Raw genomic sequence first — 57454 nt, 5'->3', positions numbered from 1 at the left:
TCAGAAACGCACCGTCGAGGACACGTGGCGCCACATCGGCCACCTCGTCGAAACCATCGAGGCAGCCGAATGCAAGAACTACTTCGAAAACGCAGGCTACGCTTCCGTCAAAATATGAAACGCTCTAGTAGGCATCCGCCGATTGGCGCGGCGCCTCGATCTCGGCCATCTGGATGCCCATTTCGACAAAGGCGGAAAGAACGGCAAAGCGGTCCGCGAGTGCGACACGTGCCAGTCCGGCCAGAACACCAGCATTGACTGCATGGGCGGCAGGAAACGGCTGCAAGGCCGATGGTGGTTCTGCGCCGGCAGCAGATCCGCCAGCAACAGAACCATTGTCACGCCATCCTGCCGCCAAGGCAATCCAGGCGCCCGGCGTTGTCGGCGGCGTTGCCTCTGCCTGGCTCACTGCGGCGCGGTGGCGGGGGCTGTCCGGTTCACTGACCCAGTCGCGAACATGGGCGAGCAATTCGTGATCCGTCCCATCGAGCAGCTCGCTCAGATGGCTCAGGCATTCATGCGCCCACCAGACCGCGGCCCGATCGGGGAGCAGGTAGGCACAGAACGTGATCGCCTCCTCGGGAACGCGCCCGGCGAGCAGGCCGCGGCAAAACTCGATCGATGGCTGTTCGGTTGGAAGCGTTCTCATCTCCCGGGCAATACCGGGACAAGCCATGAAGAGATCCCGTGCCGTCTTGAATCGAAGCTCATTGGCCATGACCGCCACGCTTTCATCGAGAAGCTCTAACCACTCAAGCCCCAGGCGCGGCGCGGGTCAAGTCTCTACCGGTAACGCTGCAAAAACTGCCGGCACTGCCGTATCCCTGGCGTTTATCGACAGACAATTGCCCCGGAGTTTGGTATGATCATGCCATCGAAATCGGATGCTCAATAGGAGTAACCGCTATGCAGTGGGGCAGTTCAGCCTTTGTGTTGGCGGTCGTGTTTTTCTCGACCCACGCTTCCGCCGACCCCGTTCAGAAATCAGAAGACATCGTGAAGTTTTTTGCCGGCGCCGCCGACCTCGGTAAGTCGCGAGGAATTTGTGTAGGAACCGAGGAAGAGTGCAAGAGCAAGACCAAGGCAAAAGACGCGCCGGCCGAAAAATCCAGCCTCGATATGCTGATCAATTTCGGGTTGGACTCGGCCGAACTCGACCAGACAGCGCGCAGTGAACTCGACGAGTTCGCCAAGGCCTTGAAGGACAGGCGGCTGAGCACATTCAACTTCGTTGTCGAAGGCTACACCGACGCCACCGGCACGGTCCACTACAACGAGGGCCTGTCGCAACGGCGAGCGCAATCGGTGGCAGCCTTCCTGACGGCCAATGGTGTCGAGGCCGCCCGCATCAACCCGATCGGCATGGGCGAAAAGAATCCGCGCAGCCCCAACCCGTACGATCCGGCCAACCGACGTGTGGAAATGCGGATAAAGACGCAATAGCGCGCGCTGCCGTCACGGTTTGAGCACGCCACCCACAGCCACACCGGTGCCGAAGATCAGCGCTTTGGTGAGGAAGTCGTTGTTATCCCGGGGCGGCGGAAGATCATCATCCTGCCGCACCACGGTGTCCCGGTTGCGCCGCTTCTGAACGACCTGCTGTTGTTTGCGGGGTTTCTGTGCCACCGGTCTCTGCGTGCGGACCTTCTTTACCACCTGTTTTTTCGGCTGGGTCGCACGGGCCTGATCGGCAGCATATCTGGCGCGCACGGTTTCCATCATAGGATCAGTCTGGATCACGAGGAATGCAAGTTGCTCGCGTGTCAGATAGGTGGTCTGCGGCAGGCCGTTCTCCGCTTGCCAGACACCGATCGCCTGACGGGTCTGTGGGCCAATGTTTCCGTCGACGCGGCCAAGCTCGTTGCCCAACGCTTCGATGCGCAATTGCAGGTCGATGCGACCCTGGCGGTCAAGGCCAATGGCACTTTCCGTCAAGTCGGTGCCCGGTGTCTGCTTCACCTCGTCCGGGACGCCGACCGAGGTGCGCACCGCGGAGCCGGAACTGGCGTTCGCCTGGTCCGTATCGAGTGCCGCGACCTGCCGATTCCGGGCTTTTGGGTCATTCAATTCGTCGATGTTCAGCCGCGCCACCGTGGCGAAGCGGCCGTTTGGAAACTGCTCGAGATAAGCCTCGTAAAACGGCACCGAGTTGCGCTTGGAGGCTTCATCCCAGAGCCGCTGCTCGACTTCCCACGACGGAGGATCGCTGGCGACAGGAGCAGGAGCGGATGTCGCTGCGGCGTTCGATGCGTCGGCCACTGGTTTTACGGCAGGCGCCGCCGCCGCGACGGGGTTTCCAATGAACACCTCGCGCCCCAGCGACGCGTTGTGCCATGGCCGCTGGCGACCTTGGGTGGCCTCGCTCACTTCGCCGCGCACCCGCGTCAGCGCGCTCTGGATCTCGACGCCGGGTTCGGTCAGGTGCCTGGCGAGTGCGGTGGAGTAGGGGCTGTTGACGCCGTTGCCGTCAAAAGCGATGGCGCCCGGATCTGTGGCATACGCAATCAGGATGCCACCCGTTCCAACGCCCTCTGATTTTGCTTCGATAGGCGCCAGGCCGGATCCCAAAGAGCGCGACTTCGGTAACGATGCGGCCAGCGTCCTGGCGAGTGGATTGTCGCGACAGGCATCGAGGATGAGGACGCCAACCGCCGGGTCGGATGGCAACGCCGCCATGAACTCGTCGATCTGAACGGTGCGTGTCTTGAGATAGGCGGGCGACGTCAACTCGGCGTCGACCGGAATAAGGAAATTCTTGCCGTCGACCTGCATGCCGTGACCGGCATAGAAAATGACCGCGAAGTCGGCGTCGTAGGATTGTTCGGTGAACCGGCTGATGAGGCTGTGCATGCCGGCATTGTCCTGGTCGACCCCTTCGATCACCTCGAAGCCGGCATTGCGCAGCGTCGATGCGATGAGGTGGGCATCGTTGGCGGGGTTGGGCAAGGTAATCGCATGGACATATTTGCTGTTGCCGATCACCAGTGCGACGCGTTTGGCCTCAGGCACGGCAGCCTCGGCGCCGAAGGCGGTAAGGAAAAACAGGAAAATCCCGCTCAGAAAGATTGCGAACGCTTTCATAGACCAGCCCTCCGCCCGTCTGGGCGCACTGTTGATGTCTGCGCATGCTAAATTTCATCAGCGACAGAGTCGCTGCGCCAAAAAGATGGCTCTTGGGCATATGTGATCTTAACCACAATTTTGGTTCACAACGGCCCGAAAAAAGTTAGCTATAGTAACACTTGGCAGCAGGAACACCAATAGTCCGAGCGACTGACGCCATGGCGGGCAGGTTCAAAGCGTATTCTGAATCGAGATTATGAGGGCGATGACGGCCTGCTTGTATTTCTCGAACTCCGGCGATGTCTGGCGGATCTCCGTTGTCGTTGTCTGCGGGCTGGCGTCAGTTGCCCTCCGAGCAACCTTTTGGCCCATTTTCCTTTCTGCCCAGTCCACGACATAGCCGGCGGTCTTGGCCGTGAGAAAGGGGTTGGCTTGAATGACGGCGGAACCGAGCACGGCGCTCAATTGCGCCGAACCCGACGCCGACAGCACTTGATGCGCGCCTTCCATGCCCAGGAAATGGCAGAGATAGAGCCGGCCGGCTGTGATCTGGTGACCGCGTGCGCGAAGATAGGCTTCGCCTTCCCGCGCCAGATTTCGCACCATCTCGCGTGAGATCGTGGCGTCGTAGCGCAGAGCGAGCAGGTCGGCCGTCGATAGCGTTCGTGCCAGTTCAGGGCGGTAGGTGTTCATCATCCGGATCCAGGTCTTGGTTATGAACTGGCCGGCCCCGGTTGCCGACGAATTCGGGTTCTTGGCGCGGGCGCTGCCGCCGCTTTCGACATGAACGATCCGATCGGTCAGCGTTTCGACGGCGACATCGCCGGATTTGCCAGAATTGCCAGTATCATAGGTGGCGACCGCGGCGGTCACCGTGCCCAGCGGATCGATCGCCTCGCCATTCTGATAGAGTTCGAAATGCAGATGCGGCCCGGTCGAGAGGCCGGTGGTGCCGATATAGCCGATGATGTCACCGGCCTTCACCTTTGTGCCGACACCGCTTGCGATCGCGAATTTCTGCATATGCGCGTAGCGCGTCTCGCGTCCGTTGGGATGCGCAATCTTCACCAAATTGCCGTAACCGCCGCCATCGCCCTGGAAGGTGATCTCGCCGTCGAAGGCGGCTGCGATCGGCGTACCCACGGGGGCCGCCCAATCGACGCCCTTGTGAATGCGAACCACGCCCAGAATTGGGTGCTTGCGTGGACCGAAGGTGGACGTCATGACCCCGTTGACCGGCGTGACCATGCCGTTGGTGACCGTCAGCGAGCGAACCTGATCATCGCCGGTAACGCATGCAAACTGACCGTCACTCTGCTGGAAGACGAAGCATTCGAGGTTCTTTTCAGTACCCTGCACACCCACATACAGAACGCGTCCGTCGGTCTCGCTCTTGCCGCGCGGCGTTTGCGAATAGATCAGGACAAGGCGCTGGTCCTCGCTGGCGAAGGCGTCCAGATCCTGTCCTCTCGACAGGTACATGATCGCTTCGCCGATCACGCCGGTCGGAACTTTGTTGCGCGCCGCCGTCGAATAGATTGCGTCGAGCAGGCGGTACTGCCTTTTGTGCGTGCCTTCCTCCGGTGCACCGGAGTAGTTGAACAGATCTTCGCGGACCCAGGGATCTACCCCCGATACGAATGCGCCCGCTGCGTTGCGCGTCAGCGTGCCGACAAAGACGTTCTTGGCGTAGATCGACACCTGCATGAGCGACATTGTTGTCGTCTCACGCGTCGGCCTGAAACCGCGCATGGCGACGACATAACCGGGTTCCAGGCCTTCCCGGTTGAAAAGCGCCTTCAGGGCTTCGTCCGCCAGCTTGGCGTCCTCGGCGGAGAAATGCGCATCGAGTGCAACACTGTCCAGGCTGCGGTCGTTGAGGATTTTGACGAACGTGTCTTCGGTCGCCTCGAACCGCTGATACTCATTCGTGACGGTGGCCACACTCGTGTTGTTTTCGATCTGTGTCTTCTGGAATGCGGGCAGGGCTGCCTCGCCGGCATCGATTGTTTCACCCCAGCCGGCTTCGGGATCGTCGGTGCCCATCTGCTGCCCTGCAGCAGCCGGAGCCTCGTTGGGAGCAGGAGTGGGCTGTAGATCGTTCTGCAGGTCCCCCGCCGGTGGTTGAAGATCGTCCTGCAGATCGTTGGACGGTGGCGGGGCGGTCTGCCGTTGCGCCTGGAAGAATGCGAAGTCCTCCTGTGTCGACGGTATCGTCGTCATGAATTTTTCGCTGGCGCTGAGCATCACATCCGACAGGATTTCGATCTGCGGCGAAACCCCGGCCTGATCGAGATCCGTCGGTCTCGCGATCGAATGGCCCTTCGGCGTGGCGGCGTCGGGGGCAAGGGTAATCCACATCGGGTCCCCGGCAAGGTCGATGATGGCAGGCACATAGACCGATGCATCGGCCGGCACGTCGTCCACCCCTTCGACCGCGTGAAGTTCTTCGTCTTCGTCGCCGAACGACCAATAGTCCGCGGTAAGGTAGAAGCCCGCGGCGATCGACAGCACGACAATCGCGGCAAGACCGGCAAGCAGCCGGCGCCAGAGCTTGCGTCTGCGAAGCGCAAGGCGCGCCTGCTTCTTCTGCCTGAAGCTCGTGTCGATACTGTGCGTCACGGGCTGTTTCCGGTCAGAAAGAATGTCCACCGGACCTGTTCAAGCGTATCCACCTCGAGAAATTGCGCCGCGATATGGCCGCGCTGCCAGCATTCGTCGATGCCGCGGATCGAAAAACGCCGCCGCTCGATGCACATCTCGGTCGACCCGGTCAGGATCGCATGGCCAAAGACGTCTGTCGCGTAGACGTAGATGTAGCGGTTTGTCAGTTCCTCGCGGATGACGTTCACGCATTGATTTGCGCCGATAGTCCACCAGCCGTCGGTCTGGTCCGCATTGTCGACCTTCTGGCCGACGGCGAGATTGACGACGTCGAGTGTCTGGTTGCAGACCGTGAATTCGGCGTGTGCTTCGCTGGACGCCAGCACGGCCAGCAATGCCGCTCCCGCCATGACGGCAAGTTTCATCCGGCCTGTCAGGGCGAGCAGGGCTCGAGCTGGATCGCGCTGCCTTACGGGCAGGTCGGCAGACGAGTGAGGCAAACACGCGCGGCGGAGTTCCATCGGGCGCCCATGCTATCCGCCGAGCCGAAAGTACTTGGCAGTGGCTGAAAATTGCGATCCGTCGGTTTCGATCTCTTCGAGAATTTTGGGCAGCAGCACCGAGGCCGGCGTCGGCGTGGAGAACGCAGCCGCCTGAATATCCTGAGGACCCGTGATCACCATTATGATCTGCGGCACTGCTTTTCCGGCGGCCTTGTCGGCGGCGCCGAGACCGATCGGGATGCTGAAGGTAGCCTTGTCCGATTGTACGACGATACGGTCATCGAGATTGAACACCATGCCCTTGTGATCGATCAGCAGCACGCTGGAAATCAGCCCGCCGCGCGTCACCAGCGTGCCGCCGATCGGCGTACCGTTCGGCACCGATGTCCGGTCGAGAACAAGCTGCGGCTTGTCGGCCGCGGCCTGCCCCAGAAAGCGCAGAAAGTTGGTGACTTCGCATTGGCTCGGCTCAATGAGGCGGACGCTGATGTCCGGCTCGACATGGAATTTTGCCTGGAAATCACCCAGCATCCGTTCGAATGGCTGGACCGCCGTACCAAAACCTTCGATCGCGGCGGCCTTGTCGGTTGACGATGTCATGTTGGCGTAGAAACAGTCGCCGCCGCCGAAGTCGCGAACCCAGGAGACTCGTTGCGCGATGTCGTCGACGACCGGGGGTATCGCCGGTTTGGGGACGTTCAAGGCGACGACGGCCTGGTCCGGCTGTTTGGCTGGCGGTGACGAGGCGTTTTGGCCCTCGGCGTTCGCGGCATCCGCCTGGCTCGCAGAGGGCGTTGGTACGGTCGCCTCGGGCACCGCCGGCTGGTTGATCTGCGGCTCGGGCTTTGGGGCCTCCACAGTCTTCGGCTGGGTCAGCGGTGGCGTTGAGACCTTCTCGGCTGGCGGGGTTGGAGCTGTAGTCTCAGGTGCCGGAGCCGACGTTTGATTGTTGCTGGCCATCGTATCCGGCTGGGTTGCCGGCGCTGTCTTTTCCGAAGGCTGCGCGTCCGTTGCAGAAGGCTTCAAGGGGGCCTGGGTTTGCGGGGGAGCAATGGGCTTCGCTGGCTCGGGCGCTTGCACCGGCTTTGCATCTGCCTGGCTTTCAGCCGGCGGCGCGCTCGCCTCTGTTTGCGGTTGCGCTTCCATTGCCGGCGGCTTCGGGGGTTCCTCGGCCGGCGAGCGGGCTTCGGCGGGCTGATTTTCGGCCGGCGCTACGTTGGCTTCCGGCTGCGCTGGCGGAACCGGCTTTGCCGGCTCCGGGGCGTTCGCGACTTTGTCCGCCGGGATCGGCTTTGACGTTTCCGCTGCAGGCTTTGATGGTTCGGCCGCGGAAAGCGATGTCTTGCCGGCCGTCGGCGTTGCCGGCGTCATGAAGCCGCTCAGATACAGGCCCGCGCCTGAGACGACAGCCAGCGTCGCCAAAGCAGCGAGCGCAACGGTTCGGGTCTTCGTGGATTTTCCGGGCAGACCCGCAGTGACCGCGCGAGGAGGGCCGGCGACCGGCGAAAGCCGCGGTTCGGACAAAAGCGCGGGCCGGACATGCGGGACGAAGCGCTGCTCGCCCAGGCCGGCTGCCATCGGCGCGTTGTGTGCCGCGACATTGGATGGCTGGGGCTGGCCCTTGGGATCAGGAGCAAGGGTTTGCCCGGCAGGCGGCAAAGCCGGCCGGTTGCGGGGTGTGAAGGACGTCGGCGGCGTTGTTCCTTCGTCTTCGCCACGCGTCATCCTGGCGATATCAGCCATGCTGGCCGGCCGGTCTTGCGGATCCGGCTGCAGCATGGCTTCAACCATGCCGCGAAAATCGTCGTCGATGTCGGAAAGATCAGGCACGGCCCGGCGCTTTTCGATGATCTCGAATTGCGATCCGCTCATGTCGATCGGCTTGCCGCGCAGAGCGGCAGCCAGCACCAGCCCAAGGCTGTAGATGTCGGACTGCTCGCTGACGTCGCCGCTGAACAGCCCGAGCTGTTCGGGTGAAACGTAGTTGTATTTTCCCGCGAACTTTCCGCCGATCAGCGTCTCCCCACCCACCGTCGCTGATCGCGCGATGCCGAAATCGATGATCTTTGCGCGGTCGACCCGGCCCCCCGGCAGGATGATGTTGTCCGGCGAGAGGTCACGATGGATTGCTCCCGCTTGATGCACAGCGCTCAATCCGGATGCGAGGCGATGACAGAGCTTGCGAACCTCTTCCGCCGGCATAGGACCACGTCGCATGATGTCGTACAGCGACTCGCCGTCGACGAATTCCATGGCAAGGTAGGGGCGGCCGATCCCGGGGTCGATGGTGAAGACGTGGTATCGCACGACCGCATCATGCGACAAATGGTTGAGGATCGAGGCCTCCTTGCGGAACAAGGACAAGATCGTCTGGTCACGGGCAAACTCGGGCAGGACGATCTTGATCGCGACGTGGTCTCCGGTCTGGATGTTGTGGCCACGGTAGACCTCGCCCATGCCACCGAACGCGATCCGCTCGTCAAGTTCATAGATGCCGCTGAGCTGCGTGCCTACGGCGGTATTGGCCACCTGCGGCGATATTCGCGTCTTGTCGTCGGCGCTCATCGGCCTCGGCCCTCCGCTCCGGACAAATCAGGGCGAAGCGGTTGTCCGTCGCGTCCTTTCTTGATCTTCACCAGCACAATGGTGACATTGTCCGTTCCGCCCCGCGTCAGCACGGTTTCCAACAGATTTTCACACGCGGCCCGAGGTGTTGCCGATACGACGGCGGCCTCTATCTCCGCGTCGGTGACATGCGCCGTCAGCCCGTCGGTGCTCAACACAAAAATGTCCCCCGGCATCAGTTCGCCTTGTTGGAAATCGATGACGAATTCGTCGCTGACACCGACCGCATGGGTGATGACATTGCGGCGTGGCCAGGTGAGCGCCTCGGCCGCACTGATCATGCCTCGATCGAGGAGTTCCTGCACTTCGGTGTGGTCTTTCGAAATCTGCGAGATCGAAGCGTTGCGGATCAGATAGATCCGGCTGTCGCCGGCCCATAGGCAGGCAAACCGCCCGTCCATCGCCAACAGGGCGGCGACCGTGGAACCGATGGTTATGCCGCGAGACTCCGATATGCCGCGGATCTCGGCATTGGCTCGGCTCAGCCTGTCCTCGAAGCGCGCCCGCAGATCCGGCGCGGAGCTTGCGATGCCGATCGTGGCCAGATGGTCGACAATGCTGGCCGAAGCGACCTCTCCGGCCTCATGCCCGCCCATTCCGTCGGCCACCACCCAAAGGCCGGTTCGTGGCTCGAGCAGATAGCTGTCCTCATTGTGCTCGCGCACACAGCCTTTGTGGCTCACGCCGAAACTCTCAAAGGGAAGGGCGACATCGCTCAACTTGCCACCAAGCGCTTCTCAGGCGTCCTCTGCGGTGCACTCCCGGGCACTCGCTCGCGCCACTTTGCCACAGGCTCGAACATTAGAGTATCGAAATTAAGGTCTGGACGCCCGAGGCACATGCTGGGTGTCAACGCATTGTGCGGCGCGAAGTCCATCTCAAAACGCCTTTGGACAGCTGAATCCGGAAAGTGCCGGAAGCAGGAAGGGGTTGGGGCCGGAGCCCGTCTGGACCGTATAGGTGACGTCGCGCCCGCCGATCACGAAGCGCGCTTCGACATTGCTGTCGGTGCCGGTGATGGTCGCCTTGTCCATGAGCCGCTTCAGCGCCCATGGCCCTTCGAACTTGATGCTGGATTCGCGCCCTGGCATCTCCGGCGTCAGGCTCAGACTGGCGGATCCGGAAGCCGCTCCGCTCGGCCACGTCACGGTGCTCGGCGCGTTGCCCGCCTGGTTGCTCTGGACGGTCTGGCCGTCGACATCGAGCACCGCCGCATCGGCATCGCCATGCAGTGAGAACGGCGTGAAGGTGATGCTGACCGAAGGCGCCGACCCACCCTGGGGAAAGAAGGCGATACGGATTTCGGCCGCCAGCTGGAAGTTTTTCAGTGTCGATTTCGACAGGTCGCGGCCGAAGCGCGCATCCTGTTTCCAGCTCCAGTCCTGACCGCTCATGTCGATCAGCGATGCGAGGTTTTGCGCGAAGAACCGGTCCATCAGCCCGCCAGGAGCAAACAGTTTCGCGAAATCCGCCATCGCCATGTCCTCGGCGCCAGTGCCGGAGAACGGATAACGGCCGTTGACGGCCGCCTCGCACGGAGCGGTGACCGTCTGGTCAAGCACCTGGTTCAGATTAGCTACCGAGGTCTCCGTGACGTTGCCTTCGAACTCGTCCGCCGTCGCATTGACCATTCTGGCGAGTGGTTTGGGCAGTCGTGAGGAATTGGCACGAAGGGTGGCGATCTGCAGCTGCAGATTGGCGTTGACGCGCTCCGTCTGCGAAGGCACGTCGGTCGCCAGTTGCAGGCTCTGGTAGATGTCGTGGAAATTCTGGGTCAAGGCATCGATCGGGCGGCGTCCGGCAGGGCCGCCCACCAGGGCCTGGAACGACCTGAACTGCGCTTCGATGTTGGCCCCGGGGCTCTGGTTTTGCGCTGCTGCCGATCCCGTGCCGGCACGGCTTTGTGATTTTCCGGTGGTGATTTGTATGCCGATGCGAGCCAGGCCCTTGGCCATCTTTGCTGCGTCTGGAGACTGGCCCTGAACCGTGCCTCCTTCAACCCCGGTGCTCGTGTCTTGGCCGGAAGCAGCGTCGCCCGTCAGCGCTGTTTCGTCGGCGATCGCCGTAAACAGCTGTTCGATCGGCGAGGTGGGCGAGGCGACGGCGGAAAGCACGACATAGTGCGGCTTGTCCTTCAGCATCGCTTTGAATTTCAACCCGTCGAGAACACTGTTCCACGCTAGTGCGAACTCCTTGCCGTAACGATCGAGAAGTTCGGGGCCGAGCTTGAGCAACTCCTGATCGATGCCGCCTTGCTCACCGCCGCCGCCAAGCACCCATTGGTCGTCGACGAGCATCTGCGCAATGTGTGAGAGCTGTCCGAGATAAAAATGGTTGAAGCCGTTCCAGCTATAGAGGCCGGGAACACGCAGGCCCGACAGATCGCCGCCATCGACACGCTCGAACAGCAGCTGCGCTTCCGGGCCGCCTTTGAGGGAAACGGAAAAATCATCCAGCGCTGCCGAATAAATCGCGGACTTGATCAATGCGGAGGCGCGGTCGGCAAGGCTCATGCGCCCGAGCGAGCGCTGAGCGGCTTCGATGAGCGGCTGGTTGAGTTCGAAAACCGGATCATAGGCGTCGTCCAGAGCAAGCATGGCCCGCAAATGCTTTTCGAGCTGCTCGCGCCCTTCGCGGTTGTTTTCACCGGGATACCGGTTCTGCTCCCAATCCTGCTTCATCCAGGAGACGATCAACGCGTCGTCGACCTTCGGCGCTTTGCCGCCAAGCATTAGGTAGATCTTCAACGGTTCGTAGAGCGCGGCGGGATCGGCCATCCTGGCCTGGATCGTCCGCTCGGCCTGGATCAGCAGGCGCGATCGGAACATTCGTTCCAGCGCTTGCCGGTAAGCCGTCTTGGATGCCGAAAGAAGTCTCTCCCGCTGGCTGAGGCCGAACGTCTCCTCGATCGGTGTCGGCGCGTCGCCGGTTTCGAACCCAGCCGGCAGATTGCGCAACTGGTCGAGCGGACCAATGACGTTTTCGAGGTCGACATCGGTGACCTCGGTGCTTTTGAGCAGCGCGTCCGCCGCCTGGCGATACTGGCTCATGGCCTGCCTGGTGGAGGCGATCAACGACCTGTTGGCTGTGAAGCTCAGGGCCAGGGTGCCGAGGGCGGTCGCGGCGATCAACGCGATGGCGCCAAGGCCGCCGAATCTGGCGATCGCCGCACGTCTTACGGCTGATTTGTCATACGAAACCCATCCGGATTCGGCAAAAATGACGTCCGTCAGCAGATCGTACAAAAAGAAGCTTTTGCCGCTTCCGGAAAGATGGGCGCGGGAATTGCTGCCGAAACTGCGGCCGATCGCGCCCAACACCTGATCGATTGGTGTTCCCTCTTGCGTGCCCGAAGAGAAATAGAGTCCACGCAGGCTGACATTCACCTGGCTGCGGGTCGGATCGAACAGGCTGGCGATGAAATTCGCAATTCGCTCCTTCAGCGCGCCAAACTGCGCCGGAAAGCCAAAGGCGGATATGCGCGCGACCGGATCAGCCTCTTCCTGAAGGCGGTCGGGCATCTCCTCCACCAGGCGTCTTGCCAGTGCATCGAATTCGGCCGGAGCCTCGGCGGCCATATTCTTGTTGCGATCCGTGGTCTGGAATGTCGCACCCCAGACCTTGCGTCGGCGGGGCTCGTCGAAGCCGCCGAAGTAATCCATGAACCCGGAAACCAGGTCGGCCTTGGTGAACAGCAGGTACACCGGAAACTGGATTTTCAACGTCTCGTGGATTTCCCGCAGACGGCTGCGTATCTCGACGACGTGAGCGTCAAGCTGCTGATCGTCGAGGCCGATGAGATCGGCAAGGCTGATCGCCAGGATGACGCCGTTTATCGGTTGCCGTGGGCGGTATTTCTTGAGCAGCGACAGGAAAGCGAGCCAGCTCTTGCTGTCGCTCTGAGCATTGGATTCCTGCGTCGTGTAGCGCCCGGCGGTGTCGATCAGCACGGCCTGGTCGGTAAACCACCAGTCGCAGGCGCGTGTTCCGCCAACGCCGGCGACCGGCTGGGCATCACCCGAACCGGCCAGCGGAAAATTCAGGCCCGAATTGACCAGTGCCGTTGTCTTGCCTGCCCCGGGCGGACCGATGATGATGTACCAAGGGATTTCATAGAGGAAGTTGCGCTTGCCGCTCGACCGTTTGAGCGCGGCGATCGCCTCGTTCATTCGCGTCTCGAGCATCGGCGAATCGTCATCCCTGTCGTCGTTGCGGGCAACGGCCGTCTCCAGCGCCTTTTGCACCTTGCGCATCCGCCGGAAACGCAATCCATAGAAGAGCGCCAGGGCTGCCACGATCACGCAGATGATTGTCGCGCGCAGCCACGCTGGCCCGAGAGGACGGCTGTCGGCGAAGCGGACCAAAGGTCCGGCAAACCACACTGCCGCCGAAAAACCGGCCAGCGCGATCATGCTGAATATCCGCAGCAGCCAACGCGTCATCGGCGCTTCCAACCGGCCGTGCTCACAATGTTTCCTCCTTGGCGATCATCACATCGACACGGCGGTTCCTGGCGCGGCCTTCCGGCGTCGCATTGTCGGCGATCGGCTCGTCCTCGCCCTTGCCGTCGACGGTCAGTCGCGAGGGATCGCTGAACTTCGGTGCCATGATTGTTTCGACGGCCTTCGCCCGGGCGACGGAGAGATCGAAGTTGGACTTGAACGGGCTCGATTTTCGCGGCTTCACATTGTCCGTATGGCCGACGATCCTGATCGGCCCGCGCTCGAGTTCCAGGGCGGCGGCGATATCAGCGGCTATGGACTGGAACTCTGGTTTTGCCTCGGCCCGGCCGGACTGGAACAGCACGAGATTGTTGATTTCAACGACGATGAAGTTGCCCTTCGTGCCGACGGTCAGCCCGCCGGCTTCGACGTCCTTGGCCAGTGCCGAGCGGATGCGGTCGATCTGCGTGGCTGTGGCGGCGGGAGGGGTGACTTTCACCGTTTCCGCCAACGGCGCCACGCTGGCGCGCTCGATGGCGATCGGTGTCGATGGGTTGAGGGCCAGCAACTCGCCAGCGGTGGCATCGCCTTCATTGGTGATGAAGACCCGTAACGTGAAGAACGCCGCCGTCAGCAGTGCCGACGCCGCTGCCGCGACGACCCAGAGCGGCAGGCGTGTCGAAGACTGCGTCATCACCGCCGCCAGGCCCTGCCAGCGGGGCGAAATGTCCTCGTCGGCGCGAGGTTTGAAATAGCGAAGCGTTTCGTAGACGTCGCGCCGAACGCGTTCGAGATTGGTGTCTTCGCGCGTCAGGTCTCGATATTGGCCCTCATACCCCAGCGACAGACAGACATACATCAATTCGAGCAGATCGTAGTGCGCCTCCGGGCTGGCCAGGATCTTGTTCAGCGCTTCGAAAAAGCCTGTCCCGTTAGGCTCGACGTGGAAGAATTGCGAAAGCATGCTGTGCTGCGCCCAGGCGTCCTTGCGTGGCCAAGGCAGGTTGCCGATGAGATCATCGGCTGTTTCGCAGAGGACAAATCTCGCAATCCGCGCATCCTCTTCGGCAACACCTGCTTTCTCCAGTGCTCTGTCAAACTTGTCGATCGCCTCAGTGACATGTTCGGCCAGCGGCCCCGCTTGTCTCTCGACAGGGACAAGCCTGAACTGGCCGAACAGCATCAGCAACGGTGCGGCCGCGGCAAGGGTCGGGTTTGCCGCGGAATATCGGACACTGTCGGTGACATTGAGCAGAGCCTCCTGCCGCACAGCCGACGTCCGCGCCGCCGCGGAAGAAGTTCCCTGATAAAGCACGGTCCCGGATGTCCAACCCGGCGGTGTATGCCGGCCGATGCCGGGATCGAACACGGTCGATCCCTTGATCGGCGAGGGTTGTCCGCCATCGGCGACGGACTCCTCAGAGACGGACGCCGGCTTTCGTTCACGCCGTGGCGTGGCGCGAATGACGGTCTTGCCCGCCGGGCCGAAAGGATCGTCCTTCGAGCTCATCGTCGATCGTCCGTCCGCGCATGGCGCCCGCGATCTCGCCGGACAGGCGCAGAGCGGTTCGCGGTCAGGTAAAGCAACGGCAGGCCCTGCCGGTCAGGGCAGTGTCTTGAGGACGGTCGGCTACTCGATACTATCCCGCCGTAAGATGACATTTGCCCAGACCCCCAGGTCGATCAGCCTTACTCGCTTGGCGAATTGTCGTATGCGATCGTAATCCCGGAAACTCTTGATTGGAACCGGATACTGCGCGCCGAAGAGGTATCTTCGTCGGCTTCCCTGAAGCGCCTATTTCTGCTTGTCGGCCTTGGCATAGGCTTCGCTGAAATAGGCCAGGAATATGTCCAGCATGCCGTTCTCGTGGGCTTCCTCCATGGTCCGCCAGGTCGCGACAAAAGCATCCCAGGCCTGGCTCTTTTTCGACGAGAACGACGTCGGCGGAAGCTTTCTTCCGATCGCTTCGGGAGACAGGTCGTCAAGCAGCCGCGACAGCGCCGCCTGCATGGCGGCATAGGTGGCGAATTCGTGCGTCTTGAGATCGCGGAAGGCATCTTCGATGCTGCGCCTGGCATCGAGATAGCCGGCCCGGCGCCGTGCGAACATGATCTCGAGGATATCGTCAGTTCCCGGAACGAATTTCAGCGGGTTGTTGTCGGCGGCGCTGATCATCGTTCGCTGCGTGCTCTTGGCCAGCATTTTCGCTGCCGCGCGCGCCTTCAGCAGCAAGGTCAGTTCCTCGACCACCGTGCGCAGCACCGCGCCGATTTCGGCGGCAACTTCATGCGGATCGCGCGACTGCAGCAGTTCCGGCGAGATGCCCGCTCCGATCGCGATTGCCCGCAGCACTTCATCCTTGGTCGATAGCAGGGGCGGTTGCGACGGGAACGTCGACGCTGCACCCCGCTGCCCGGACCGTTGCTCCGTGGGATCGAAGAACGGCCCGTCTCCGAATTCCAGCGACCGGCTTGTCGCCCCCGGCATTTCCCGCTGCGTCGAACCATGGCTGGGATGACCCGTCGCGGCGCGCTCCTCGTCGATCGACACGAAGACGACATAGCGGCCGATCAGCATCCGGTCGCCGTTGACCAGCCGATGCAGGCCGATCATGCGCTCGTTTGATCCGTTGATGTAGGTCCCGTTGCGCGAGACGTCGTGCAGCCAGAACGCGCCTGCCTCGTAGCGGATCTCGCAATGCCGGCCCGATATGAATTTGTCGGGGTCCGAGAGGGTCCAGTCACAGGCATCGCGACCGATCTCGAAGCTGCGATCCCGCGCCGCGTAGCCAGCCGAGATGCCCGCAGGCAAGGCGTCGACATTGTTGATTTGCAGACTGATGTGCATCCAGGATCGCCGTCGAACACTGACCGATACTCCACATACTAGCAGTTTGCGCGCACAACAGGACAGTAGCGTTTCGACCGATGCATTGACAGGCAGGGTTCAGTCGCCCCCGTCCTCTTTGGTCTGCCGGACAACATGTGGTAGGCTCAACATGGCCTTGTGTGGCGGATCAAAAAGTTCCTGGGCGTGATCTTGTTAATAGAGCGGGAACTTTAGATCCACCACGCTGGCGGCCGCGTCCAGGAGGGGCACGACCCATGCCGAACGAACGTGCCACGGTTGTGCAGACACCTGTTGGCGCCGAGCTGTTGACCTTCACGCATCTTGTCGGGCGCGATGAGATCAGCCGTTGTTTGGCCTATACGGTAGGGTTCGTCAGCCCCAGCGCCGATATCGATCCGCTGAAGATGCTTGGGGGTGTCGTTTCGGTTGAAGGTGAATCCGATCCGAAACGTTGGTTCAGCGGCCTTGTGTCCGAGTTTCGCCTGACCCGCATCGAGGATCGACTGGCCTACTACGAAGCGGTCGTCAGGCCGTGGCTCTGGTTTCTCGGCAACACCACCGATTGCCGGATCTTTCAGAACATGACAGCTGTCGAGATCGTCGAGAAGATCTTCTCGAAATACGGTACGGCGAAATTCGAGAAGCGGCTGCAAGGGTCGTACCCCTCGCGCGAATATTGCGTCCAGTACGACGAGAGCGATCTGGATTTTGTGCAGCGCCTGCTTGAGCACGAAGGCATCTTCTATTTCTTCGAGCATGACGAGGGCAAGCACACGCTCGTCCTGTGCGATGCGATGAGCAAGCTGAAGCCGGCGCCGGGCTACGAGAAGATACCCTATAATTTCGAGGGACAGGGCTCGCGGCGCGACGTCGAATATATCACCGAATGGATTCCGGGCAGTTCGGTGCGGCCGGGGGCCTATGCCCATACCGACTATGATTTCCAGAAGCCCGGCGCCGATTTGATGGCGAAGTCCGCCCAGCCGTTCGGCCACAAGGAAGCCTCCGGCGAGAACTATCGCCAGCCTGGGGCGCATCTCGATGTCGGGCGCGGCGACACCCTGGCCGGTATCCGGCGCGAGGAGCTTCAGGCCGTGCACCAGCGCATCACCGCGGTCGGAACCGTGCGCGGCCTCCATTCCGGCTGTACGTTCAAGCTGGAAAGCTTTCCGCGCGATGACCAGAACCAGGAGTATCTGGTTGTCAGCGCGGAATACAGGTTGTTCGATCCGGGCTACAGAACCCAGAACGAAGCCCATAGCGAGAATTACAAGGTCGTACTGGGTGTCGCGCCGACTGCCTTGCCCTATCGCGCTCCGCGGATCACGCCGCGGCCCATCATGCGCGGGCCGCAGACGGCGACGGTGGTCGGCCCTTCCGGCGAGGAGATATTCACCGACAAATATGCGCGGGTGAAGGTGCAGTTCCACTGGGACCGCCTGGGCAAGAAGAACGAAAACAGTTCCTGCTTCGTCCGTGTTTCGCAGACCTGGGCCGGCAGCGGCTGGGGCTTCATCCAGATACCGCGAATCGGCCAGGAGGTGATCGTCGACTTCCTCGAAGGCGACCCTGATCTGCCGATCATCACCGGCAGGGTCTACAACGCCTCGCAGATGCCGCCCTACGGCTTGCCGGGCAACGCAACGCAGTCGGGCTGGAAATCCAATTCCTCGAAAGGCGGCGGCGGCTACAACGAGCTGATGTTCGAGGACAAGGCCGGCTCCGAACTGGTTAACTTCCAGGCGCAGAAGGACCACAACCTTTTGATCAAGCACGACCGCACCAAGCTTGTCCAGCACGACCAGTCCGACCGCATCGACCACGACGCCAAGCATTCCGTCGGCCACAACCTCGACGAGGACGTCGGCAACAACAAGACGGTCAAGGTCGGCGTCGACCAGACCACGAATATCGGCAACAACGACACCGAGACGGTGGGCGTCAATCGCTCGCTGACGGTGGGGTCGAATGAGACGATCGGCATCGGCTCGAACTCGACCGAAACCATCGGTGCCAATCACACGCAGACCGTGGCGATCGTCCAGACGGTGAGCGTTGGCGCGGCCCGGGTCGATTCGGTCGGGGCATCCGAAACCCGAACCGTGGGTGGCCCGCAAGCGAATACAATCGGTGCGACACGGTCGGTCACTGTGGGTGCTGCGCAGAGCCACGATATCGGTGCAGCGGATAGCTGGAATATCGCTGCGAATCAGTCGGTCCAGATTGGTGCCGATCAGAATTTCAAGATCGGCGGCGCTCATGCTTCGCAGATAGGCAAGGGGCGAGATGCCAAGATCGCCGAGGATGATGCAACCGATGTAGGCGGTTCGCGCGCGCTCAAGATCGCAAAGGGCAGCCTTGTTGAGGTCGGCGAAGATGGCGCGATCAAGGTAGGCAAGACCTTGGTCATCGAAGCGGGCGATGCCATTACCATCACGTGCGGTTCTGCGGCGATCGCGATGAAGAAGGATGGCACGATTTCCATCACCGGAAAGGATATTTCCGTGAACGGTTCAGGCAAGATCAATGTGAAAGCTTCGAGCGACATCATCATGAAGGGCTCGGAGATAAAGCAGAACTGAGGTTGACGATGGGACGGGTCAAGGAGCGGATCGAAGGTGTCGTGATCGGCATATTCCTGGGCTTTGGCGAAGACGCTCCGCTTGTCGTCTTTCCCGGAAACCCGAAGGAGACCGCGATTCCGGCGCGCAGTCTTGCCGAACTCACTTCGGATATGATCGGTGCCGAGGTGGCGTTGCTGTTTCAGGATGGCGATCCCGGGCGGCCACTCGTTGTCGGCCGCATTGTCGAGCCGGCACGCCGGACTTCGGCACCGCAAATCGTCCGCGACGGGGAGCAGGTGCGGATCACCGGTGACGAACGCATTGAGCTTCGCTGCGGCAAGGCGACCATCATCATGGAGAAGGATGGTCGCATCACGATTCGCGGTACGTATGTGACAAGTCACGCCAGCGCGGCGAACCGCATTCGCGGCGGCTCGGTCAATTTGAACTGATGTCGGTGCCCGTTCTTCGCGAAATCGTCCGTCAGCACGCAGAGATGGCAGCGTTCCTGTGGACAATCTACGACTACAACCTGCTCAATCCGGGCAAGAATCCGGACATGGACGAGGAGCGCCTTGCCCGGCTCGTCGAGCGGCTGGAGGCGCATCTCGATGGGCTACGGGTGGCAGGCGATGTCGGACGCGAGATTGCGCGAGAACGCTATGCCGAGTACCCCGAACAGGGTGAATTGTTCGTCGTGCGCATGCTGTCGGTCATTGAGACGCCGCGTATCGTGGATCTGGACCTTGGACAAGTGAGGTCCTATCTGGCCGCGAAGCGAAGTTAACGCGTGCGCAGGGCAACCGGAGCAGCCCGAACTGTAATTCCGGACTGTTAGGTATAGTCGGGGCCAAGCCAGTTCGAGCCGTCATATCTGATTGCGGAGTTTCCGCCTGCCAGTGTCAAGTACGACCCGTTGGTGGATAGCCGATAGACCGGAAAGCCGTCCTTAAGTTTCGATACCGCTGTGCCGTCAAATGTGAATACGCCTTGTCCGCCGCCGGCGATGTAGATGGATTTCCGGTAAAGGGCCATTTTGTAGAAATCTCGGCCGCTTTGCGAGACATCTGTCCAGGCAAGACCGGAACCGCGAAACAGGGTCCCGGCACTACCGGAAACCAGGACGTCGGTGGAAGACAGCGCCAACAGGCCGACCAGAATGGCATTGGTCGGCAGCTGAATTTGCGACCACTGCTGGCCGTCATAATGCCAAAACAATGATCCTTCGCCCGACACGTAGAGGTCGTTCGGCGCCGTACCGGCGATGCACAGGATTGTATTTCCGAGACCCGGGCTGAAGGTGGACCACCGCGCGCCGTCCCAATGGTAGACGACGCCCTCGGCTCCGCCGCAGTAAATAGTGTTGTCGTCAAATCCCCAGACGGTGTTCAAAGGACGAGATGAGACCTGGCTTCCCGCCCAATCGGTGCCCGAGCCCGCATGGACAGCGCCATTGTCGTCGCAGACAAGGATGCGGCCGGACTTAGAGCGCCATATATCCGTGAACCAGCAGGGTTTTTCGTAAATTCGTTCAGACTCATTGTCGTCACTGGACACATCCGATTCCGAGATGACGAAGGAGTAGAAGCTCTCACCGTCGTAATATGCGACCGCGGAAAAGATGGTTCCATCATCCGCGACAACCACGCCGTTCACCGTCACGCTGTAGTCAGCCACGTTAATCTCCTTTAGCGTCTGCGGACGGTACTAGTGACCGTCGGCTTAAACTTGCCGGTAGCGGGCGCACGCGCTTGAGTGCTGGGTTTCTTGCTTTCCGGCCCGCTCATCATCGCCTGGAAATGGATGTCACATATCATCCTCAGGCATTCGATGGCAGGGTGCTCCTTGCCTCTCGGACCATCGGGGATGTTCTTGGCCTTTTTCATCGCTTCCATGTTGGCTTCGCGCACTTCCTCGTAGGTCGGGTTCGTGCCCTTTGCACGCTGCGCTTTCGCCCATTCACCTTGCGCCGCCGTCTTGCGGCCGTGTTCCGTATTGGGATCGGTGGCGTCTTCAATACAGACGCAGGGCGCGTCGTTCATAGTGTAGCTCGGCGTCGTGGCGATCGCCTGACCGCCGCGCGAATTCTGGAAACAGGCGTTCTGCAGGATATGGTCTGACTGTTGGTTCGACGCACATTCCTTGCTGGCATCGCCATAACGGTGCACCTTCATGCCGAGCTTTGCTAGGATGGAGGCGCAGGAGGCCCTTCCGACCTTCAGTTTTCCAATCTTCGGCCAAGGCGGGGCGTTGCCGGTTGGAGAGGCATGATTGTTGGTGGATACATCAGTCATGCGGCTGACAGGTTCGCCATCAGCCTTCACGTCGCTTGACCAGGCGACTGCATATTCCTTTCCGGTATTGACCGACGTTATGACGCCCTTTTTTGCCGCGCAGCCGGCCTCGGTGCCGCTGGTCTTGGTGTAGTAAGATTTGTTCTTCTGCGTGATGTTCTCGCCGCCGATCTTGACGGTGCCAGTGCCGTTGTCAGTGTCGGAATCAAGACCGAAGGACGGGTAGGGGATGGGTATGCCAGGCGGTGTTGCCGGGTTTTCCGGCGGTGTGAAGCAGACGTCCGGAAAAGCTGCAATCACCTTGTTGGACTGCGCCTTGCAGGCAACTTCGAGGCTGTTCGCGTAGACCGTCATCAGGCGGCCCTCACAGCAAGAATTGCCGCGCCGCAAGCACCCGCATCGTTGGATGCCTCGATCAGCACCGGGGTTCCTGCGGCGTAACCTTTGCGCGCCGCGGTGAACGCCATGCCGATCATCAGCGGAACGGCGGCAGCACCGATGTTGCCAAGAGATTCACCTGGCGACCAGAGATCTTGGAAGTCATGCCTGCCCCGCAGCAGCCGCAGACTTGCGAGCGCGGTCTGCTTGAACCAGTATTGCTCGCCGATGAGGTCGGCGATGCGATAGCCAAGCCGGTTCATCTCGATGCCGGTTTCTTTGAAGGCCATGCTATAGGCGGAGGTCATGCCATCGCCACGCAGCGGCAGATCCTCGACGTTATAGATCGATGCCTGCTCGGACGACAAGCCAAGTCCGAAGAGGCGAAAGCCGCCGCGCTGCGACTGTGTGCACAAAATAGCAGAGGCGGCCTCGCCCGGAATGAAGCCGTTTGGATTGTCTGTCGTAAGCAGGCGATTTTCGCCAAGATAGTAGGCGATCGCCGGGGCAGTCAGGTAGCTGTCGACGCCTGCGATCATGACATAGGGTGCTTCGCCCGAGACGATCATTCTGCGTGCCTGATCGAGTGCTACATGTCCGGAAGGACGGCCATGCGCGACGACACGAGAGCGCATACGAGGCTCGATTTCGACAATCTCGGCTATGCTGCGAAGCAGGCGCGCGCTGTCGCCAGTAGGATTTCCGGGGCGGTCCTTTTCCGCAAGGCAAAGGATGAGCGCGGTCTGGCCGCGCGCCTGCGGGATGCTTTCGAAAGCTTCGCAGATTGCGCCGGCGGCGAGGTGGGCCATGCGCTTCTCGCCGATCCAGCTGCGCGGCAGCGGCACCGGCGCGCCGATCAGCAAATCGGTGCCAGATCCGACGAAACGTGTCTCCTGGAAGCCGTCAAGCCTCGCACGCATCGCCGCACACGCGGATGGTGCGTCCAGACCGACCGCGGTCACCATGCCGATCGAGGCGATGTCGATGGCCGCGTTCATGCGTCTTCGACCTCATCTATGGGCGCGGTTCCATCGGCGCGTACATAATCCCGGCCGGCAGCGCGGGCGCGCAGCATCGACTCCGTTGGCGGGCCAACCCAGCACTCGGTGAAGTCGAGGATCGTGCGGTAGATCCGCTGCGAGACGCGCCAGACCAGCGAGAAGCGGCGGTTCTCCGGGTCGAACAAGACCGTGTCGGGGAGAAGGTCGGTCTCCAGGGCTTTTACTTGCCCTTTGAACAAGGTGATAGGCAGCGTACTTTTCGGCAAGCGGAAGCTCACGCGGCCTTCGGGCGTCAGGTTGACCAACTGGACCTCTTCAGCGCCGCGAGGAGAATCGATCTGCTGGTCGGGCGGCGCCATCTGAAAGTAGCGCTCGTCGAAATCCTGCGGCAGGAAAGGGAAGACATTGTCGATCCAATTCTGGTCGTAGGTGCCGCCATACTCGATCCGGCCCGGCCAGCCGCGGCCCATCGGGCCAAAGCTCATCGGCTTGTAGTCACCGAAGGGAGAGCGGATGTCTTCGCCGACAGCTTGCGTGTTCGGTAGCCGCAGGCCGGGGATGAGGCGCTGGTTCTTGGTCCGGGACCAGCCGGTTCCGACCGGGTTGTATTTGTAGCTGGCGGGGAGCTTGTCCTCCGCGTCCAGCCTGTCGACGCCGCCCCAAGCAACGTCGTAGGAGATGGGGAGTTTCAGGAAGGGCTGCGGCGACGTGGCTGTAAAGACCGGGCCGATTGAGCGCCATTCGCGGTGGCCGACGACCTCGAAAAGTTTTGACCAATTGCCAACCTTGATGCCGACGGGCACGCGCTCGGCTGGTCGTCCGCCCGGCGCATAGGCGCAGCCATTGGCGATCACGTCGCAGCGCGGTTTGCGGAAGGCGAAGTCCGTCTCCCACAGCGTGGCTGAGTAGCCAGGCACGCCGGTTTGTGTGTCGGCCATCACAAGCGGCATCTGTTCCGCCGATTTTTGCACCAGTCCGCCCGGCTTGGCGGGGAAGTCGAACGTGCCTTTGACGACCACGACAATCCACTCATGGCCGGCCTTGTCCATGCCCATGGTGAATTGGTGCGGATAGCCCATCTGGTTCCAGATATGCATCAGCCGGTCTCCCAATTGGCCGCGAAAATCTGCTCCAATGCCACTTGCGGCGATTGCGGATCGATGTCGAAAATGTCCGAACGGGCTGTCCACATCACCATATCGCTGATGACCTCCTCGCCCGGCCCGACAGGCGGCACCGGCAGTCCGGCGAGCGCTGCATCCAGTTCGTCGGGCGTCAATTCGCCATTCTGGGCCGCGATCGCCGCCTCTTCGATCCCGGCAAACCACGCCTCGGCGTCGGCCAGCCGAACCGGGGCTTCAGCAAGCTGCGCGACGACGGTCAAAGGGAATTGCCTGCCAACTCTGTCGGCACTCTGCAGGATGATGCCTGCCGATGCCCCGAAGGAAGCCGGGCCAGCCAGGAAGCGCAGCGTGGTAGCGCCTGGCCAGAATTCCGAGCCGAACAGCGGGACGAGATGCTGCGCCAGCCAGCGGTCCCAGCTGCGAACAAAGTCGCCCGACAGCCGGCGCGTTACGAAATCGCCGGTGGCGGGCATTTTGCCGTAGAAGCCGGGCAAGGTCATATCTGCGGCGGACATGAGAATTTCTTGAACATCTGGAGGTTGTAGGGGTTTTCGACGCTGGCGGCCTTGAGCTCGAAATCGGCGTACATGCCTTTCGTCCCCAGGCGCAGGCTGTAGACATCGGACAGCGAGGTTCCGGTGAATCGGCCGCTGCGCAGCATCCTCAGCCACGCCCAGCTGCCGGTCTCGTTGAGCATGATTTCAGGTGAGCCATCAATGGGCTGGAAGGCGAGCGAGATGACCCCGGTGCCGTCCTTGCCGGGCCAGGTCATCGGTTGCGGCCGCGTCGCGTTGTTGAAGTAGACGAGGGTCTGGCCATCGAGATTGAGCGTCACGCGCGTGACGTTCGGGGACAGGTCCTTCGGTTCGAGCGTGAAGCTCATCACCGGACCCGTACCCCCGGGAAAGAGATCGTCGCGTATCCGCCTGGCCTGTTCGAACGCTGCCAGCGCCGAAGGGTCGAGGCCAAAGTCGGCACGCCATTTCCACGGCTGGCTGGCGGTGTCTACGTAGCTGATCAAATGGTCGTTGATGAAGGCATCGATCAGGCCCGCCGGTCCGAACAGGCGGGCGAAGTCGCGAACATTGACGTCCACCGCACTTTCCGGACTGAATGGATAGCGGTCGTTCAGCGCTGCCTGGCAGAAAGGCAGTATGTCGGCGCGCCAGATGGCATTGAGTTCGGAGGTGACCGCCTTTTGCGTCAACCCGCTGGTGTCGCCGGCAACGCCGCCGAGCCAATCGTCGACCGGGTCGGGCAGGATTTGCGCTTGCCTGGCAACCGCCCCCGTCAGTTCGGCAAGGCCGCCTTGCTTCTTGATGGCATCCTGGGGGTCGGGATTGGCCGTGACCGTCTGCAACACGTTGGACAGCGCCGTCAGAGCCACCACCGCGGCGTCGAGTGCTGGCGGCTGGCCGTCGACCTCGGCAATAGCACCTTTGAGCGGCTTGAAGTGTTCCGCCACCAGGTTGCCGGTTAGATCCACCTCGTCAACTGAGCCCGCGCGTGGAAGCAGCTTTGCCCCCGTTTTGACGATCTTGCCGAGCTTGCCTAGCTTGCCGAGCAGTTTCGAGCCGCCCTTGGCTGCCGCCTTGTCGTCGGCCGGCGCTTCATCGGACCGGGTAAGCTCGGTCTCCTGAACGACCGCCGTGAGCAGGCGTTTCAGTGCTGAATCGGCGCTGGAAAGATCCTTCAGATTCTCACTGGCGACATTGAGGTCGCTCAACGGCGCCAGCCTCATATCGCGCAGGAAGCTGTCCCACTGTGCGATATAGTCGTCGTAATAGAGCTTCAGGATATCCTCGGACAGCGCCGACACCGATGTCTCGGAGTTCTCGGAGCAGCCCCCGGCGAAGACCGCCCGATCCAGCGCCGCTTGTGCCGCCACATCCTCGATGCGGTCGAGAATGGCGTCATGGAAGCCTGCATAGGTGAATGCTCCGGAAATGCCGACACGAAGCGTCTTGTCGGAACGCCGCGCAAACACCTTGCCTCCGTTGGGGCCGGCGAAATTGGCCGGGATCCACTCCTTGAGACCGCCCACCGCCGGATCGGCCAGCAACTGCTTGTAGGCACGCGCCGGCAACGAAATCGTGCATACCGTTTTTAACGCTTCGGCAACCAGGGCCTGGTCGGGCTCGATATAGCTTTCGTCGACCGTCATGCGGCGAATGGCGGCAAGCTGATGCTCTTCGGCATCGGCGGTTGGAAATGGGGCCGCGGCCGCGAATTCGGGCAGGCTGTTCACCCACCAGTTCTGGGCGTAGTCGGGATCCATCTGCGACAGACCCGTCATCATGCGATAGGTCTTGAGAGCGCCGAGCATGAAATCCGGATCGCGGATCTGCCGCCACATGGTGGCCTCAAGAAGGGCCACCATGTGCGGCTCAAGTACGTTGCGCAGGGCGTGATCGTACGTGTCGGTCTGAGCCCGCACCAGTTCCGCCGAGGCCGATGGCCCGAGCAGATCCTGTGGCGCGCCCGGCGGTGCCGTCCGGGCGCTTGCGACCGCGTCCATCGCTTCGAGCGCTCCGTCGATGGCGGGCTGCTGCACCGATGCCGGGCTTGCTACAGTTGCGGTCAGCGGCGTTTGCAGTGCCTCGAACTGGCTTGCCTGGGCCGTGATCGCGTTGCGGTTGTCGAAATAGGACCAGGTGAACAGCCCGCCGGCCAGCAAGGCCGCCGCAGCACATGCGGCCGCCGCGCCGCGCCACATCCAGACGCGGCGGCGCTGCGCCAGCGGATCGAACGTGCCGAGGCCGGCTTCCCTGAATATGACGTCGGTGAGCAGGTTCTTCAGGAAGAAGCTGCGTTTCTCGACCCTCGGCGCGGGCAGGGCCCGCCGTGGCGGCAGGCCGAAGGACGATGACAGCGCCGCGGTCAGCCGATCGATGGGCGCTCCTTCCTGCGTCGCCGATGTCAGATAGAGGCCACGCAGCCAGGCAGCCTCTTCATACCGGCTTTCGCCGAACATCGCCTCGACCAGCACCTGGATCGGTTCGGACAGGCTGGACAGCTGGGCAGGAAACCTGAAGATCTCGGCGCGGGCGGCGAGTTTGTCCTCGTCTTCCAGGCGCGGCACAAGCCGCCGCTCGAGTTCCGTCGCCAGCGTCGAAATTTCACGTTCGATGGTCTTGGCGTCCACACGTGTATCCAGTGCGAAAGTCGTTCCCCATACCTGCTCGCGCGAAGCCGTCGACAAGCCGCCGAAGAAAGCCTCGAAACCCTTGATCAGATCGGCCTTGGTCAGCATCAGATAGACCGGAAGGCGGATTTCGAGCCGGTCGTTGAGTTCGGCCAATCGGCGGCGGATCTTGCGGCCGTGCGCCTTGATCGCTTCGTCGCCCTCCGAAAGCACGTCGATCGAAAGCGCGACGATCACACCGTTGAGGGCGCGGCGGCCGCGATGCTTCTTCAAAAGGTCGAGGAAGCCCAGCCATTCCGCAGCGTCGACGTCGGGTTGGCTCTCCTGCTGGACATAGCGGCCGGCGGTGTCGATCAGAACCGCGCTCTCGGAAAAGAACCAGTCGCAGTTGCGCGTGCCGCCGACCCCTTGCAGATCGTCGGTGAGGTCGATCGGAAAATTCAGGCCGGACTGCCGCAAGGCCGTGGTCTTGCCGGTGGCCGGCGGCCCGACGATCACGTACCACGGCATTTCGCGCAGGAACTTGCGTCCGCCCAGTTTGCGGCGCTTCAGTTCGGCCATCACCTCGGCGAATTTGGCACCCACGGCGGCGACGTTCTCTTCGCCGGGGCTGAGCGGCTTTTCCGCCACGGGTGCTGCGATCTCGGCGACGAACATGCGGTTGGCGCGGATCGCCCGGCGCTGGGCGACGATCAGCCAGATCAGCCAGAAGATGACCAGCAGCGCGATGATGACGATGCGCACATTTTCGGAAGTGAAGGGTTCGTAAGGACCGACCCTGACGATCGGACCGAACACCCAGATGACCAGGGAAAGCAGCGTGATGCCGATCAGCGTCCACAGCCAGCGCGATGTCAGAACCGCCCAGAGGAAGCGCAGGATGAACATCTCACAGCCTCTTTTCGACAAGCACCTCGACGCGGCGGTTCAAGGCTCGCCCCTGGCGCGTGCTGTCGTTGGCCACTGGGTCGGTGGCGGCGCGGCCCTCGGAATGGACGCGGTCCTGCGGCACTCCGTTCTGGACCAGCATGTCGGCAATCGTCTGGGCGCGAGCCTCTGACAGCCGCTGGTTGGTCGACAGCGGATTGGTCTTTTGCAGAGGAACGCTGTCCGTGTGACCGACCACTGTGATGTTCCCGATCAACTCCTGATTGGCGAGGATCACCTTGGCGATCGACCCGATCAGGGGCTCGAAGCCTTCGGTCAGTTGCGGCCGCGACGACTGGAACAGTTCTGGGTTGGAAGCCTGGATGATCAGCTTGGCCAGCGAAACGCTCTCGGTGCCGCTGAGGGCGGATTTGAGATCGGCCGGCGCCCCGGCCTGAAATTCCGGCAGCAGCGCAAAATCCACTTTCTCCGGCGGCGGGGCATCGACCTTGGGCGACGTACGGCTGATGTCGCCTCGCGCTGGCGGCGGCAACGCGCGAACAAGTGCGGAAAGCTCGACCGCCTGGCTGCTCAGTCCCATCGACAGCCCGATATGGATTGCCGTGGCAACAACCGCCGCACCGAGCGCCATGACCCAGATCGGAACGATGAAGCGCTGCGGCTCGTCGGACGCGATCACGCCCTTCCAGTTTGGCGAGAGCGGCGCGCCTTCAGCGTCGGCATCGCGCAGGAAGCGTGCCGCCGCTACGCGTACGGCGTTGAGCGAGCGGTCGCCTGAGCGGCCGGGCACGCGATATTTGCCGCGAAAGCCGAGCGCCATGCAATCATACTGCAGCTCTAGCAATTCGCGATCGCGGTTGGGATGGCGCTCCAGTTCGTCGAGACGCGTGAAGAACTGCGTGCCGGCATCGACATCGCCGCGCAGCATGACCACAAGCGGCTGCCGAGGCCAGGCGCTGGCCCCGCCCCATGGCGTGTTCAAAGCGAGATCGTCGAGCAACGCCGCCACGACCCAGGCTGCCTGGTCGGCCCGTTCCAGCGAGGATCCGGTCGCCATTGCCGTGTCGCGTGCCCGAACCAGTTCTTCGAGCAATCGTGTGCGCAACGCTTCCGGGTTCTCCGGCGCCAGTGCGCTTTCAAGCTCGGGCGCGAATTCGAGCAAGGGCGCGAAAGCGTTGACGAGCGCGTTCGGGTGGGTTCGAGACCGCTTTACCGCCGCGCCCGGCAACAGCGGCGCCATCGGCCGCGGCATCGGCGCGCCGGTCAGCCTTATGCGGGTGCGTTCGCGATCCTCCGACAGTCCGAAAGGATCATCGCGGCTCATGATGTCACCTGTTCACCGAATAGCAGTCCACCTGCGGCTCGCTCGGCAACACGCCCGAAACGCCGATGACGAAGCCGGGAGCATCGAGCAGCGACGCCCAGTGCTCGCTTTTCTGGTCCAGCTCGAGGCACAGCCGATCGCCATCGTAAGGGATTTCGCGCGGCTGGGAATGCAGCGGTTTCAGCGGAATGCCAGGCAAACGCGATTTCCACAGGCCCTCGAACTGGTCGGCCGAACCGACGGTCGCCTGATTGACGAAGATCTTGCGCAACGCATCTTCCGACAGCTCCGAACCAACCCGGATGACGATGCGGCTGGCGACCAGCAGCTTCGGGTTGTCGATGCGGATTTTCCAGACATTGGTCGAATGCCGCATGACCGGCAGCGCCCGCGATTTCGGCTCGATGTAGCGCAGGCTGAGGATGAGCGAGCGCAGCGCATCCGCCAGCGCCATGTAGGCTGGGCCTGGGGCCATGTGATCATACGCGGGCAACTCACCCAGCCGCCGCGCGCTCGATCCGTAGGTAGCCATCGAACCGGCGAGCCCGGCAAGTTCCAGGTAGAGCTCGGCCGGATGGAAGACGTCCTGCGCCAGCATGTGGGCTAGCCGCGGCCGTGCGGCATTAGCGAGGTTGAGCATCAGCAGGTCTTCGACACTGCGCCCCGGTCCGCCCATCACCATCTTGCCATGCGCCTCGGCGATCTGGTCTAGTCCAGTGACGACTTCCTGAAGCAATTGCCGGTACCAGGCGACCGCGCCGGTCACCAGCGTCGGCGGCAGGAAGGTCTCGTCCAGCGAGACGCCGCCATCGGCTCGAACCCCCTTGAGGTCGGCGATCGGCAAGGCGGTGTAGCCGCCAACCGATTTGCCGGGTGCCAGCAGCAGCGCCTGTGGACGGGCGATTTCGATTTCTTCAGGATCCGAACCGCCCTGGACGGCGTCGCGCACCGAAACGATCCGCCCATGGTAGCGCGCTCCCGAGGCGGCGGCGTGTGCGGGATCGAAGCCGACACCGCCGGACGGCTCGAGCGGCAAGGCGACCAGCACCGATCCGGCGCCTGTGTTCGGGGTGACCGGCAACGGTCGCGGTGCGTCCATCATCTCTGGAATGGCGAAAGGTGTCCCATCCGGGAAGATGCCGCGAGCCGACAGGATGGCGACTTGGCCGGCATCGAGCAACGCCTGGTCCAGCGTCAGTTGTTGAAAGCCGAACGTATGCAACTGTCCGGCTTGCAACGCGCCGCGCACCGTCGCCTCGAAAAAGCGATCCTGCTGCTGGAAATGCTGGGTCCGCAGGAAAAGCCCTTCGGACCACAGCACCCTGTTTGCATCGCTCATGCCGCTACTCTCTGCATCGAGCTTCCCCTTGCCCTGGCCGCTAGGCGGAAATACCGCCGCTGCCAAGCGTGACATTGATCGTGAATTTCGATCCCGACGACACCGACTTGGTCGTGCGCCAGTTCCTGCCGGTCGGCTCACGGATCAGCGCAACGAAGCCCAGCGCCGCCGCGTCCGGTTCGACGGTGATGGTCTTGGATGCGGATTTCCCCGGCCCGACGGCGAGCTGGTCGGATCCGATGAGATCGCCTGCCAGCGCCGAGCCGGCATCGCCCTGCAGGGCAAAGTAGTCGGCGGAATTGAATTTGCCGGTGCTGCGGAGCCGCATGACGAGAACTGTCACCGGCCGGTCGCCGCCCCCTGGTCCCGGGTTCATGCCGGCCCCGCCGGACACGTTGACGGTGATCACCGAAGGTTTCGGCGGACCGCTCTGGCAAGCCGCAAGCAGTCCAGCCGCGCCCAGGGTAACAACGAATTGACGTCGATCGATCATGTCTCACTCCTCCTCATATGCATCCCGAAAATCAGCGCCGATTTCGCCAAGGAAGCTTTTCTCGGCGCTCTCGGCGATTTCGCGATGGCGTTTCTGGTAAAGCTCCCACAGCTTGGCGCTGCGCCCGCCCGCAAGCAGGTTGCCGAGCGCCGAATTTGACCTCAGCTCCTGCTCGATCGCCGCCGGCTCAAAACGGTCGACCATACGTCGCAAAGCGGCCTGCACGCCGCGCCAGGCGCGCACGTGGTGTTGCGCGAGATCCCGAACCGCGTCGGCGATTGCCGCTTCGCCGGCGAGAAATCCGGGGCTGCGCTCGGCGATAAGCGTGACGATGGCGTCGTCGACCGTAGGCAGGAACTTGAGCGGATTGACTTCGGATGCCCCGACCATGGTCTGGGCGACGCGGGCGTTGCCCTTTTCCTCGGCCCGCTTGCGCAGAAGCTGCATCAGGCCTTCCATCATCAGCCGGTATTCGCGGCCGAACTTCTCCATTTCCGCGACGCTGTCGCGCCCGGGGAAATCGGCTTCCTCGACACCCATGCCGCGCAGGAACGCGGAGCGAAGCGCCATGTCCCCCAGTTGCGCCGCTGCCGGCAGGCGGGCAGGTTTTGCGGCAGCGCCCGTCCGCGCTGGGGCGTCTGCTGCCTGCACAGGCAGATCCCAGGGATTGTCGGATTGCGGCCGTGAGGCGATGCGCTCACGCTGTCCGTTCGAGCCGACGCCGTTTGCCGAACTTGGAGCGGCCGCTGGTCCGAAACCAAAGTCATCATTGAATTCGGACGGCTTTCCGGCGGCGGGTTCAGTTGGGCGATTAAGAGAAGGCACCGGGTCGATGCTGAACGGATTCGCGAAGCTTGTCGCACTGCCAGTTTCGGGATGAGGATCAACGCCCGTCGACCCAGGCGTCGAAACCGGATCGAGACTGAACGGGTCATCGAAAGCAGGCGAGCTGCGCTGACTGGAAGCAGCACGCTCGAACGCGCCAGCAACCGGCTGCTCGAACGGGTTGGGCAGATCGGCCGGTCGTGGCCGTCGCGGCTCTTCCTCGACCTTGGCGGAAAAGAAGTCGTCACCGCCGATGCTTATCGGCCCCCGCGATGCCTGCGGCAGGCGTTCGGGAACCGGCTGGCTGGCTGCTGCCGGTGCCTGGGCGGTTGGCGTCTGCAGGTCGACATGGACGACATAGTCGCCAAGCCTCAACCGCATGCCGCTTTGAAGGCGCGTCGACTGGCCGGCACCGAGCGGGCTGTCGGAGTCGTTTATGTACAGTCCACTGCTCGACGTGTCGGTGACGAAATAGCCGTCTCGCCCGCCCGTGATCCTGCAATGGGCGCGGGAAACGAACATGTCGGGATCGTTGATCTGCCAGCCTGCGTCGGCGCTGCGGCCGATCACCAGCTCGCCTTCGTCCAGCCGGGCCTGTCGTACCGCCTGGGTGCGTGGCCCTTGCTCCAGCGTCAGCAGCAGGCTCATGCCGCGACCCCCGCCATTTCCGGCCGCCATCCGACAATTGTCCGCAGCCGCAGATCGTCAGCATCGCCCCTTTCGGCGGGCCGCGCAAGCCAGGCGGTCCGGCCGAGCTGGACCGCGCCGATACGCGGCGGCGGCACGGCTTCGCGCGCCAGCACGATGCGCAGGTCGACGTCGAGCGTCTCCCCGACCATGTCGCGAACGGCCTGCTTGAACAGTTTGAGGCGCGAGCCTCCCGGCAGGAACGCCTTGAACTCCTCAAAACCGAGAGGGCCGACGCGCAGCTCGATCCTGCTTTGGCGGTTGAAAACGCGCGGGCCGATCGTCGCTCCCCGGCCAAGCCCCGCATAGGCTTTCGCGAGGCGCGTCTGCAGCCCGGTCGGAATGGTTATCCAGGCGGCGATGAATTCCTTGATTTGAACCGGCACCCTGAAGGCTTCCGCCAGGAACAACGTCAGCCGTTCCGGACCATCGATCTGACTGGCGAGCGAAGCGGCCTGGCGAAGCTTGACGGTGTCGAGATCAGGGTTCTGGGTACCGGGAAGCCCGATCCCCGCCATCGCTTCAAGCATGGCGCGAACGCGGCCGCCGACCGCGCGCTCGACCTGGACCGCCGGATGGGCATCTGCCCAGGCGCGGTAGTAGAGGGCAATCATGCGGTGCTGAAGGATGTTGACGAAGTCCACGAAGGTCGTGTCGCTGGTCTGCTGTGCATCGGCGCCGGCGAACCAACGCTGCGACAGGCGGTCGAGCACCCAGCGCGTCAGATGCAGCGGCATTGGCCCCTCAGGTCCCAACAGACCGAGATTTGCAATCGTGACCCGGGCCGGTGCCTTGTCGCTGGCCTCGCGAAATTGCACCAGATCCCGCGCGGAAAAGGCAAGCCGCACATGCTGGCCGAGCCTTGCCGGCTCGCGGTCGGGGCGTCCGGAATGGCCGAACAGGCCGCTCCGCTGTTCGAGACGGCGCAGCAGTTCGAAAAAGTCGAATGCTTCAGACAGATCCTCGGCCCGGTCCGGGCCGGCCTTGTCTAGATCAGGCGTCTTGTCTAGATCAGGTAGCGATTGCCGGGCGTCATCGGCCATGGCACATCCTCCTGCTTCTGCAGCAGCCGCGTGCGGGTTCGCACGAAGCCGTTTATTCCGGCATGACGGGCAAACAGCCGCGCCAGCAAGGCCGACAGCAGCAAGGTGCTTTGCCCGGCCAGCACCGACTGATCGACATGCAGCGTCACTTCAGTGCCACGTCCGAAGCACATCGGCCCGTCGATCTGCAGTCGTTCGATGACCGACCGCGAGTCGATGCGCACGATCGAATGCACGTTGCGGGCAAGGCTTGGATCGCCCCGGTCGGCATAAAGATCGAGCAGCGCATGCAGCGGATCGACGCCGCGGCCGTCCTTGGCAAGGCTCAAGAAATTGAGCGCCAGCTGCGCCACCAGTCGCCAGGCGAGATCGTCGGCTCGGGATTCACCATCGGCTCCGGCGGGCAGTGCCGCGGGGATGGCCGGCTGCGGCGGCCGCAATGCGCCGAGCAGCCGAACGGATTCGACCGGGTCACCGGCCTCCAGCGTTAAGGTCGGATTGTCGTCGAGGATCGGCAGGTCGCGGTTGGTGCAAAGCGCCATGATGTCGAGACGCTTCAACGGCCGGTTCGCAGGGTTTCCAAGCGGCCGCGATACGGCCAGGAAAACGTCGTCCCCAGTGTATGAGGTGCGGGTCAGGCCGTCACGCCGTTCATCCTCCGTTGCCCGGCGTGAGCGCCGCTCCGTCGAATATACCCAGCCGCTGCCGCGGTTCTGCCCGAGGCTGAACAGCTCCGGTATCTCGGCGTCGCTGCCTTCACTGTCGGCATCCTCGACGCGCAGGACCCGATAGATCTCGAAGTCGCGCGCCCGCGTGCGGTCGGCGTGCAGCACCTGCCGCGTCTTGCGTTGATCGAGCTCGACGACGTTGCACTCACGCTCGAACAGATTGATGATCGGCGTCGCGAAAAGCTCGAAATCCGCCGGCGTCAGGTCGGCGAGTTCGGGAACCGGGCGGCGGAACAGGAAGATGATCTCCAGTCCGGCCTCGCATTTGCGCACCACCTGTTGCAGTCCCATGACCCGCGCATAGTGAAAGCGCTCCGGCATGATGAAGTATTCGCGCAGCAGGCGGTAGCCTTCGAATGTCGGGCGGGTGCGCGGCATCAAGGCCTCGTCGTCGCTGATGCCGACCATTTCGGGTGCCGGCAAGGGCGACAGCCGGTTGGTCTTGCCTTCCGGTCGTGCGCCAATGGCCACGCAAGCGCCGAAAATAGCGTCGAACAGAAGCGGTGCCTTGGTGCGTCCAGCAAAATAGAGGTCGAGCTGGTCGAGCGCCAATTCGTCGAGTTTGCCTTTTCCGGTCCGCGTCAGCGCGAGGCGCAGCGCCGCCTCGCCGGCGATGCCGCCGATCGGTCCGATGCCGGCCGCCGCCAGCGCGCTGCGATCCTGAAAATAGCTGACCGAAGTGATCGCTATCGGCCATAAGGTCATGTCCTGTGCGGTCGAGAACGTGCAGCGCGTCGACAGGCCGGGTTGCAGGCTGGAGACCAGCCGCGTGTTGCGCTTGACGACGTGGCCGGCCGGCATGATCTGCACCTGCTGTCCGGGTTTCAGCACCGCCATCGCCGTTGCCGGCGCCGGTGTGACGAGATCGGGATAGAGGACATCGAGCACGCTGCGCGAAAATCGCGAGCGCTCGGCGTCGACCTTTAGTCGGGTACGCGCGGCGAGGAAGGCGACACCGTCCAGCAGCCGTTCGACATAAGGATCCGGGCAGGGCACCGTATCGAGGGAGAGGTTGCGCGCCACCGCCGGATGCATGTCGGCGAATTCCGCCGCAAGGCCGCGGATATGGGTCAGTTCCTCCTCGTAATATTCGACGAAGACCCGGTCCATCTCAGGCGTCCCTAATTTCGGTCCGCGCCAAGCCGTTGTCGAGATTGATCGTGGTGCGCAGGCGCATGCGTTCCGGTGTGGGCGTCATGATCAGCACGGCGTCTATCTCGATCTTCAGGCCCACGGTCTTGTCGCCCAGGGTGACGCTAACCTTCGTCGCGCTTTCCTTGAGCCGGGGCTCGAAGGTGGCGAGCACCGAGCGGATTTCACGCGCCAGTACGTCGCGGTCAAAGTCGCGGGACGACCGGCCCGAGAAGGAAGGCACGCCGTAATTGACCACGCTTCTGCGCACCTCCGGAAAATCGGCGAGCGACGGTGGATTGTCCGCCATCTGCTCGTTTTCCAGGTCGGAAAGCAGCGGCGTGGCCTCGAAGCGCTCGGTATTGAACAGAGCCTCGATGTCGCGCCGCACCGCTTCCCTGAGCACGCGGGCCGATACCACCACGCCGCGGCTTTCGATCTCGACGCGGTGCTGGGTCTGAAAGGCCAGGCGATGCAGACGCCGTTTCTGATCGGGCGTCAGCTCCGCATCGGCGTCGATGGTCCGCGCACTGCCGGCAACGAAGGTATCGAGACGGTCCGCGCCAAGCTCGTCCAGCAGGACATGGCGCAGCCCATCTATTTCCGAGGTCAGGCCCGGCAGGTCGTTGACGAGGCGATCCCATAGCGAAGGCTGCACAGCCTCGCTTTTTGCCCGCAAGCCGCCAGCGATCTGCTGCTTGCCCGCGCCGGGCCGCCGAATCTCACTTGCCGACATAGACATCCATTTCGGCTTCATCATTGCCGTCATAGACGAACTTGATCTTCTTGTAGGCGAAGCTGACCTCTTCCTGGATCAGATCGGCCTCGTCCTCGGCCTGCGACATGTCGTATTCCATGATCGAGGCGTCTGTGAGGGTGACGACCAGGTAGTCCTTGGTCTCCCCGTCGATGGTCCGCCGTGCGGAGAACACCACTTCATCCAGCGCCTTGTTCTCGAACAAAGCCTTCTTCAGGTAGGGCGAGGATTTGTCGTAGTGCTTGATGAACTTGATCATGCCCATCGAGACGCGGCCACGGCGTGACAGCGAATTCGGATCATAAGGTGCGACCATCTTGTAGTCGACGCCATGGATTTCGATCTCGTCATCGTGGCCGTCGCGGGTGCTGGGGCCCTTGATATCGGGAACCTTCAGAAAACCATCAATCTTGACTGGCATTGTCTTTCTCCACCGCTTTCAAACAAAACAAGGTCTGTTGCTGCAAATCAGGTCTTCACGGACGGCAGTTCCGACACCAGCCGCAGCGAGGCGTTGATGCCTTCCAACTGGTAATGCGGGCGCAGGTAGAAGCGGGCGTTGTAGTAGCCCGGCCGTCCTTCCACGCTGTCGACCTGGACTTCGGCCGCCGCAAGCGGGCGCTTGGCGCGCGCCTTGTCGTCGGCAAAGGCCGGGTTGGCCAGCACGTAGCGGTTGATCCACTCGGTCAGCCAGATCTGCATGTCGGAGCGCTCCTTGAACGAGCCGACCTTGTCGCGCGCAATCGCCTTGAGGTAGTGCGCGAAGCGCGAGACCGGGAAGAGATAGGGCAGGTTAGCGCTCAGCCTTTCGTTCGACTGTGCATCGGGGTCGACCAGCCGGCCGGCGCGCGTCTCGTCGTCCTGCAACGAATGGGCGCCGATGAAGGCGGCCAGATCGGTATTCTTTCGATGCAGGATCGGCATCAGGCCGAGCTTGGCCAGTTCGGCCTCGCGCCGATCGTCGATGGCGACTTCGGTCGGACATTTCATCGCGATCGAGCCATCATCGGTCGGGAAGCTGTGCACCGGCAAATTGAGCACAGTGCCGCCATTCTCGACGCCGCGGATCTGCGTGCCCCAGCCGAAAAGCTTGTGGCTGCGGTTGATGTTGACGCCCATCGGGAAGGCGGCGTTCATCCAGACATATTTGTTGTGATCGCCCTCCACCTCTTCCTCGAAGGTGAAGCCCTTCACCGGAACGGTATCAGTGCCATAGGGCAGCCTGGCCAGAACGCGGGGCATGGTCAAGCCGATATAGCGGGCGTCCTCGCTCTCGCGCAGCGACTGCCACGAGGCATAGGCCGGGTTGGAGACGATTTGCTGCAAGTCTTGCGGGTTCGGCAATTCCTGCCAGCTGTCCATGCGGAACAGGCGCGGCGAGGCGGCTGCGATAAACGGCGTGTGCGCCGAGGCGCAGATGCCGGAGATGTTGCGCAGCAGACCGACGTCGCGCGGGTGGTTGGAGAATTCATAGGCGCCGATCACACAGCCGATCGGCTCGCCGCCCAGCATCGAATACTCGTCCGTATAGACCTTCTTGAAGATCGGGCTCTGGTCCCACATCTGACCTTCATAGTCTTCGAGCGTGTCGGCCAGCTGCTCCTTGGAGATGTTCATCACCCGGATCTTCAGCTTCTGATCCGTCTCGGTGTTGTTGATGAGATACCAGAGGCCCCGCCATGTGCCTTCCATTTCGCGCACTTCCGGTGCGTGCAGGATCTCGTTGACCTGTGTCGTCAGCATCTTGTCGATGCCGGCTATCAGCGACTTGATCGACTTGATCGCATTGGACGAGATGGTCGTGGTATCCGAACGCGATTGCGCAGCGAGCGCGAGATTGCGCACGAGTTGCTGCAGCTTCTCGCTGTCGTCCTTCTTGACCTTGAAGTCCTTCTCGAGGAGCCCGCTGAATTCATCGAGGTTTATGGCTTCGGCCTCGGCGGCGACGGCGGCGGTCTTTTGCTGTTCGGCCATGGTTTACTCCCCTACCTTGTCGTCGTCGGCCAATGCCTGGCTGGCGATCTTGCCAAGCAGCGGCTCGTTGTTCAGAAGCTGCGCGATGCGTTTTTCGGCGTCGACGCGGCCGTCCATGAAGCCAAGCAGTTCCTCGAGTTGGCGGCGCATCTTGAGGATCTCGGCCAGTTGCGGCACCTGCTCGGCAACCTTGTCGGGAGCGAAATCGCCCATCTTGGTGAAGGTGAGATCGAGCGCCAGTTCCTCGTCGCGCTCCTGGCCTTCGGCTTGCGGCAGCGTGTTCTTCACCCGAGCTTTGACGCGCGGCCCGAGCGCCTCCATGAATTTGGGGAAGCGGTTCGCGTCGGTCTCGACGAAGGACCGGTCCAGCACCGATTTTGACGCTTCCTTGGTCTGCGAAGCGCCGGAAAGGTCGGCCATTACGGCCATGACGAAAGGCAATTCGATCGTGGTCGGACTACCGTAGGTTTCCACGTCGTAGGCGATCTGCACCCGCGGCGCGCGATTTCGTTCGATGACCTTCGCTTTGCTTTCGGCTGGCATGTGCTGTTACCTTTCATCCTTCTGAGCCGTCTTCTTGACATCGGGAACGCCGGCAAGGAGCCGGAATTCCTTCAGCCCAGACGGGGCGAGATCTTCCATCAGTTCAACGAAATCCATGTGCACCATGCGGCGCACACGCCGCGCTAGATGCGGGATCGGGCTCGACGGTTCGGTGCGGTCGTAGAAAGCGACGACCAGGTCGAGGCATTTGACCACGTCGTCGCGCGAGGAAATTCGGTCGGGAAGCCCCGTGCTGGTATCCGTGTAGCTTGCCGCACTTGCCATAGTATCGGCTCCATGACCGTTTCGAGCAGGCGTTGCCGGTTCTGCCGCAGTGGGCGTCTTGGCCACGCTATTGGCCACCGCACCCGTTGCCGAGTTTCGTTCGAGGGTCGTCAGCAAACGCTGCAGAAACCGGTTCAAGTCCGGAACGGGAGCGCCGCCGCCCTCGAGGCGGGCGTTGAGGGCGGTTTCGACAGCGTCAAGGGCTGCGATCGCCGCCCGGGCGTCGGCGGCCAGCGAGACCATCTCTGCGGCGGCTTGATCAATCTGAGCCGCACATCCGGCGCGCACCCGCTTCAACAATTGTCCGTGCGCACTGGCCAGTGCGGCCTTTTCCGCCGTGTTCAATCCCGAGGCGGCTTCCTGGAGCATGACACGGTCGTCGAGCGCGGCTTGTTCCAGGTCGCGTCCGCTGATCGGCCCGATTGAGCGTGGCGTAAAGAAAATCATCTGCCGCAGGTTCGCCAACAGCCCGTCCTGGCCATTCTGGAGATCGAGCAGTGCGTTGATCCGGCGCAAGGCGGCGTCGCGCGGCGAAGCGTTGGGCCGCAGGGCCGGATGCATGGTTTCCCAATGCTGATCGAAGGTCTGCGCAATAAGGGTCAGGCCTTGCGCCAGCCCGGCCAGTCCGTCTTCATTGGCCAGCGCGCGCGTGACAATGACGAGCAGGCGCAGGTCCCGGCCATGCGCGCGCAATTCCGCCGCCTTTGCCAGCACCGCGGACCAGTCGACTGGAATGGTGCTTTGCGAAGTGGGCTTGTTGTTGCCGTCGTGGACGACCTTGACCTCGGGCTCGGTCCGACGCTCCAGCTCATGAAAAGCCGGGTCGTTGCGCAAATCCTCCCCTGACGGATTTTCACCGTCGAGCGGAGTAAGCCAGAGTGCGACATCAATCACACCAACCCCCAGCGACCGGCCCTCAAACCGTACGTGACCCAACGTTATCACACCGTTGTACTTTACCACAATTCGACGACTGCTTAAAAATTAACAGAAGCTTAAATGCCGCCGCCTCTTGAGCGTGATTGCCGAACCCCGATTGTGAAATGCATGCATGGAGGCCGGCAATTCCGTGGTTATTTGCGGCTGGTGGTGCGGGACTTTCCACAAACGGAAGGTAGCGGCTGAGCCGCGTATCGAGCCCCGTCCATCACGCGCTTTGTCAAGTGACGGCTTATGTGGCAGGTTATCGACTGGCAGATTGCAGGAGCACGTTCAATGGAACAGCGCCGGTCATCGCAGACCTTCAAACGCAAGGAACTGGTCGGCAAGCTCAATCCTGTTGGCCTACGCGCCTTCAAGGCTGCAGCAGACACCGCCAAACTGCGCGGCAATCCTTACGTCGAACTCGTCCACTTCATCGAGCAACTGGTGCTTTCCGACCGCTCGGATATGCAAATGATAATCGCCGATGCGGGGGTGGATGCGAGCCGGCTTACAGCCGATATGACCCGCGCGGTGGATAAGCTGCCTTATGGCGCAACGTCGATCGAGGAATTTTCCGACCATATCTTCCACGCCATCCAGGAAGCCTGGAACCTTGCAACGCTTGAGTTCGGCGTCGAGGAAGTCCGCAGCGCACATATTCTTCTTGCTTGCCTGAAGACGCCGGTGCTGGAAGGCCTGCTGTCGAAGATCAGCGGCGAGTTCGACAAGATCGACGTCGACGCGGTCATCGCGCGGTTTGCCGATGTGATGGAGGGCTCACTCGAAGCCGGCGCCTCGACTACGGTCTCCGCAGCGGAGGCACCGCGGCGGGCTTCGGGCGGGGATTCGGCGCTGGCGAAATACGCCACCGACCTGACCCAGCGCGCCCGCGACGGCAAGATCGATCCGGTCGTCGGCCGCGATCCGGAGATCAGGCAGATCGTCGATATCCTGATGCGACGGCGGCAAAACAACCCGATCCTGACCGGCGAGGCTGGAGTCGGCAAGACCGCGGTCGTCGAAGGTTTTGCCTTGCGCATCGCCCAGGACGATGTGCCGCCCACACTGCAAGGAGTCAGTGTGCGCATGCTTGATGTCGGATTGATGCAGGCAGGGGCAAGCGTAAAGGGTGAGTTCGAAAAACGGCTGAAAGCTGTCATCGATGAGGTGCAGTCGTCCGAGACCCTAGTCATCCTCTTCATCGATGAGGCCCACACCTTGATCGGCGCCGGCGGCGCTGCTGGAACCGGCGACGCGGCCAATCTCCTGAAGCCCGCGCTGGCGCGCGGCGAACTTCGCACCATCGCGGCAACGACCTGGGCCGAATACAAGCAGCACATCGAAAAAGACCCGGCGCTGACCCGCCGCTTCCAGGTGGTGAAGATCGAAGAGCCGTCGGAGGCCGTGGCCGTTCTGATGTTACGCGGTGTGGCTGGCGTCCTGGAGCAGCACCATAAGGTGCAGATACTCGACGAGGCGATCGAGGCGGCGGTCGGCCTGTCGCATCGCTATATCCCGGCACGGCAACTGCCTGATAAGGCCGTGAGCCTTCTCGACACCGCCTGCGCCCGTGTCGCCATATCGCAGCACGCCACGCCGGCCGAGGTCGAGGACATCATGCGCCGCCGCCAGGCGCTGGAGGTCGAGCGCGGCATCATCGGCCGCGAGGCCGCGATCGGCATCGAGGTCGCCGACCGGCAGGCGCGCGTCGAGACCGGGCTTGCCGAAACCGAGGTCACCCTGGCCGTAGCGCAGCAGCGCTGGGATCGTGAAAAGGCACTTGTCGCCGAGATCCTCGAATTACGCGCCAAGCTGCGCGGCGAAGGAGTCCCGCTCGATGCGGCGGCTGCCGCTGAGGCCGATACCGAAACGGCAGCGGCGGACGCAGAAAGGACCAAGGTGCCCAAGACTGAGCCGCCCAAGGCTGAAACGGCGAAGGCGGAAACCACGAATACCAAAACAGCCAAAGCCAAGGCTGCCAATACCGATGCGGAGACACCGGACGCTGCCGATCCACCTGATCCTGCCGCCGATCTCGCCCGGTTGCGCGAGCTGATGGCCGAGCTGGCCGAGGCACAAGGCGAAACACCGTTGATCCTGCCATCGGTAGACCGCAACGCAGTGGCCGCCGTGGTCCAGGACTGGACCGGCATCCCGACCGGACGGATGCTGTCCAGCCAGACCGAAAAGGCGCTCAAGCTCGCCACCACGCTTTCGGAGCGGGTCGTCGGCCAAGATCACGCCATGGAGATGATCGCCAAACGCGTGCAGACCAGCCGCGCCGGGCTTGGCGCGCCGGAAAAGCCGGTGGGCGTCTTCCTGCTCTGCGGCCCCTCGGGCGTCGGCAAGACCGAAACCGCATTGGCGCTGGCCGAAACGCTCTATGGCGGGGAGCAGAACCTGATCTCGATCAACATGTCCGAGTTCCAGGAGGCGCATACGGTCTCGACGCTCAAAGGCGCGCCGCCCGGTTATGTTGGCTACGGAAAGGGCGGCATCCTGACCGAAGCGGTGCGCAGAAAACCCTATTCGGTGATCCTGCTCGACGAGGTCGAGAAGGCGCATCCGGATGTGCACGAAATCTTCTTCCAGGTTTTCGACAAGGGGATGATGGACGACAGCGAGGGCCGGCGGATCGACTTCAAGAACACGCTGATCCTGCTCACTTCGAATGTCGGCTCGGAAGTCATCATGGACCGCACCAGGAACGGCACGCTGCGGGCCGGGCTCGATGATCTGGACACCGCCTTGCGCGGCCCGTTGCTGAAGGTCTTCCCGGCGGCCTTTCTCGGCCGGGTGGTGACCATTCCTTACTATCCGCTCTCGGATTCGATGATCGAAGCGATCACCCGTCATCAGTTCGCCAAGATCGCTCGCCGGCTGCGTGCAACCAACGATGCGGAATTGGTGATCGGCGATGGTGTCATGGATCTGGTCAAGGCCCGTTGCACCGAGATCGAATCCGGCGGGCGGATGATCGATGCCATCCTGACAAACACGCTGCTGCCGGAATTGAGCCGCGGCGTGCTGAACCGCTCGCTCGAAGGCGAAAAGATGACAAGGGTAACCGTCGGCGCCTCCAAGGAGGGCTTCACCTATTCCTTCGAGTAGGGAATGTTGATGACGATTTGCTTCGGCTTCTTCGTGCATAGGTAAGCTGAGCCGACTAGCTTGGGAGCGGCCGGTGGCGGTGAATTCGTATGACGCAATCGGTTAGAAGAATGACGATATTCTTTTACCTGCCACGACACCCGATCTGCGCGTGGCTTTAGTCAAACGCGCTGCGGCAGCTGTGGGCGAAGGCATCCAAGGGTCGCGAAGATGTTGTGACACCTATTGTGATACAAATCGAGTCTGGAAATAGAAAAAAATATAATATAAACAATTACTTGCAACATGACTCGATCCCAGCCAACGGTACCATCGGCTTTCCTCATAAAGCATTGAATTTAGTGGAAATGATCGCCCCTCCGTTGCAGGAAGCGGTCGGGATCATGCTGTCCAGAGAGGTCAGGGATCAAGGAAGGCGTGTGGTTCTCCGTATACCAGCCGTGACGGAGGAGAACGAACGGCAGACCCGAGGTCCGCAACGCAGCTTGACCTTTTGCAACGCTGCGCTGATGCGCTTGAGGGGTCTTGAGCTATGGCGTTCCGGATGGGTGTCGCATCGGCCCGAACTGCGAGGTCGATCTTGGCTGCGTAAATTAAACTCGTTTGACGATGTCCGCTTCTGGCTGTTGGGACGCTTGGTCTTATCGTCCAACTCGGGATCGTATGGAGAACGGCAGCTTATCTCAAATGCCTGCCGAGACCTGACAGTCCGGTTACGGCCCAATGCGGTCTTTCGAGAATTGGCGGGGAATGACCGCTACACGCTTCTACGCCGTTCCGGGAGCTCGCGTGCTCCTTTCCGTCCAGGATTGATCCGCGGGCCGGATCGTGCGGTGATTCAGTTCATATCCCTGTGGCGTTGCGACGGCGCCAGCATGCCGCAGCATCAGATGAAATGTGCCAAGATTTCACAGGCCCCCGGGCTTGAACGCTTTGCGGGCTGTCCAGCAGGTACGCCCTCTGCGTCTCTTCGCAGGCCGTAGAGAACCTCTGATTCGCGAAGTCTGGCGCCTCCGACCAGGCCGGCTCGCATTGGACGCCAGTCGATTGCTCGAACGGTATGCGGCCTGCTTCCAGCATCTCCTTAGTGTAATTGCTCGAGAATGCCCTTCGCAGCTCATGGAGCGCGTCAGAGCCCGACTCCTGATTGTGTCGCTTCTTGCGGGGTTAGCCTGCCGGCGGCTTCCCGCTCGTCGCCAGGGCCCGCTTCGGTTTCGCCGCGATTTTCCGCGCGTCTTTCCGAACATCGCTGGACCGAATGATCAGCTCCGCGCCAACGAGGATCTTGACCGATGGCTGGGGCTCCGAAGCGTTGATCAGGTCGTCCAGGACCGTGACCGCGAGATAGCCGATCTTGCGCTTCGAGACGTCAATGGTCGTCAGCGATGGCTCCATGGTCGCGCTCAGCGGCAGATTGTCGAAGCCGATGACGGAGACATCGCCAGGAATGCGAATGTCGAACTCCTTCAAGGCTTTGATAAAGCCATAGGCGATCACGTCATTGGTACAGAAATAACATTCGGCAAGGCTGATACCCCCCTGGAGCAGGGAGTGTGTGTCGTTGTAGGCGCCGTCATAAGTCGACTCGACGGATATGACATCCGTCTCTCTCACCTTGAGGCCAAGCCTTGCCATGTTCTTGAAAAAGGCATCCTGCCGGAGACGGAAATTCGTCGTATCGACATGGCTGGCGACGAAGCCGATGCGTTCGAAACCCTGTTTGTGAAGCCGCGAGAGAGCCTTGTGGACGGCGTCCTCGTTGTTCATGTCGACGAAATTGGCGTCGATGACGTCGTAGAACGTATCGATGAAAACGGTCGGCAGGCCGAAACCCTGGATGATCCGGATATCGGATTCCGACAACTCCGTGCCGAGCGCGTCCGCCAATCCCGGTTGACAAGGAACATCGGTTTATGGAAAGGTGAGAACGTTCTCAGAGAACGTTCTCAGAGCAGTTGCGACCTTACCTTGGGAGGAGGGATGAGCACGGACGAGACCCCTCTAGCCGTTCGCATCGCCAAGATTGCGAAGTCCTACGGGCCGACAGTCGCGCTCGATTCCGTTTCCATTGACCTGCGTCCGGGTGAAGTCCATGCACTGCTGGGCGAGAACGGCGCCGGCAAGTCGACGCTTGTCAAAATCCTCAGCGGCGTGGTGAAGCCGGACAGCGGATCGCTGTCGGTCTTTGGCACATCCTATACGCCGCACGACATCGTCGGTGCGCGGGCGCAGGGCGTGGCGACGGCCTTCCAGGAGCTCAGCCTGCTGCCCAACCTCAGCATCGCCGAGAATCTGATGCTGCCGAAAATGCCCAGGGGCAGGCTCGGTCTCGCGTCGCATCGCGCGGCGCTAGCCTCCGCTCGAAAGACGCTTAAGAACTACGGTCTGGCTTATTTCGATCCTGACACGCCCGTGGGCGTGCTCTCGCTGTCGGATCGTCAGCGGCTCGAAATCGTCCGTGCTTTCACCCACGCTTCGAAATTATTGATCCTCGACGAACCGACGGCCGCGCTGGCCGACGTCGAATGGCTGTTCGAGCTCGTGCGCCGGCAAAAATCGTTGCAGACCGCTATCCTTTATATTTCCCATCGCCTCGGGGAAGTGCGCAGCTTGTGCTCGCGTGCCACTATACTGCGCAACGGCCGCAGCATCGGCACCGTCGAGCTCTCGGGCGCCTCGGACGAGAACATCTTCGAGATGATGGTCGGCCGCAGCGCGCGTGAAACGGTCAGCACATTGCCCGCAGCAGGTGATGCTGCGCCCATCGCGCTAGGCGTCAAAGGGGTTTCGGGCGGCATCCTGAACGAAGTGTCGTTCAATGTCAGGCAGGGCGAGATCGTCGGCATCGCCGCGCTTGAGGGTCAAGGGCAGCGCGACCTGTTCAGGACACTGGTCGGCCTTGTCAAGGCGAAGGGCGGAAGCATCGAGATCGACGGCGTGCGCGCTCAGATCGGCAGCCCAGGCGACGCGCTCTATTTTGGCAACGGCCTTGCCTACCTGCCTGAGGATCGCAAATCGGAAGGTATCCTCGGCGGCCTTACCACTGCCAGCAACATGGTGCTGCCGATCATTTCCCGCATCTCGCAGGGCGGCATCGTCTGGCCCGCCGGCGAACGCCGCGCCGCGAGGAAAACCGCTGCGGCGGTCGACCTTCAGGAGCGCTACCTGCATTTCAAGATCGACGAGCTTTCGGGTGGCAACCAGCAGAAGGCGCTTCTGGCACGCGTCATGATGACCGGCGCGCGCACCTTACTGCTCTTCGATCCCACGCGCGGGGTCGATGTCGGCACCAAGCAGTCGATCTACGAGGCGATTCGCAAATTCGCCGCCGATGGCGGCTCGGTGCTATTCTATTCATCCGAACTGCCGGAACTCGTCCATCTCGCGCATCGCTGTATCGTGCTCTACGGCGGCCGCATCTTTGCCGAGTATCAGGGCGACGCCATCGACGAGCAGACCATCGTCGGCGCGCTGATCGGCCACGCTCGGGGTGCGGCGAAGGGAGTGGCTGCATGAGCGCGATCGCGGCAAATCCAGCGCCTCGCCGCTCGCCTTTCTGGCGCGCCGTCATCAGCGGCACTGGTATCGTCGCGCTGATCTACGTCCTGCTCTACGCGCTCTATGCATTCTGGCAGCCCGATGCGCTCTCGGTCTACACATTGACCGACCTCGTCAACAATTCGACGCCGCTGGCGCTGGCGGCGGCGGGCGAGACGCTGGTCGTCATCAGCCGCGGCTTTGACCTGTCAGTCGCGGGCGTCGTCTCGCTGACCAACGTGCTGATGGCCGTCTATCCGCTCGACGGCCCGGGCGGAGCGCTGATCAGCCTGCTGATGTGCTGCGCGATCGGCGCCATCGTCGGCATGATCAACGGCATTCTGGTTGCCAGGCTCGGGCTCCAGACCATCGCGGCGACGCTCGGCACAATGATCATCTGCCAGGGGCTGGCGCTCGTCATCCTCGACGCGCCCGGCGGCATGGTCTCTGACTTCGTCACCTACACCTTGACCGACACGCTCTTCGGTGTCGTTCCGATTGCCGGTCTGTTCCTGGTTGCCGCCGTCGTGCTGTGGCTGGCCTTCCGGCGAACGAACACCGGCATCGGCCTTTATGCGATCGGCGCCGACGAGCAGTCGGCCCGTTACTCCGGCGTGGCCGTATCGGGCGTGCGCATTACTGCCTTCGTTGGCGCTGGCATCCTCTATGGCGTCGCCGGCTTCATGCTGAGCGCCCAGACCGCGACCGGCAATCCGACGGCGGGCACTCCATTCCTGATGCTCACCTTTGCCGCCGTGGCGCTTGGCGGCACACCGCTCAGCGGTGGCCGCGGCAGCCTTATCGGCTCGATCCTCGGCGCCGGCACGCTCATGCTTTTGCAGAAAGTGCTGTTCTCGGGCGGTGTGTCGTCTTTCTACACCGGCATCTTCCAGGGCTTCGTGCTGGTGCTCGCGATCGTCTTCGGCAACGCGGTGGCGCGCCTGCTCAAGAAGGACGACGCCCGGTGAACGCGCACAAGGACATGGCGATGCCTTTCGACGCCTCTTCCGACCAGCGCGGCAGGCAGAAGCTGGACCGGGAAACGGTGAACACACTTGTCGTGTTCGGACTGAGCATCGTGCTCGTGTTGTGCTCGCGCTTCATCAGCCCGGCGCTCGGCTCCTGGAGCCAGGTTCTCACGGTGCTGATCCTTGCATCCTTCCTGATCATCCTTTCCTTCGGGCAGGGGCTTGTCATCCTGATCGGCGGACTGGATCTGTCGATACCCGCCCTCATCACGCTCGGCGGCGTTCTGACGACGAACTGGATCGGCACGAACGACGCCGGCATCTGGTACATGCTGCCGGCCATCCTGCTCATCTGTGCCCTGGTCGGCGCGGTGAGCGGCGTCGGTATCGTCTGGCTAAAGGTGCCGCCTTTCATCATGACGATGGCGACGTCGATCGTCATCGCCTCCGTGGCGCTCGGCTATACTAGCGGCACGCCGCGCGGCGGTTCGCCATCGGCCCTGTTATGGCTGATGAAGGCGTGGTTTCTCGGCGTGCCGGTGGTCATCTACTTCACCCTCGCCTTCATCCTGCTCGGCTGGCTGCTGCAGAACTTCACCGCGCTAGGACGTCGGCTTCGCGCGCTCGGCACCAACAGGAACGCCGCGCTCATCGCCGGCGTCAACGTCAACCGGCTCGAGCTCGTGCCCTATGCAATCAGCGCCGTTTGCGCCGGCTTCGTCGGCATGATGCTGGTCGGCTACTCGAACGGCGCGACGCTCAGGATGGGCGACAGCTACATGCTGCCCTCGATAGCCGCCGTCGTGATCGGCGGCTCCTCGATCCTCGGTGGCAGCGGAACCTTCATTGGCACGGTCGGCGGCGCAATCCTTCTGACCACGCTCGGCATGATGATCTCGGCCATCGGGCTCAGCGAGGGATGGCGCACTATCATCGAGGGCGCGATCATCGTCGGGGCGCTGCTGGTGCTGCGGGGCGAGTTCCTGACCCACATCGGAAATCGGATGCTGACGCGAAGGAAATGACCATGCGCCTGCGTGTGATGCTTTTTGTCCAATTGTGAGAACGTTCTCACAAGCTCTGGTCCGGCACCTGAAAGGGCCAAATTCCAAAGGGAGGTTGATGGAAATGAAGCTGTTAAGAAGACTGGGACTGGCCGCGTCGCTGACGCTTGCCACAACTGCGGGCGTTGCGACGGTCATCGACCATGCCGACGCGCAGGACAAGAAGCTCAAGGTCTATCTGTCGCTGAGCTACAGCGGCAATTCCTGGCAGTCGGAGGCCGCAAACATCGTCAAGGCGCTGGCGCAGACGCCGCCTTACGACAAGACCGTGGAGCTGAAGGAGGTCATCTCCGGCACCGATCCGCAGGCGCAGATCTCGGCCTATGAGAGCATGATCCAGGATGGAGCCGACGGCATCATCAGCTTCCCGATCTCGTCGACGGCGCTGAACCGCACCATCCATCGCGGCTGCCAGAAGGGCGTGCTCTTCTTCATGTATGACGCAACGGTGACCGAGCCCTGCGCCTACAATGTCAGCTACATCACCGCCGGCTTCGGCGAGAACACCGCCCAGGCGCTGGTCAACATTCTCGGCGGCAAGGGCAGCATCTTCCTGAGCCGCGGCGTTCCGGGCAACTCGGTCGACAAGCGTCACACCGACGGCGCGATGCACATCTTCAAACAGTATCCCGGCATCAAGGTGGTCGCGGAATACTATTCCTACTGGGATGACCGCACCACGCAGCAGGAGACGGCCAAGGCGCTCGCCGCGCATCCGGACGTCGACGGCATCTGGGCCCAGGCCGGCGAATACGGTGCGATCCAAGCGCAGCTCGACAAGGGCAACAAGCTCGTGCCGATGACCGGCGAGAACTCCGACGGCTTCCGCCTCGGCCTTGCCGATCCGAAGATGCAGGGCATGGGCCTCAAAGGCGTCTCGGCCGGCTCGCCGCCCGCCACCTCCGGCTACGCCTTCAAGCTGATGATGGAGGTCCTGACCAAGAAGCGCGACCTGAAGCCGATGAACATCGAGTACCCGCTGCCGTGGGTGCCGGCTGATCAGGTCAAGCCTTGCAAGGGCGACACCTTCGCCGACGGCTGCAACGTGTTCCCGTCCGACAAGGTGCCATCATCCTTCGTCACCGAGGTCTTCAATCCCGAGCTTCTGCCGGAACTGTCGCTACAGTCGGCGCTCGAGGGCAAGCCGACGCCCGGAGCGACCATCCAGCCGCTGCCGGCGGATGTGAAGCAGGCGCCCGACGCGCCCGGCATCAACTGCTCGTCGTGCAAGGCCCCGGCCGACGAATACAAGCTCACCAAGATTGAGGCGACGGTGAAGCCCTGACGACCAGCAATGCGATAGATGGACGGCACCCTGCCGTCCATCCCACCCAAGACAAGGATGAGAACATGCCGACCTTTCTGAAGCGGGGCAGGGATCCCGAGGCTGTCGCCCAGGGCGACGCGGTTGTCCGAACGACCGTCGAGACGATCCTCGCCGATATCGAGAAGCGGGGCGACGCCGCCGTCCGGGAACTGTCGGAGCGTTTCGACAAGTGGTCGCCGCAGAGCTTCCGGCTGAGCGACAGCGATATTGAACAGGCCATCTCCAAAGTCTCGGCAAGGGATCTGGAGGACATCCGCTTCGCCCAGACGCAGGTCCGCAATTTCGCCGAGAAGCAGCGCGCCTGCCTGCAGGATCTCGAGGTGGAAACGCTCCCGGGTGTCGTCCTTGGCCACAAGAACATTCCCGTCGACACGGTCGGCTGCTACGTGCCGGGCGGCAAATATCCGATGGTCGCCTCCGCGCATATGAGCGTGGTGACGGCAAGGGTCGCCGGCGTAAAGAAGATCATCGCCTGCGCGCCGCCGTTCCAAGGCGGGCCGCATCCGGCCATCGTCGCCGCCATGCACATGGGCGGCGCCGACGAGATCTACGTTTTGGGCGGCATCCAGGCCGTTGGCGCCATGGCGCTCGGAACCGAGACCATCGGGCGCGTCGACATGCTTGTCGGTCCGGGCAACGCCTTCGTCGCCGAGGCCAAGCGCCAGCTCTACGGGCGCATCGGGATCGATCTGTTCGCCGGTCCGACCGAAACGCTGGTGATCGCCGACGACAGCGTCGACGGCGAGATCTGCGCGACCGACCTGCTCGGCCAGGCCGAACATGGCCCGACAAGCCCGGCGGTGCTTCTGACCAATTCGCCGAAGCTGGCGCGCGACACCATGGCGGAGATCGAGCGGCAGCTGAAGATCCTGCCGACGGCCGAGATCGCCGCCAAGGCGTGGGCTGACTATGGTGAGGTGATCGTATGCGATTCCTATGAGGAAATGGTTGTGGAAGCCGACCGTATCGCCTCCGAGCACGTGCAGGTGATGACGCGCGATCCCGACTATTTCCTCGACAACATGCGCAACTACGGCGCGCTGTTCCTGGGGCCACGCACCAATGTCGCCTATGGCGACAAGGTCATCGGCACCAATCATACGCTGCCGACCAGGAAGGCGGCCCGCTACACCGGCGGTTTGTGGGTTGGCAAGTTCATCAAGACCTGCACCTATCAGCGCGTCCTGACCGACGAAGCGAGCGCCATGATCGGCGAGTACTGTTCGCGCCTGTGTGCCCTGGAGGGTTTCTACGGACATGCCGAGCAGGCCAACATCCGGGTCCGCCGCTACGGAGGTCGCAACGAGGCCTAAGGCTGCGCGCCAACGGAGTTTTCATGTCGGTCATCGCCCGCAACAAGAACAGCAAGCCCCGCCTGACCGTGAAGGATCTGGCGCGCGACCTCGGCATGTCTGTTTCGACCGTCTCCAGGGCCTTTCACGCCGATGCCGTGATCGCCAAGGGCACGCGCGACGTGGTGTTGAACCGCGCGAGGGAGATCGGCTATTCGCCAAACCCCTTCGCGCGCAGTCTCATCACCAAGAAGACGCGCATCGTCGGCGTGGTCGTCGCCGACATCAAGAACCCGTTCTATCCGGAAGTCCTAACCCGGCTCACCACCGAGCTGCGCGCCATCGACATGAATGTGATGCTGGTCGCGGCCGACCAGTCGGGCGAGGTCGACCAGGCGCTGCGCCTTCTTCTCAACTACCAGCCCGACCTCGCTATCATCCTCGCGGCAACATTGTCGTCGGAAGCCGCGCAGGAGTGCCGCAAGGCCGGCACGCCGGTGATCTTCTTCAACCGGCTGTCGGCCGACGACCACGCTTTCGGCATCTCCTGCGACAACATCCTGGGCGGCCGCAGCATTGCCGACTATCTGGCCGATACCGGCCACCGGCGCCTGGCCTACATCGCCGCGCTGGCGGATGCCTCGACCAATGTCGCCCGTCACCGCGGCTTCAGCGAACGCGCGGTCGAGCGCGGCCTTGCAGCGCCTGCCGTCATTGATGCGGGGCAGTTCAGCTACCACGCCGGCTACGAGGCCGCCCGCAAACTGCGTGATCTCGAAGAGATGCCCGACGGCGTGTTCTGCGCCAACGACATTCTCGCCATCGGCTTTCTCGACGGCGTTCGGGAACTGGGCTTCAACGTGCCGGACGACCTCTCGATCATGGGCTTCGACGATATCGAAATGGCGCATTGGCCTTCGCACGGGCTGACGACCGTCAAGCAGCCCATCGAAAAGATGTTGGAGGCGACGATTTCGCTGGCCAAGGAACTGGGCACGAATGCTGGCCGGGAGCCGGTCGTGCAGATGATTGCGCCAGGCGCCGTGATCGAGCGCGCGACGACGCGCAGGAGGCATTATGACTGATCTATCCGCAAAGCGCTTCTTCGAACGCGCGGTCAACGTTCACCGCTACGACTGCGAGCTGGTTGCAGCGCCGCAGCCGTCGGACGCTGAAAGCGGGCAATTCCAAACAGCCATCGACAAGGACGGGGCGACCGACGAGGCCGTCGTCCGCTACGTGGTCGCCACCCGTCCCATCTATGACGGCCTGCGCCGGCTGATCGGGCAGGTCGCGGGCTTGCTGGTTTTGGCCGAAGCTGGCGGTCGCCGCGATGTGCTCGACTTGCCGGATATCCCGGCGGCCTGTGAACAATGGGCCGAGGTCAAGCAGCGCCTGGGCGCCTTGCAGACGCCGCACGGTCTGGAGGCCCATCGCGTGCGCCTGGAGACCGCGCACGCGACGATCGGCGAAGTGCTTGACGAATTCGGCTTGGCCCGGCTGCGGCGCGACTGGCAGCAGCATCTCGACCGGGCAGCGGAGAGGATCAAGCACGCCTATGCATGGCTGCAGGCGGCGTCGGAGCCGCGCGCCGGCATGACGCCGATCGATTTCAATCATGCCTGCTGCAGCTGTGCACAGCGCTGGCGAAAACAGGGAGGAAACGATGGGTCAATATTCGATCTGGGTGCTTGAGTACAGCTACGTCACCAACTACCACAAGAGCGGCGTGCTCTACGGCGCTCACAATCAGGGTCACGTCAAGCTTCCCTACTGCTATGCGCTGATCAAGGGCAACGGCCACGTCGCCATGGTCGATGTTGGCTACAACAACAAGGACTACGGCAAACATCTCGGCGACAAGTTCGGCGTCGAGAACTGGCACTCACCCGAGGTCGTTCTCGACGAGATCGGCCTGTCGCCGATGGACGTCGACACGGTTTTCGTCACCCACGCCCATTTCGACCATTTCGGCAATGTCGAGGACTTCCCTAAAGCGACCTTCTACATCCAGGAGCGGGAAATCGCGAAATGGGTCTGGGCGATGTCGCTGCCGGACCGCATGCGCTGGATGAACGTCGCCGTCGACCCTGGCGATATCGTACGCGGTGTCGACCTGGCCCGCCAGAAGCGGCTGGTGACGATTGATGGGGCAAAGCAGGACGTGCTGCCGAATGTCGATCTCAATCCCGCCTTCGATAGCCACACCTACGGTTCGATGTGGGTCACCGTACGCAACGGCAACGAAGATACCTGGGTGCTGGCAGGCGATCTGGTCTATGTCTTCGACAATATCGAGGGGTCGGGAGCTGCCGTCGATATCGAGACGCTCTACGTCCCGGTGGGGCTTGCGGTCGGCAGCCAGACCAATCTCGTGCTGGCGACCGAGGAGATGATGAAGCAGGTGAATTACGAGGCACGGCGCGTCATTCCCATCCACGAAGAGCGGCTGAAGGACCGTTTCCCGTCGCGCATTACCAAGGATGGTCTGCGCATCACTGAAATCTGCCTCGCGGACGGCGAAAAATCGCGGGTGCAGTGATGGAAGCAATTCGCAACGTCGCCATTGTCGGGGCAGGGCTTGTCGGCCGTGGCTGGGCGATCGTCTTCGCTCGTGCGGGTCATGACGTGACCATCTATGACGGCAGCGACGACATCCGCGTGGCGGTGATTGACAGGATCCGCGCCAGTCTTGCCGATATGCACGAAGCCGGGCTGATCGATGCAATCGATCCTGTCATGCGGCGGTTAAGCGTGGTCGACACCCTCAAGGGTGCAGTTGCCGATGCCGACTATATCCAGGAGTCGGTGCTCGAACGGCGCGATGTCAAGCAGGCCGTCTGCCTCGAGATCGATCGGGCCATGCGGCCCGATGCCGTCGTAGGCAGCTCCAGCTCAGGTATTCCTGCCTCGGCGTTTACGGAACAATGTGTAAAACGCGCACGCTTCCTCGTGGTGCATCCGGTGAATCCTCCACATCTGATCCCGTTGGTCGAACTGGTTCCGGCGCCATGGACGGACGCAAACATCGTTCCTTGGCTACGGGAACAAATGGAAGCCGTGGGGCAGGCGGCCATCGTCGTGCGCAAGGAGGTGGAGGGCTTTGTCCTGAACAGGCTCCAGGGTGCGCTGCTCAACGAAGCCTGGGCGTTGCTTGAGGAAGGTGTCGCAAGTGCCGCCGACATCGATCTGACGGTGTCGCACGGGCTTGGCTACCGCTGGTCCTTCATGGGACCGTTCGAGACGATCGACCTCAACGCGCCTGGCGGGATTGCCGACTATGCGCGGCGTCTGGGGCCCCTCTACCACGCGATCGCACTGGCAAGGCGCGATCCGGCACCTTGGTCCGAAGCGCTGATCGGCAAGGCCGAAGCCGAACGCCGCGAGAAACTATCGGCATCCCGCCTCGGTGAACGCAGCACCTGGCGCGACCGCAATCTCATGGCGCTCGTCGCTTATAAGCAACGTACCAGCGTCTGACACGGAGAGGGCCATGGCGGCAATGCTGCAAGACAAGGTTGCCCTGGTGACCGGAGGGACCGGTGGTATCGGCGCGCAGATCGTATCGAGGCTCGCGCAGGAAGGGGCGTCGGTCGTCGTCGGCTACAACAGTTCACGCCAGGCGGCTGAAGCGCTGGTCTCGTCGCTGGCGCCCCGCGATCATCTCGTCGCCGAGGCGAGCGTCACCGACAGCGACTGCCTCGTGCGGTTGGCCGGCCAGATCGAGGAAAGGTTCGGCCGGCTCGATATCCTGGTCAATTGCGCCGGCATAACCCGTTTCGTGCCGCATCCGGACCTCGATGGTCTGGACGACGCGTTGATCGACAGCATCTTCAGCGTCAACGTGCGCGGTGTCATCGCCGCGACGCGGGCAATGCGGCCGCTGCTCGACCGCGCCGCCAGCGGCGTCGTTGTCAACATCTCGTCGATTGCCGGCGTAACCGCCATGGGCAGCAACATCGCCTACTGCGCCTCCAAGGCCGCTGTCGACAACCTAACCAAGTCGCTGGCGCGCGCCCTGGCTCCGAAAATCAGGGTCGTGTCGGTGTCACCGGGCGTCGTCGACACCGATTTCATCAAGGGCCGCGACGAGTCCTGGCGAGATGAACAGGCGAACCGGACGCCGCTCGGGCGATTGGGCACGCCCGACGATGTTGCCGAGGCGGTTCTGGCAGTCGCGACCCACCTTCGCTTCGCGACAGGAGTTGTCATTCCGGTCGACGGCGGGCGGCCCCTGGTGTGATTTTTGTCTTGAACGTCCGCACAACGCTTGTGGAGAGCTGAATGACCGCGACCATAGCCATCACCATCGGCGATCCGGCCGGCGTTGGGCCCGAGATCGCGCTCAAGGCCGCCCATCATTTCGCGGCGGTCCTTGAGACTGGCACGGTTCGACTCCGCCTGATCGGGTCACTTGCGGCGCTGGGCGGGACAGCCCGGTCGCTGGCCTTACCATTGCCCGACGTCGCGAATGCGGATGAGCCTCTCGGCATCTGGCCGATCGAGGGTTCCGCCGTCGAGATCGGACGGGTGTCGGCGGAAGGCGGCAGGCAGGCCTATGAGGCCGTGGCCGAGGGTGTGCGGCGTACGATGGCCGGCGAGGCTTCGGCCATCGTCACCGCGCCGCTCAACAAGGAATCGCTGCATCTTGCCGGTCATCGGTTCCCGGGTCACACCGAGCTGCTGGCGGCGCTTACCGGGGCGCGAGACAGCGCGATGATGCTCGCGCACGGTTCTTTTCGCGTCAGCCACGTCACGACCCACATTCCGCTGGAAGATGTGCCGAAGAGGGCGACGGAGCCGCGCATGCGGCGGGTTCTCGACCTGACGATCGAAGCCCTGAGGCATCTGGGGATCACGGCGCCTCGCATTGCGATTGCCGCGCTCAATCCGCACGCCGGGGAGGGCGGTATTTTCGGGACCCACGACATCCGCATCACCCAGCCGATCGTCGCCGACTACAGGGCGCGCGGCCACGACGTCCATGGTCCCGTTCCGGGCGATACCGTCTTCGTGAAAATGCGCGGCGGCGCCTATGACGCGGTCGTGGCCATGTACCACGATCAGGGCCATATTCCGGTGAAGCTGCTTGGCTTCCAGATCGACCCGCAGACCGGTGAATGGCTTGGCCTGAGCGGCGTCAACATCACGCTCGGCCTGCCGATCGCGCGGACCTCCGTCGACCACGGGACCGCTTTCGACATCGCCGGCCGCGGCATCGCCCGCGAAAGCAGCCTCATAGAGGCGATCGACTATGCCTTGTCGCTCACCACGGAGAACGCTGCGTGAACCGTAGCCCCAACGAGCGCGGGCTTGGCAGGCCGGATGTCCTGATCGTCGCGGACGACATCACCGGTGCGCTCGACACGGCCGGATATTTCGCGAGTTCAGAAAAACCGGTGAAGGTCTGGCTCGACGTGCCGCCGGGCCTCTCCGGCTGCAACGCCATTGATCTCGACAGCCGGGACTTAGGGGAACGAGCGGCATACGATCGTGTCACAGGCGTTTTTGTCGATCGCAAAGCCGGCGCACGGTCGCTGTCGTTCAAGAAAATCGATAGCGTCATGCGTGGACACCCTGTCGCAGAGTCGGTTGCGGCCTTTCGCGCCGGACGGTTTAGGCGTGCCCTCTTCGCCCCTGCTTTTCCGGCGTTGGGCCGGGCAACAGTCAACGGCCGGCAGCACGTAGTATCGCAGGATGGGATAACACCCGTCGGTCCGGCACTTGTCGATGCATTATTGGGCCACGGGGTTCCGGCTGCCATGATCGGCGAGGCCTGCGCAAGGGAGGGATTTTTTGTCGCCGATGCGTCAAGCGATGCCGAGCTTGCCGCGGCGATTGCAGCCTTTGGAGTGGATAGCGAGGATCTTTATGTCGGCTCAGGTGGATTGGCCTCCATGCTCGCTGGAAGTCGGACGGCCCATCTTCGGCCACCGGCACTCGATCTCGCCATCTGCGGCACGAACCATCCGGTTGCTTTGCGCCAGGTCGCGGCGGTCAGCGGGCTGAAGACCGTCATGATGGACGGCTCCAGTCCCATGTCTCTCGAACCACCGTTTGTTTTGCTCGCGCCCCCCCACGCTGCTTCGGAATCCCAGGCGCGCCTTGTCATCGAGCGATCGCTCATCCAGCTTGTGGCCAGGCTGCCGACGCCGCGTTCGGTCTTGGTGACAGGCGGGTCGACGCTGCGGCTGCTGGCAGGCATCTGCGGAGCCAGCCAGTTCTTGTGCGAGGGACTCTACGAGCCCGGCGTGGCGGTCAGCAGGATGGTGTCGGCCGCATGGAATGGCGCTGTCATCGTCTCAAAGTCAGGCGGGTTCGGGAGCGACGATCTTCTCGCTCACTTGGTATTTCCAGATAGACGAAATCGTCTACCTTAAGACGCGTCAGGTCCGTTCGCTTTTACGATGCTGTTTCGAAAAAAGACGGTCCGTACGATATTGCGTCTAGGTTGGTAGCGGCAGAGCGCTACCACCTTCTCCACATCATTAGACTAGAGCGGGATGAATTTAGGTTGGGCATAGCCTGCCTCTGTGAAGTAATTTCGGCATTCGGTTGACGTGACGGTGCCGAGGATTTGGCCGATGGCGTCACAGACGGTTTCGACTGTTCGCTTGGCA

The 57454-nt window shown here is 62.5% G+C and carries 44 protein-coding genes and 1 pseudogene; 18 read left to right on the top strand and 27 right to left on the bottom strand.

The features are described 5' to 3' along the window. Positions 1 to 118 (top strand): annotated as a pseudogene (locus tag EOA13_RS38365) (IS630 family transposase); the annotation flags it as partial. Between the two features lie 6 nt (positions 119 to 124). On the opposite strand, the gene EOA13_RS27350 reads toward EOA13_RS38365, so the two are convergent. Continuing rightward, the gene (locus tag EOA13_RS27350; RefSeq protein ID WP_206535321.1) at positions 125 to 718 is read right to left on the bottom strand and encodes a hypothetical protein; all 594 of its coding nucleotides are present in this window, start codon (positions 716 to 718) and stop codon (positions 125 to 127) included. A gap of 188 nt (positions 719 to 906) precedes the next feature. Here EOA13_RS27350 and EOA13_RS27345 point away from each other — a divergent pair, with 188 nt between their 5' ends. Next, positions 907 to 1443 (top strand): OmpA family protein, encoded by a 537-nt coding sequence (locus EOA13_RS27345; protein ID WP_127296696.1) that lies wholly within the window; start codon positions 907 to 909, stop codon positions 1441 to 1443. Between the two features lie 12 nt (positions 1444 to 1455). Here EOA13_RS27345 and EOA13_RS27340 read toward each other — a convergent pair whose 3' ends face one another. From EOA13_RS27340 to tagH (EOA13_RS27305), 8 genes are all read right to left on the bottom strand, one after another. Further along, positions 1456 to 3081: a caspase family protein gene (locus EOA13_RS27340; RefSeq protein WP_127296695.1), complete on the bottom strand. Its 1626-nt coding sequence runs from the start codon at positions 3079 to 3081 to the stop codon at positions 1456 to 1458. 213 nt (positions 3082 to 3294) lie between these two features. Continuing rightward, positions 3295 to 5685, bottom strand: coding sequence for a M23 family metallopeptidase (locus EOA13_RS27335; RefSeq protein WP_127296694.1), 2391 nt, complete (start codon positions 5683 to 5685; stop codon positions 3295 to 3297). Continuing rightward, the gene (locus EOA13_RS27330) at positions 5682 to 6092 is read right to left on the bottom strand and encodes a DUF1036 domain-containing protein (RefSeq protein ID WP_164780350.1); all 411 of its coding nucleotides are present in this window, start codon (positions 6090 to 6092) and stop codon (positions 5682 to 5684) included. Before EOA13_RS27330 ends, EOA13_RS27335 begins: the two co-directional genes overlap by 4 nt. 108 nt (positions 6093 to 6200) lie before the next feature. Continuing rightward, a complete protein-coding gene (locus EOA13_RS27325) occupies positions 6201 to 8735 on the bottom strand; it encodes a serine/threonine-protein kinase (protein WP_127296693.1) in 2535 nt (844 codons plus the stop codon). After that, positions 8732 to 9514 (bottom strand): protein phosphatase 2C domain-containing protein, encoded by a 783-nt coding sequence (locus EOA13_RS27320; protein ID WP_127296692.1) that lies wholly within the window; start codon positions 9512 to 9514, stop codon positions 8732 to 8734. Before EOA13_RS27320 ends, EOA13_RS27325 begins: the two co-directional genes overlap by 4 nt. Positions 9515 to 9673: 159 nt before the next feature. Continuing rightward, positions 9674 to 13237 carry a type VI secretion system membrane subunit TssM gene (tssM, locus tag EOA13_RS27315; protein ID WP_127296691.1) on the bottom strand — a complete coding sequence of 1188 codons (3564 nt, stop codon included), beginning with the start codon at positions 13235 to 13237 and terminating at the stop codon, positions 9674 to 9676. Positions 13238 to 13259: 22 nt separating this feature from the next. Next, entirely contained in the window at positions 13260 to 14747 is a 1488-nt protein-coding gene (gene tssL / locus EOA13_RS27310) for a type VI secretion system protein TssL, long form (RefSeq protein ID WP_127296690.1), read from the bottom strand. 285 nt (positions 14748 to 15032) lie between these two features. Beyond that, positions 15033 to 16085: a type VI secretion system-associated FHA domain protein TagH gene (gene tagH, locus EOA13_RS27305; protein WP_127296689.1), complete on the bottom strand. Its 1053-nt coding sequence runs from the start codon at positions 16083 to 16085 to the stop codon at positions 15033 to 15035. A 257-nt stretch (positions 16086 to 16342) separates the two neighbouring features. Here tagH (EOA13_RS27305) and tssI point away from each other — a divergent pair, with 257 nt between their 5' ends. Genes tssI through EOA13_RS27290 form a run of 3 tightly spaced genes read left to right on the top strand, consistent with a single transcriptional unit; the run spans position 16343 to position 19439 of the window. After that, entirely contained in the window at positions 16343 to 18670 is a 2328-nt protein-coding gene (gene tssI, locus EOA13_RS27300; protein WP_127296688.1) for a type VI secretion system tip protein TssI/VgrG, read from the top strand. A gap of 8 nt (positions 18671 to 18678) precedes the next feature. Continuing rightward, positions 18679 to 19104 carry a DUF6484 domain-containing protein gene (locus tag EOA13_RS27295; RefSeq protein ID WP_127296687.1) on the top strand — a complete coding sequence of 142 codons (426 nt, stop codon included), beginning with the start codon at positions 18679 to 18681 and terminating at the stop codon, positions 19102 to 19104. Further along, positions 19101 to 19439 carry a hypothetical protein gene (locus EOA13_RS27290; protein ID WP_127296686.1) on the top strand — a complete coding sequence of 113 codons (339 nt, stop codon included), beginning with the start codon at positions 19101 to 19103 and terminating at the stop codon, positions 19437 to 19439. Before EOA13_RS27295 ends, EOA13_RS27290 begins: the two co-directional genes overlap by 4 nt. A 47-nt stretch (positions 19440 to 19486) precedes the next feature. On the opposite strand, the gene EOA13_RS27285 is transcribed toward EOA13_RS27290, so the two are convergent. Genes EOA13_RS27285 through tssA form a run of 17 tightly spaced genes read right to left on the bottom strand, consistent with a single transcriptional unit; the run spans position 19487 to position 39505 of the window. Then, positions 19487 to 20329 (bottom strand): hypothetical protein, encoded by an 843-nt coding sequence (locus tag EOA13_RS27285; RefSeq protein WP_127296685.1) that lies wholly within the window; start codon positions 20327 to 20329, stop codon positions 19487 to 19489. Between the two features lie 11 nt (positions 20330 to 20340). Further along, positions 20341 to 21300 (bottom strand): DUF4150 domain-containing protein, encoded by a 960-nt coding sequence (locus tag EOA13_RS27280; protein ID WP_127296684.1) that lies wholly within the window; start codon positions 21298 to 21300, stop codon positions 20341 to 20343. Next, on the bottom strand, positions 21300 to 22322 hold the full coding sequence (locus EOA13_RS27275; protein ID WP_127296683.1) for a 3-oxoacyl-ACP synthase: 1023 nt from the start codon (positions 22320 to 22322) through the stop codon (positions 21300 to 21302). Before EOA13_RS27275 ends, EOA13_RS27280 begins: the two co-directional genes overlap by 1 nt. After that, the gene (locus tag EOA13_RS27270) at positions 22319 to 23422 is read right to left on the bottom strand and encodes a DUF2169 domain-containing protein (protein WP_127296682.1); all 1104 of its coding nucleotides are present in this window, start codon (positions 23420 to 23422) and stop codon (positions 22319 to 22321) included. Before EOA13_RS27270 ends, EOA13_RS27275 begins: the two co-directional genes overlap by 4 nt. Beyond that, positions 23422 to 23964, bottom strand: a complete 543-nt coding sequence (gene tagF, locus EOA13_RS27265) for a type VI secretion system-associated protein TagF (protein WP_245490493.1) — start codon at positions 23962 to 23964, stop codon at positions 23422 to 23424. The genes EOA13_RS27270 and tagF overlap by 1 nt, the downstream gene beginning before the upstream one ends. Continuing rightward, on the bottom strand, positions 23946 to 27482 hold the full coding sequence (gene tssM / locus EOA13_RS27260; RefSeq protein WP_127296681.1) for a type VI secretion system membrane subunit TssM: 3537 nt from the start codon (positions 27480 to 27482) through the stop codon (positions 23946 to 23948). The genes tagF and tssM (EOA13_RS27260) overlap by 19 nt, the downstream gene beginning before the upstream one ends. A 1-nt stretch (position 27483) precedes the next feature. Next, the gene (icmH, locus tag EOA13_RS27255) at positions 27484 to 28806 is read right to left on the bottom strand and encodes a type IVB secretion system protein IcmH/DotU (protein ID WP_127296680.1); all 1323 of its coding nucleotides are present in this window, start codon (positions 28804 to 28806) and stop codon (positions 27484 to 27486) included. Between the two features lie 4 nt (positions 28807 to 28810). After that, positions 28811 to 30145 (bottom strand): type VI secretion system baseplate subunit TssK, encoded by a 1335-nt coding sequence (gene tssK, locus EOA13_RS27250; protein ID WP_127296679.1) that lies wholly within the window; start codon positions 30143 to 30145, stop codon positions 28811 to 28813. Positions 30146 to 30185: 40 nt separating this feature from the next. Next, a complete protein-coding gene (gene tssJ, locus EOA13_RS27245; protein ID WP_127296678.1) occupies positions 30186 to 30638 on the bottom strand; it encodes a type VI secretion system lipoprotein TssJ in 453 nt (150 codons plus the stop codon). Positions 30639 to 30641: 3 nt separating this feature from the next. Next, a complete protein-coding gene (tagH, locus tag EOA13_RS27240; RefSeq protein WP_127296677.1) occupies positions 30642 to 32111 on the bottom strand; it encodes a type VI secretion system-associated FHA domain protein TagH in 1470 nt (489 codons plus the stop codon). Continuing rightward, complete coding sequence (gene tssG / locus EOA13_RS27235; RefSeq protein WP_127296676.1) at positions 32108 to 33193, bottom strand: type VI secretion system baseplate subunit TssG; 1086 nt, start codon at positions 33191 to 33193, stop codon at positions 32108 to 32110. Before tssG ends, tagH (EOA13_RS27240) begins: the two co-directional genes overlap by 4 nt. Beyond that, positions 33157 to 35031: a type VI secretion system baseplate subunit TssF gene (tssF, locus tag EOA13_RS27230; protein WP_127296675.1), complete on the bottom strand. Its 1875-nt coding sequence runs from the start codon at positions 35029 to 35031 to the stop codon at positions 33157 to 33159. Before tssF ends, tssG begins: the two co-directional genes overlap by 37 nt. Before the next feature lies 1 nt (position 35032). Then, on the bottom strand, positions 35033 to 35788 hold the full coding sequence (gene tssE, locus EOA13_RS27225) for a type VI secretion system baseplate subunit TssE (RefSeq protein ID WP_127296699.1): 756 nt from the start codon (positions 35786 to 35788) through the stop codon (positions 35033 to 35035). Beyond that, positions 35775 to 36230: an Hcp family type VI secretion system effector gene (locus tag EOA13_RS27220; RefSeq protein ID WP_023767750.1), complete on the bottom strand. Its 456-nt coding sequence runs from the start codon at positions 36228 to 36230 to the stop codon at positions 35775 to 35777. Before EOA13_RS27220 ends, tssE begins: the two co-directional genes overlap by 14 nt. Before the next feature lie 47 nt (positions 36231 to 36277). Further along, entirely contained in the window at positions 36278 to 37783 is a 1506-nt protein-coding gene (gene tssC, locus EOA13_RS27215; protein ID WP_127296674.1) for a type VI secretion system contractile sheath large subunit, read from the bottom strand. A gap of 3 nt (positions 37784 to 37786) precedes the next feature. Beyond that, positions 37787 to 38326 (bottom strand): type VI secretion system contractile sheath small subunit, encoded by a 540-nt coding sequence (gene tssB / locus EOA13_RS27210; protein WP_127296673.1) that lies wholly within the window; start codon positions 38324 to 38326, stop codon positions 37787 to 37789. 6 nt (positions 38327 to 38332) lie between these two features. Beyond that, positions 38333 to 39505, bottom strand: a complete 1173-nt coding sequence (tssA, locus tag EOA13_RS27205) for a type VI secretion system protein TssA (RefSeq protein WP_127296672.1) — start codon at positions 39503 to 39505, stop codon at positions 38333 to 38335. Positions 39506 to 39826: 321 nt separating this feature from the next. Between tssA and tssH the strand changes: the two genes are divergently transcribed. Continuing rightward, complete coding sequence (gene tssH / locus EOA13_RS27200) at positions 39827 to 42646, top strand: type VI secretion system ATPase TssH (protein WP_127296671.1); 2820 nt, start codon at positions 39827 to 39829, stop codon at positions 42644 to 42646. Between the two features lie 1167 nt (positions 42647 to 43813). Here the strand turns inward: tssH and EOA13_RS27195 are convergent. Next, positions 43814 to 44509, bottom strand: a complete 696-nt coding sequence (locus EOA13_RS27195) for a substrate-binding domain-containing protein (protein ID WP_245490492.1) — start codon at positions 44507 to 44509, stop codon at positions 43814 to 43816. A gap of 117 nt (positions 44510 to 44626) precedes the next feature. Between EOA13_RS27195 and EOA13_RS27190 the strand changes: the two genes are divergently transcribed. The 12 genes from EOA13_RS27190 (at position 44627) to EOA13_RS27135 (ending at position 57214) form a co-directional block, all read left to right on the top strand. Beyond that, entirely contained in the window at positions 44627 to 46162 is a 1536-nt protein-coding gene (locus EOA13_RS27190) for a sugar ABC transporter ATP-binding protein (RefSeq protein WP_127296669.1), read from the top strand. Continuing rightward, the gene (locus EOA13_RS27185; RefSeq protein ID WP_127296668.1) at positions 46159 to 47151 is read left to right on the top strand and encodes an ABC transporter permease; all 993 of its coding nucleotides are present in this window, start codon (positions 46159 to 46161) and stop codon (positions 47149 to 47151) included. Before EOA13_RS27190 ends, EOA13_RS27185 begins: the two co-directional genes overlap by 4 nt. Beyond that, positions 47148 to 48176, top strand: a complete 1029-nt coding sequence (locus EOA13_RS27180; RefSeq protein WP_127296667.1) for an ABC transporter permease — start codon at positions 47148 to 47150, stop codon at positions 48174 to 48176. Before EOA13_RS27185 ends, EOA13_RS27180 begins: the two co-directional genes overlap by 4 nt. Positions 48177 to 48279: 103 nt before the next feature. Further along, positions 48280 to 49500, top strand: coding sequence for a sugar ABC transporter substrate-binding protein (locus EOA13_RS27175; protein WP_127296666.1), 1221 nt, complete (start codon positions 48280 to 48282; stop codon positions 49498 to 49500). A 65-nt stretch (positions 49501 to 49565) separates the two neighbouring features. After that, positions 49566 to 50855 (top strand): histidinol dehydrogenase, encoded by a 1290-nt coding sequence (hisD, locus tag EOA13_RS27170; protein WP_127296665.1) that lies wholly within the window; start codon positions 49566 to 49568, stop codon positions 50853 to 50855. Positions 50856 to 50878: 23 nt separating this feature from the next. Further along, the gene (locus tag EOA13_RS27165; protein ID WP_127296664.1) at positions 50879 to 51919 is read left to right on the top strand and encodes a LacI family DNA-binding transcriptional regulator; all 1041 of its coding nucleotides are present in this window, start codon (positions 50879 to 50881) and stop codon (positions 51917 to 51919) included. After that, positions 51912 to 52529, top strand: coding sequence for a hypothetical protein (locus EOA13_RS27160; protein ID WP_127296663.1), 618 nt, complete (start codon positions 51912 to 51914; stop codon positions 52527 to 52529). The genes EOA13_RS27165 and EOA13_RS27160 overlap by 8 nt, the downstream gene beginning before the upstream one ends. After that, positions 52501 to 53376: an N-acyl homoserine lactonase family protein gene (locus EOA13_RS27155; protein WP_127296662.1), complete on the top strand. Its 876-nt coding sequence runs from the start codon at positions 52501 to 52503 to the stop codon at positions 53374 to 53376. The genes EOA13_RS27160 and EOA13_RS27155 overlap by 29 nt, the downstream gene beginning before the upstream one ends. Further along, positions 53376 to 54314: a 3-hydroxyacyl-CoA dehydrogenase gene (locus tag EOA13_RS27150; RefSeq protein WP_127296661.1), complete on the top strand. Its 939-nt coding sequence runs from the start codon at positions 53376 to 53378 to the stop codon at positions 54312 to 54314. Before EOA13_RS27155 ends, EOA13_RS27150 begins: the two co-directional genes overlap by 1 nt. Positions 54315 to 54327: 13 nt before the next feature. Continuing rightward, on the top strand, positions 54328 to 55077 hold the full coding sequence (locus EOA13_RS27145; RefSeq protein WP_206535320.1) for an SDR family oxidoreductase: 750 nt from the start codon (positions 54328 to 54330) through the stop codon (positions 55075 to 55077). A 41-nt stretch (positions 55078 to 55118) separates the two neighbouring features. Beyond that, positions 55119 to 56123, top strand: coding sequence for a 4-hydroxythreonine-4-phosphate dehydrogenase PdxA (gene pdxA, locus EOA13_RS27140; RefSeq protein ID WP_127296660.1), 1005 nt, complete (start codon positions 55119 to 55121; stop codon positions 56121 to 56123). Next, entirely contained in the window at positions 56120 to 57214 is a 1095-nt protein-coding gene (locus EOA13_RS27135) for a four-carbon acid sugar kinase family protein (protein ID WP_127296659.1), read from the top strand. The genes pdxA and EOA13_RS27135 overlap by 4 nt, the downstream gene beginning before the upstream one ends. Positions 57215 to 57454: the final 240 nt, after the last annotated feature.

Source organism: Mesorhizobium sp. M7A.F.Ca.US.011.01.1.1 (assembly GCF_003998295.1).
Lineage (GTDB): Bacteria > Pseudomonadota > Alphaproteobacteria > Rhizobiales > Rhizobiaceae > Mesorhizobium.
The sequence above is the reverse complement of the archived record's forward strand: the minus strand, read 5'-3'. Positions and strand labels throughout refer to the sequence as shown.

What these genes read in the sequence shown, in the direction of transcription:
- EOA13_RS27350 (WP_206535321.1), bottom strand. Translation starts at nt 718, where the DNA reads ATGGCCAATGAGCTTCGATTCAAGACGGCACGGGATCTCTTCATGGCT.
- EOA13_RS27345 (WP_127296696.1), top strand. Translation starts at nt 907, where the DNA reads ATGCAGTGGGGCAGTTCAGCCTTTGTGTTGGCGGTCGTGTTTTTCTCG.
- EOA13_RS27340 (WP_127296695.1), bottom strand. Translation starts at nt 3,081, where the DNA reads ATGAAAGCGTTCGCAATCTTTCTGAGCGGGATTTTCCTGTTTTTCCTT.
- EOA13_RS27330 (WP_164780350.1), bottom strand. Translation starts at nt 6,092, where the DNA reads ATGAAACTTGCCGTCATGGCGGGAGCGGCATTGCTGGCCGTGCTGGCG.
- EOA13_RS27325 (WP_127296693.1), bottom strand. Translation starts at nt 8,735, where the DNA reads ATGAGCGCCGACGACAAGACGCGAATATCGCCGCAGGTGGCCAATACC.
- tssM (WP_127296691.1), bottom strand. Translation starts at nt 13,237, where the DNA reads ATGACGCGTTGGCTGCTGCGGATATTCAGCATGATCGCGCTGGCCGGT.
- tssL (WP_127296690.1), bottom strand. Translation starts at nt 14,747, where the DNA reads ATGAGCTCGAAGGACGATCCTTTCGGCCCGGCGGGCAAGACCGTCATT.
- tagH (WP_127296689.1), bottom strand. Translation starts at nt 16,085, where the DNA reads ATGCACATCAGTCTGCAAATCAACAATGTCGACGCCTTGCCTGCGGGC.
- tssI (WP_127296688.1), top strand. Translation starts at nt 16,343, where the DNA reads ATGCCGAACGAACGTGCCACGGTTGTGCAGACACCTGTTGGCGCCGAG.
- EOA13_RS27295 (WP_127296687.1), top strand. Translation starts at nt 18,679, where the DNA reads ATGGGACGGGTCAAGGAGCGGATCGAAGGTGTCGTGATCGGCATATTC.
- EOA13_RS27280 (WP_127296684.1), bottom strand. Translation starts at nt 21,300, where the DNA reads ATGACGGTCTACGCGAACAGCCTCGAAGTTGCCTGCAAGGCGCAGTCC.
- EOA13_RS27275 (WP_127296683.1), bottom strand. Translation starts at nt 22,322, where the DNA reads ATGAACGCGGCCATCGACATCGCCTCGATCGGCATGGTGACCGCGGTC.
- EOA13_RS27270 (WP_127296682.1), bottom strand. Translation starts at nt 23,422, where the DNA reads ATGCATATCTGGAACCAGATGGGCTATCCGCACCAATTCACCATGGGC.
- tagF (WP_245490493.1), bottom strand. Translation starts at nt 23,964, where the DNA reads ATGTCCGCCGCAGATATGACCTTGCCCGGCTTCTACGGCAAAATGCCC.
- tssM (WP_127296681.1), bottom strand. Translation starts at nt 27,482, where the DNA reads ATGTTCATCCTGCGCTTCCTCTGGGCGGTTCTGACATCGCGCTGGCTG.
- icmH (WP_127296680.1), bottom strand. Translation starts at nt 28,806, where the DNA reads ATGAGCCGCGATGATCCTTTCGGACTGTCGGAGGATCGCGAACGCACC.
- tssK (WP_127296679.1), bottom strand. Translation starts at nt 30,145, where the DNA reads ATGAGCGATGCAAACAGGGTGCTGTGGTCCGAAGGGCTTTTCCTGCGG.
- tssJ (WP_127296678.1), bottom strand. Translation starts at nt 30,638, where the DNA reads ATGATCGATCGACGTCAATTCGTTGTTACCCTGGGCGCGGCTGGACTG.
- tagH (WP_127296677.1), bottom strand. Translation starts at nt 32,111, where the DNA reads ATGAGCCTGCTGCTGACGCTGGAGCAAGGGCCACGCACCCAGGCGGTA.
- tssG (WP_127296676.1), bottom strand. Translation starts at nt 33,193, where the DNA reads ATGGCCGATGACGCCCGGCAATCGCTACCTGATCTAGACAAGACGCCT.
- tssF (WP_127296675.1), bottom strand. Translation starts at nt 35,031, where the DNA reads ATGGACCGGGTCTTCGTCGAATATTACGAGGAGGAACTGACCCATATC.
- tssE (WP_127296699.1), bottom strand. Translation starts at nt 35,788, where the DNA reads ATGTCGGCAAGTGAGATTCGGCGGCCCGGCGCGGGCAAGCAGCAGATC.
- EOA13_RS27220 (WP_023767750.1), bottom strand. Translation starts at nt 36,230, where the DNA reads ATGCCAGTCAAGATTGATGGTTTTCTGAAGGTTCCCGATATCAAGGGC.
- tssC (WP_127296674.1), bottom strand. Translation starts at nt 37,783, where the DNA reads ATGGCCGAACAGCAAAAGACCGCCGCCGTCGCCGCCGAGGCCGAAGCC.
- tssB (WP_127296673.1), bottom strand. Translation starts at nt 38,326, where the DNA reads ATGCCAGCCGAAAGCAAAGCGAAGGTCATCGAACGAAATCGCGCGCCG.
- tssH (WP_127296671.1), top strand. Translation starts at nt 39,827, where the DNA reads ATGGAACAGCGCCGGTCATCGCAGACCTTCAAACGCAAGGAACTGGTC.
- EOA13_RS27190 (WP_127296669.1), top strand. Translation starts at nt 44,627, where the DNA reads ATGAGCACGGACGAGACCCCTCTAGCCGTTCGCATCGCCAAGATTGCG.
- EOA13_RS27185 (WP_127296668.1), top strand. Translation starts at nt 46,159, where the DNA reads ATGAGCGCGATCGCGGCAAATCCAGCGCCTCGCCGCTCGCCTTTCTGG.
- EOA13_RS27175 (WP_127296666.1), top strand. Translation starts at nt 48,280, where the DNA reads ATGAAGCTGTTAAGAAGACTGGGACTGGCCGCGTCGCTGACGCTTGCC.
- hisD (WP_127296665.1), top strand. Translation starts at nt 49,566, where the DNA reads ATGCCGACCTTTCTGAAGCGGGGCAGGGATCCCGAGGCTGTCGCCCAG.
- EOA13_RS27165 (WP_127296664.1), top strand. Translation starts at nt 50,879, where the DNA reads ATGTCGGTCATCGCCCGCAACAAGAACAGCAAGCCCCGCCTGACCGTG.
- EOA13_RS27160 (WP_127296663.1), top strand. Translation starts at nt 51,912, where the DNA reads ATGACTGATCTATCCGCAAAGCGCTTCTTCGAACGCGCGGTCAACGTT.
- EOA13_RS27155 (WP_127296662.1), top strand. Translation starts at nt 52,501, where the DNA reads ATGGGTCAATATTCGATCTGGGTGCTTGAGTACAGCTACGTCACCAAC.
- EOA13_RS27150 (WP_127296661.1), top strand. Translation starts at nt 53,376, where the DNA reads ATGGAAGCAATTCGCAACGTCGCCATTGTCGGGGCAGGGCTTGTCGGC.
- EOA13_RS27145 (WP_206535320.1), top strand. Translation starts at nt 54,328, where the DNA reads ATGGCGGCAATGCTGCAAGACAAGGTTGCCCTGGTGACCGGAGGGACC.
- pdxA (WP_127296660.1), top strand. Translation starts at nt 55,119, where the DNA reads ATGACCGCGACCATAGCCATCACCATCGGCGATCCGGCCGGCGTTGGG.